Source organism: Apibacter muscae (assembly GCF_007845595.1).
GTDB lineage: Bacteria > Bacteroidota > Bacteroidia > Flavobacteriales > Weeksellaceae > Apibacter > Apibacter muscae.
This window is the reverse complement of the sequence record NZ_SELI01000014.1, coordinates 1-57,671: the sequence shown is the minus strand read 5'-3', so window position 1 is coordinate 57,671 and position 57,671 is coordinate 1. Positions and strand designations below refer to the sequence as shown.

The window sequence follows — 57,671 nt, the reverse complement described above, 5'->3', positions numbered from 1 at the left end:
TTCTCAAACTAAGTATAAATTCAGCATCACTAAAATCAACTAATTTTAAAGTTATTCCAAACTTTTTTATTTCCATTTAATAAATTCATTATAATTTCTAAAATAATCATTTTCATCATATAATTCTGATGCCAGACATAAAAGAACAGCATTATGGGAGAATTGTATATCCCTCCAAATCAATTTGGGTATATATAATCCCTTCTCCGGAGAATCCAAAATAAAGTTGTTTTTATTTCCTTTCAAATCTTCTGTGTTAAATCCAATAGTTCCTGAAACAGCAAAAATAACTTGTTGCAGTTCCTTATGAGCATGACCACCTCTTATTACATCTTGTGGGGTATAATAAGTCCAATAAACTCTTTTTATATCAAACGGTACATTTTTGTGTGCTTCTGCCACTGTAATAAAACCTAATTGAGATGCACCTATTTTATTAAATTCAAGTATATATGGTTTATTCATATTCTAATTTTAAGTAAATATTTTTAATTGCCTGAATATCTAAAATATAACCATCTTTGTCGTGCTCATTTGGGGAATATTTTGTACTGTAAAGTGAGTAAATTAAATTTACATCAAATAATTTTGCGATATTCGAAAAACAACAAAAGGTAGGAAAATTATCTTGCATGAAACAAATACCTTTCAACCCTGGTTTTGAAAAAATTAAATTAGCCCATGCAGCACCTGAAGCCCCGACTACATAATCTGCGTTATAAATGTGTTTAATTTGTTCTTCTAAACTTAAATCTTCAAATATAATTTCTTTAAATCCATTATTTTTTAAAAAATCAGTTAGCTGTTTCTGATTTTTAGCTATTCTATTTTTTTTACGTTTAATAAGTATTTTTTTTGGATAATCTAAGTCAATTAGATTACTAACCTTATCTAATAATTGTTTTCTTAATTTTATTAAAATATCTTTTCTCATGTAAACGTTTTCTATTCCAAATAAAATAGACGGTTTCATTAGGTTATATGGGACATAAGAAATATTATTGATATAATAAAGGTTTTTAACTTTATAATTATTTTCTGGATTTGAATAGATTATATTATAATTTTGATTAAGAAAATGTGATATCACTTTCTTCATACCTTCATATTTCAAAACAGAATCACTAACTAATATATTCTTGCAGGGAATTTTATTAATAAAAAGAAGCTTAGGTGCTATTTCAACTAAAAAATGATACCAATTCCAACATCCATTACCTCCTAAAAAAAATGCTTCTTCAACATCAATAGTGCTTTGCATTTTAACTAAAGCTCTTTTAAATCCATGGAAATTTATATAACCTTCATTATATCTTTCAAATTTAAAATTTCTCTCCACTACTAACTCTTCATTACTAATTATAGCAGATGAATTTATATTAACAAGTGTGTTTTTAAAATTATACAAAATCAATTCATTTATTTTAATTGATTTTGTTTCAGCACTTTTTTTTAATGTTTTAATACCTGTTGATTGGAACATTTCAGCGTTATTTAAAATTTCAACTCTCTTACCCAAGCATTCAGATAAATCTTTAATTTGAAATATTTTTAGATCCGTATAAAATAACTTTTTTCGAAGATAAAATATCAAGGAAAATATTGGATAATCTATGTATTTATTATCCAATAATATTTTTTTTATATATTTTTTTATTTTATAAATTAATAACATTTTATTATTTACAATCTCTATGACTTAAAGAAAAATTAAATTGAGGTCTAATTATTCCTGGAATTATATCTGTATTATTTCCTAAGCTCTCATTTAATATTTCAAACTGAATAATCTCGTCTTTTACATACAAAGCCTCTTTTTGATTTTTTCCAAAGATTAATCTAAAATTATATACCCCTGAATTTAATAAATGAGGGGGGATTTCACCCTTTATTTCATAATATCCAATTTTAGAGTCATTATTTTCTGATATAAGCATGCCCGCTTGAAATACAACAAGATCGTCTAAATTTCTTAATTCAAAAGTAGCATCTAAATTTATATCGGCAACATAGTTATAAATCTCTAAATCTAATTCTAGACCTGATGAAATAGTTATATGATTATTTTTTACAGGCTTAACATTAAATTTGAGTATTTTTATAAATTCATTTCCAAGAGCCGTCTCTACCCCCCCTTTATGTTCAAAATACGATACTATATTAGATGATTTTTGATAATAGTCTACTGATTCTAAAGCTCCTCCAGAGAATGTAACCATACCTTTTTCTAAAACTATTCCTTTGTTACATAATTGTTTAACAGCGGCCATATTATGACTTACAAATAATACAGTTCTTCCTTCCCCTTTGGAGACATCTCCCATCTTACCTAAGCATTTTTTCTGGAATTCTGAATCTCCTACTGCCAAAACCTCATCCACAATTAGTATTTCAGATTCTAAATGTGCGGCCACAGCAAAAGCTAATCGTACATACATTCCTGAACTATATCTTTTTACAGGTGTATCTATGTATCTCTCGCACCCTGAGAAATCAACTATTTCATCAAATTTACTTCTTATTTCGCTACGAGTCATACCTAAAATAGCGCCGTTTAAATATACGTTTTCTCTACCTGTCATTTCAGGATTAAATCCTGTTCCTACTTCTAACAATGAAGCTATTCTCCCATTAACTTTAAAACTCCCTGTTGTTGGTTGTGTAACCTTGCTTAATAACTTTAATAATGTTGATTTACCCGCTCCATTTCTACCAATAATACCTACAGCAGTACCTTGCTCAATTTCAAAGTTTACATCCTTTAATGACCATACATATTCTGAATTACCTTTTATAGATCGATCATTAGATTCTCCTATTTTCAAATAAGGGTCTTCTTTGCCTCTAATTTTTGCCCACCAACGGTTTAAATCGTGGGATATAGTCCCTGTACCTACCTGTCCTAAGCGGTATTGTTTGGATATATTTTCTGCTTTAATAGCTAAATTCATAAAATAATTAAATTATATTTTTTACTATATTAAATTACCAATAACACCCTCCTTCAACTTTTTTATAACCTTTAGGCTTTTCACTTTCTAATGGGAATACCCAAAACTCATTGGGCATATATTTATATCGTTCAAAATCCATCCATCTTTGCCCCTTAATTCCAAATAACCATTGTACCATACCTCCTAAATGAATAGCCTGTTTCCCTAATTTTTTAACATAGGATGCCAAAGGAAATCCATAAGCTCCACATCCTATAATAGCAACATCAAAATCTACTTTATCGATCTCTCTTTTCATAAACTCTAAGGCTTCAAACCAATTTTTATATTTATAGTCGTTGTTATCTGATATTGTTTGAACTGCTTTTATTGTTTTTAAATCAAATTCTGGTAATACCTTTTTATTTTCAAAAAGGTTTTCTCTTTTTTTATATTGTCTTTTAATACTATCTTCAAACGGATGAATAACTAATACTTTCTTTCCTTTTAATTGAAAAGTCCATGGTTCTTGGTAAAACCATGGTTCTAAAGCTCTCAATTGTACTAAATAAGTTTGCTCAGGTATTGTAAAAATTTGTTCCTCTAAACCTACCCAAACCCCTAATATATCGAGGTCTTTTGAGGCATCTATCATTAAATTAGTAAATGTATTTAACAATGAGATATCCCCATTAGGGAAAAAACCTGCATTTATACATAAAGCATTATATCGAATCTGATCTATATCCCAAAATTGAGACTTATTTCCTAGTAAAAAATTAAATGAATCCAGAATAATATTCCCACTATTTTTATAGGAAATCACATTAGCCATTACTTCTAATTCGATTGAGCCATATCTTGCAGCCATTAATGGAATATTTTGCTGTATACTATTAGCGATTAATACATTAACTTTTTCATCTAAAATAGGAACATGTGTATAGTATTTAGAAAACTTATTTAGAGGTTTTATTTTTTTTGAATGTTCAATTGTTCTCCGTGAAATTTTTGTTAATGCATTATAATAAATTTTCATTAATTTCTTCATAAGAATAGGTTTAAACAGTATCCATAAATGTTTTTTGTACTTTGTTGAAAATAATTATTCCTAAAAATAAAGTTATAGAGATAAATATGGTTGAATATATTAACATATTTAAAGAAAAATCTCCCACCCCTAAATATCCATACTTAAAGCATTCGAAGATTCCTGAAAGTGGATTTATATCTATAATCCATTTATATTTTTTTGGAAAAGAAGATATCGGAATAATTACAGGTGTTACGTACATTGAAAGAGAAATTCCAAAACCTAAGAGCATTGATAAATCTTTATATTTAGTCGTCATAGAAGAAAAAATCATTCCTACCCCCATGGAAAACATCGCCATTAACAAGAGTAAAATTGGAGTTGCTAAAATCCATAAATTAGGCTCAATCTCTCCTTTTAATAAATAATATATAATTACAATTATAAACAATAAATATTGCACTATAAACCTCATCAAGTTTGAAGCTATAATGGATAATGGCATAACTAAACGAGGAAAATAAACTTTGCCAAAAACTGAAGCATTTCCTACAAATACATTTGAAGTACTACTTAAAGAGGATGAAAAAAAATTCCATAGAGTAACTCCTGCTAAATAAAAAACTAGCATAGGAGCTCCATCTGTAGACAAACCTGCTACGTTTCCAAATATAACTATGTACATTAGAGTTGTTAATATTGGATTCACAAAAAACCATATAGGTCCTAAGATCGTTTGCTTAAAAGAGGTAATAAAATCCCTTTTTACCAACATGTAAACCAAGTCTCTATATTTCCAAACCTCTTTTAGATTTAAATCTAATAAGGAATGTTTGGAACTTATAACTTCCGTCCAAGTTTGTGGTGATGATTCATTCATCTTTATAATATATTTTTTAAATATTCTCCATACCCGCTTTTACCGTATTTATCTGCTATGGTAGAAAGTTTTTCTTGATTAATAAATCCTCTTTTATAAGCAGTTTCTTCTATACAGCCAATCTTTATTCCTTGCCTTTTTTCAATTACACGTATGTATTCTGAAGCATCGTGTAAGGATTCAAATGTGCCCGTATCTAACCAAGCGGTTCCTCTATCCATAACCCCTACTTCTAGTTTTTGTTCAAGTAAATAGGCTTGATTTATATCTGTAATTTCATATTCTCCTCTGGCAGAGGGTTGTAGATTTTTTGCAATATCAACCACTTTATTGTCATAAAAATATAAACCTGGTACTGCATAATTAGATTTAGGATTTAAGGGTTTTTCTTCAATGGATATCGCTCTCATATGCTCATCAAATTCAACCACTCCATATCTCTCGGGGTCATTTACGTGATAAGCAAAAACAATAGCTCCTTTGGGATTTGTTTTTTGCCTCAGCAAATCGCCCAATCCTGCTCCATAAAAAATATTATCTCCTAGAATTAATGCTATTGAATCGTCTCCGATGAATTTTTCTCCAATTACAAATGCTTGTGCTAATCCATTAGGCTCATGTTGAATTTCATACGTTAAATTACATCCAAAATCAGAACCGTCTCCTAATAATTTTTTAAAACAATTTTGATCATGTGGGGTAGTTATGATTAAAATATCATTAATATCTGCCTCCATTAAGACAGATAATGGATAATAGATCATTGGTTTATCATAAATAGGCATTAGCTGCTTACTTACGGCTATCGTTAATGGATACAACCGGGTTCCTGAACCTCCTGCAAGTATAATTCCTTTCATTTTAATATAATATCTAACTATTATTTATATTGAGCTTTGTAATATTTTTGATATTCTCCACTGGTAACATTATTTAACCATTCTTGATTCTCTAAGTACCAATCAATAGTCTTTTCTAATCCCTCTTCAAAAGTTACTGATGGTTTCCAACCTAATTCTCTATTTATTTTTGTAGCATCTATGGCATATCTTAAATCATGCCCTGGACGATCTTTTACAAACGTGATTAATTTAGCGCTTTCCCCTCTTTGCCTTTCTAGCTTTCTGTCCATTAAATCACATAATAGATTAACTAAATCAATATTTTTCCATTCGTTAAACCCACCTATGTTATAATTATCATTATTTTTTGCTTCATGAAAAACTAAATCAATGGCAATAGCATGATCAATGACATACAACCAATCTCTTGTGTAATTTCCATCTCCATATACTGGTAACGGTTTATTATTTATGATATTATGTATCATTAAAGGTATCAACTTTTCCGGGAAATGGTTAGGTCCATAGTTGTTGGAACAATTGGTTATGACTACTGGTAGACCATAAGTATCAGCATAAGCTCTTACAAAGTGATCAGAAGAAGCTTTGGAAGCTGAATAGGGAGAGTGTGGATCGTATTTGGTTTCTTCTTTAAAAAAACCTGTTTGACCTAATGCTCCAAAAACTTCATCTGTTGAAACATGGTGGAATCTTTTTCCTTCGTATGAGTCTTTCCAAATATTTTTAGAAGCATTTAATAAATTTACAGTTCCTATAACGTTCGTTTTAACAAACTCTAAAGGAGATGAAATAGATCTATCTACATGAGATTCTGCAGCTAAATGAATAACTCCATCTGGATGGATATCGTTAAAGATATTATTTATTTGCTCTTCATTAGTAATGTCTGCCTTTATGAATGAATAATTGGATTTAGATTCTATATCTTTTAAATTTTCTAAATTACCGGCATAGGTTAGTGCATCCAAATTTATAATTTGATACTTTAAATATTTATTTACAAACTGTCTAACTACATGAGATCCTATAAATCCTGCCCCTCCGGTGATTATAATTTTTTTCATTGTAATAAGTATATTGATTATCCTATGATTATTTTTCTTCCTATGCTTTTATAATAAAAGCCATGCGCTTCAAGGTCTTCTAAATTATATAAATTTCTTCCATCAAAAATAGCTTTATTTTTCATTCTTTTTTCTAGCCATTCGAAATGTGGATTTCTAAACTCTCCCCATTCAGTAGCTATGACTAGCGCATCAACATCTTCCACACATTCATACATATCTTTGGCATAGGAAATTCTGTCTCCTAATAATCGTTGAACATTTTCAATAGCAATAGGGTCATATGCTTTTATACTTGCACCTTTCTCTAATAATTTATTAATAATTTCTAGGGATGATGCTTCACGTATATCATCTGTATTTTCTTTGAAAGCTAATCCCCAAACGGCAATACACTTATTTTTTAAGGTTCCTAAATGTTTTTCAATATCTGGAACTAATATTGTTTTTTGCTTTTCGTTTATTTGCTCTACGGATTCTAGTATTTTAAAATCATAACCTATTTCGTTACCACTTTTAATAAGAGCTTTAACATCTTTGGGAAAACAACTTCCTCCATATCCTATTCCAGGAAATAAAAATCTATGACCAATTCTATCGTCAGCCCCCATCCCCATTCTTACTTTATCTACATCTGCTCCTACCTTTTCACAATAGTTAGCTATTTCATTCATAAATGTGATTTTAGTTGCTAAAAATGAATTCGCTGCATATTTGGTTAGTTCCGAAGATTTTTCATCCATCTTTATTAAGTTAACCCCTGCATTCGTTAATGGTAGATAGATTTTTTCCATAATTTCAAATGCTTTTTTAGAGCTTGCTCCTACAATCACCCTTTCAGGTCTCATAAAATCTTCAACGGCATAACCTTCTCTTAAAAATTCTGGATTGGATACTACATCAAAGGGCACTGAAGTTTTAAGCTTTATAAGCTCTCCAACCTTTTTTGCTGTTCCTACAGGTACTGTACTTTTATTGACTATAACTGTGTATTGTGTTATTAGTGATGCTATTTGGCCTGCTACCTCTAATACATAGGATAAATCTGCGGAACCATCTCCTCCTGGGGGAGTAGGTAAAGCTAAAAAAATAACATTTGATTTTTTTACTGCCTCTGCTAAATCTGTAGTAAAAAATAATCTATTCCCTTTTATATTACGTAAAAAAACCTCTTCTAGCTGTGGTTCATAAATGGGTACTTCTCCTTTTTTCATCATTTGTACCTTCTCTTCATTTATATCTACACAATGCACACTATGCCCCAAGTCCGCTAAACACGTCCCAGAAACCAATCCTACATATCCTGTACCAACAATTGTTATATTCATTTTTTATCTTTCTACTAATATCATTTGTTTATAAAGCTTAAAATATCCTGTAACTAATACCCCACAGGAAAGATATATTTACATCTCCTTTATTCTTTCCAAAACCTGGAATCACTAAATTATCAACATGGTCTTGTTTCTTGGAGTAAACTAAAAATTTAGGCTTTATTATAAAGTCTAAATATAAAGGACTTTCTCCCAATTGTACCTTTGAACCTAAAACAGCTTCCAACCATCCAGCGCTTACATTTGCTTTAGGCAAAGAAGAATTTCCTATCGTTTGAACTTGATTAGAGGTGTTCATTTCTTTAATTGGATAGTTAATGATCGTTTGTTCATACGGTGTAAAAGCAAGTCTACCTCCTATATAAAAACCTTGCCCTGTTTTTTCGTAATAATTGGTTAAAATATAATTTACTCCTGCCTCTAAATAGATTCCTTTAGCATCTACATTCCAATCGTTCTCCTTATAACCATTTTTTTCATAGCCTACTTCTGCAACAGCTATCCATCTATTCTTAAATTTATAGGAAACAAATCCATTATAATTTTTTTTACTGGAAAAAAAACTTGCAATAGGGTTTAATAAATCAACTCCTACAAAAAATTGTTTCTCATCTATTGACACTGAATCCTTTGAAGACTGTTGAGCCTGAACCAAAAACCCAAAACAATAACTAATAAGTAATATAAAGATCTTTAGATTCATTTTCTATTTTATTAGTAATTGGACTCAAATTTTTTATTTTATAGGTTTGTAAAAGTTGATATTTTACATCATTATAGGATACCTTAAACCCGCATGCTTTAGATACAAAAGATTGACTTGTATTATAAGTAACTGCTAAAATATCTTTTTGTAAACTATCAGCATTTTTATTTGTATAAAAATAAAATTTCGTCTCATTTGAAAAAGAATTTAAAGGCACTCTTATACTATCCACCTTAGAAAAAATACCCACCTGTAATAGCTTTCCATCTGAACTAAGTTTATCGACATATAAACTGTCTAATGTCAACGGCTTAGATATAGAATCTACAAATGCTATGGTAAGGTTTGGAGTCACTTGTTTGTCACAGACATCATCATCCACACATGCTTCAACAGCAAAAATAAATGAAATAAACAGAGACACTAGGAATATTTTTTTTAAAATCATAGGGCTTTAAGTTTTAACAAAGCTACACTTTCAACATGATGGGTTTGAGGAAACATATCCACAGCTTGAACTTTTACTACTTGATATTGATCTTTCATTAGTTCTAAATCTCTCGCTTGTGTTGCTGAATTGCAACTGACATAAACAATTTTTTCAGCTCGAATATTCAAAATGGTTTCCACTACTTTTTTATGCATTCCATCTCGGGGAGGATCAGCAATTATAACATCTGGATGTCCGTTCTCTGTTATGAATTCATCTGTGAAAATATCTTTCATATCTCCACAATAAAAAGTACAATTTTCTATTTGATTGTATTTAGCATTTTCTTTAGCAGCTTTAATAGCTTCTGGAACAGATTCTACCCCTATTACTTTTTTTGCTTTTTTAGATATAAATTGAGCAATTGTACCGGTACCGGTATACAAGTCATAAACAATTTCATCTCCTTTTAAATCGGCAAACTCCCTAGTAATCTCATACAATCGTACGGCTTGCTTATAATTCGTTTGAAAAAAAGATTTTGCTCCAATTTTAAATTTCAAACCTTCTATTTCTTCTTCTAAATAACCCTCGCCTGAGAAAGTTTCGACAGACAAATCATATATACTATCATTCCCTTTAGGATTTATAGCATACATGATAGTCTTTACTTCTGAAAATTTCTCTTGTATAGATGAAAGTAATATTTCTCTTTTTTCCTTATTTTCTTGGAAAAATTGCACGAAAACTAATAGTTCATTCTTAGAGTTTGAACGTATCATTAATGTTCTTAAAAAGCCCAACTGTTGTTTAAGATCATAAAACTCCATCTTATATTTTTGAACAAGTTCTTTTACAAAAAGTCTAATTTGATTGGAAGGTTCTTTTTGTAAATAACATTCTTTAATGTCCAACACTTTACTCCATTGTTTAGGTATATGGAAACCTAGAGCATTTCTATCTTCAATTTCTTCACCAGATTTGATTTCATTGAAAGTTAACCAACGAGAATTTGAAAAAGAAAATTCTAATTTGTTACGATAAAAATATTGTTCTTCGGAAGGTAGAATGTTTACTTTTTTAAACCCTTCAATCTTTCCAATTCTGGTAAGATTATTCATTACTTCTTCCTCTTTGAATTCTAGTTGTTTCTGATAAGAAAGATTTTGCCATTTACAACCACCACAAACTCCAAAATGTTGACATCTAGGTTCAACCCGATAGGGTGAATATTCTAAAAACTCAACAGCCTCTGCTTCTATATAATTCTTTTTAGATTTAATTACTTGAGCGTTCACAACATCGCCTGGCACAGCTCCAGATACAAAAACTGTTTTCCCTTCTACATTTTTGCCTACAGCGACTCCTTTAGCACCAGCTGTTTGAAGTTTCAAATTTGAAATTTGAATATTTTTCTTCTTTTTCAATTCATAAAATAATAAGTAAACAAAAGTACGTAATTTTATTTTTCATAAAAAACTTTTGACTTACTCACAATGAATAATTTGAATCTTTATAAACTATGCCGTATATATATTAAAAAAAGCTGTATTTTTGATAGTAAATAATACAACCAATTTAGTCAAAATGAATATATTATCTGAACGCATCAATCGGCTTAGCTATTCCCAAACCTTTGTTATGTCTAACAAAGCTAGAGAATTGAAAGCCCAGGGTATTAATGTAATTAGTTTAACTTTAGGTGAACCAGACTTTGAAATCCCTGAATTTGTTAGAGAATCTGCCATTAAAGCTATCAATAATGGGGTAAAATCTTACACTCCCGTTCCTGGATATCTTGAATTACGAAAAGCTATAGCCAATAAATTTAAGCGCGATAATAATCTAGACTATAAACCTGAACAAATTATTGTTTCTAATGGAGGAAAACAATCGATTATAAACGTTCTCCTATCTGTATTAAATGATGGAGACGAAGTTATTGTACCAGCTCCGTATTGGGTAAGTTATTTTGAGATGGTAAAATTAGCCGGTGGTAAAAATATTATTGTTGAAACAAATATAGATACTGACTTTAAAATAACTCCAGAACAGTTAGAAAATGCTATTACCTCTAAAACTAAAGCTTTTTTGTTCAGCTCCCCATGCAATCCTTCTGGAACTGTATATACTAAAGATGAACTTCAAAGTTTGGCTAAAGTACTTTCTAAACATCCTAATATCGTTATAATTTCTGATGAAATTTATGAATATATAAATTACGAATCTAAACATGAAAGTATCGCTCAATTCCCTGAAGTATTTGAACAAACCGTAACCATCAATGGGGTATCTAAGTCTTATGCTATGACTGGGTGGAGAATCGGATATTTAGGTGGGCCAAAATGGTTAACCGAAGCTTGTGATAAAATTCAAGGCCAGATGACCTCAGGCGCAAATTGTATAGCCCAAATGGCATCTATTACAGCTGTAGAAGCAGATCCATCAAATATAAATTACATGATTGAAGGCTTTAAAAGTAGAAGAGATCTTGTTTATAATCTTTTAAAAAATATTCCAGGCTTTAAAGTTAATAAACCTGCAGGTGCCTTTTACTTTTTCCCTGACATATCTTACTATTTTGGTAAAACCATACAAGGTACTGAAATTAAAAACTCTGATGATTTTGCATTAATGCTTCTTGAAAAAGCTCATGTAGCTACAGTTGGAGGAGTATCTTTTGGCGATAGCAATTGTATTCGATTATCCTACGCTGCCTCTGAACAAGAACTTATTGAAGCTATGAAAAGAATTAAAGAAATTTTATCATAAAAATAATAAAGAGTTCAAATAATAAATTTGAACTCTTTTTTTTAAGTAAACCTAAAAAAATAAGGTTTCAGCGACTCAATCGATTATTATTTTGATAAATCAACTGTTTCAGCTACAGCAGCTGTACTCATTACCGATTTAACTCCGTTTTTCACGTTGGTCTCATTCTCGAACATTTCACTTGTTCCTACCACTTGACCATTTCCTGCTTTCAAATTAAAAAACCATTTACTATTTGAACTTTGTTTAAGCTCAAAACGATCCTCATTTTTTGCATTTCTTTTTACAGAACTAACTCCTTTTTGGCAATTTGTTTTTTGTGTGTATCCTTCACTCGCAAGAATAACTTCTCCATTTTTCGCTTTTAGTCTAAAGCGAAAAGCTCCTGACTTGTCTTTAAAAATTTCAAACATAACTTGTACAATTTTAGTGTTTATTTATTAGTACTTATTCGAAAGGCTTAAAAATTTAAGCACTAAACCTTTCAAACATGGACGCAAAAGTAAAACTTTTTTATCACATAATACCAAAAAAATATGTTAAAATTATTCCTTTCCTATTTTTTATTTATCCCTCTTTGCCTTTGAACTTCATAACAGGAGATCGAAACTGCATTACTTATGTTTAAAGAATCTACTTTCCCCTGCATAGGTATAAGAATGTTTTCTGTAATCTTATCTTTCCAAAAATTTGATACTCCCGAGTGCTCTGTACCAAATATTATAGCCGTTGATTGGTCTAAAGAAATTTCTCGAATTTCTTTAAAATCCATATTCATAAAAGTCGCATAAGTATTTATCTTTCTATCTTTTAAAAATTCATGCAGCTCTTGATTGGCTACATGAATAATAGGAACATTAAAAACAGAACCTACCGATGATCTAATAACATTAGGATTGTAAATATCTACTTTTTCATCACAAACAAATAGATAATCCACCCCAAAGGCATCCACTGACCTACAAATAGCACCAAGGTTCCCTGGCTTTTCGATGGATTCTATAATAACTAAAAAAGGATCTTTTTTTAATTTTATATTTTTTAATTCTTCTTCTTTTTGTCTGTACACGCCCACAATACCTTCGGTAGACTGCCTATAGGCAATCTTTGAATACACTTGTTTAGATACTTCGTAAATTTGTATATTTTTTGGTATATTTATATTATTCTGAAAAATTGATGTTTGAATAAAAAACTCAATCGGATCATAATTATTTTGTAAAGCAAAAAAATTCTCTTGAACTCCTTCTACAATAATTTTATTTTGAATCTTTCTTTCTCTACTTTTTTCAATTAATTTTAATAGCTTTTTTATTTTTGGATTTTTATCACTTTCAATTGTCATTTTAATAAAACTTCTTTTAAAGATTTTATCAAAAATAAATAATCTAATTTATTTTTAGATATTTTTGCTAAAACGTTTTACTTTAAATTTATGAGTATAAAAAAGGGTTTTAAATTGCCCTATCTTTTATTATTGGTAGTTATAATTAGTATAGGCTTTGTTTTAAGCTATAATTCCTCTATAAAAAAATTAAATTACAATCAATTTAACGTTAAAGAACTTAGCGCAGAAAATGTTGTGATTCCTTATATAAAAAGTAAGCATAGGCTTCCAGACTATTACATTACTAAGAATAAAGCTAGAGAAATGGGTTGGAATGCCAATCAAGGAAATCTTTGCAGTAAAATTCCAGGAAAAATAATTGGGGGAGATCTATTTAAGAATAGAGAAAATTTACTTCCTAATAAAAAAGGAAGAGTATGGTTTGAAGCAGATTTAAATTATAATTGTGGATCTAGAGGAAAAGATCGTGTAATATTTTCTAATGATGGATTAATTTTTGTAACCTACAATCACTATAAAAGTTTTGAAAAAAGATGAAAACGGTAATTTTTGACTTTAATGATATTGAGAATTTATCTATTTTTTATAGGCGCTTTCAAAAAGAATTTAAATTAAATTCAACCATGGCTAATAATTTAGATAGTTTATGGGATGCCTTAACTGGTTATATTGAAATCCCAGTAAAAATTGAATTTATTAATTTAACCTTATTTAAATTGGATAAGTTTTCTAGATTAATAACTTTATTTGAAGAGGCTGAAGAAGAAACAGATCATAAAATTTCATTTACTTATTTTATTTCAAACTCAAACATTTAAGACTCATATTTACACATTACAAAAACTTTGGATCTGTGCAGGACAAAAAAATAGTTGTTATACCTACTTATAATGAAGCTGAAAATATTAAAGACCTCTTACTTTGCGTAATTCATTTAAAGCAAGACTTTGACATTCTGGTAGTGGATGATTCTTCTCCCGATGGCACTTCAAACATAGTTCAAGAAATGCAAAAAGAATATCCAAATCAAATTTTTCTTACTATACGGAAACAAAAGGAAGGATTGGGCAAAGCATATATTCATGGATTTCAATGGGCATTAAAATATAAATACGATTATATTTTTGAAATGGATGCTGACTTCTCGCATAATCCTAAAGATTTATCAAGACTTTATGGAGCTTGCAAAGCTGGCGCTGATTTAGCAGTAGGTTCTAGATATTCACAAGGTGTAAATGTTGTTAATTGGCCAATGAACCGTGTACTGCTATCTTTTTTCGCTTCTAAATATGTAAGGTTTATTACAGGACTTCCCATACATGATTCAACGGCTGGATTTGTTTGTTATTCTAAAAGAGTATTGGAAAATTTACCGCTTGATCAAATTAAACTTGTGGGTTATGGTTTTCAAATTGAAATGAAATTTAGAACCTATTGTAAAAAATTTAAAATTGTTGAAGTACCTATTATTTTTACAGATAGAACCAAAGGAGAATCTAAGATGAGTGGTGCTATTATAAATGAAGCAGTTTTTGGGGTTATAAAAATGAAATTAATGGCTTTATTGGGAAAATTATGAGAAGATTTTTTTTTCTAATACTATTTTGTTTGGTTATTCTTTCCTGCCAACAAACCGTAAAGAAACCTAAAAACTTACTTTCTAAGGAAGAAATGATTTCTATACTTACAGATATTTATCTTTATAAACAAAACATAAATAGTTCTGTACCATTAGATAAAGATAAAACTTTTGAAACCTATGTTTCCATCTTTAAAATTAATAATACTTCTAAAGAGCAATTTCAGGAAAGTTACCAATACTACTACGTTAATTCAACTACTTTACAAAACATTTACGAAGAAGTACTAAAGAATTTAAAAAATAAATTGGACAAAAACCAACAATCATTGTTAAAATATTAAATAAACTACTAGGTCTACTTTATTCAAATTATAATATTTTATTAACACAGTTGTTTGTTTTAATTTACTAACTTTAATCTATAAATTATTAAGAATATGGAATATAGAAAAATAGGAAATTCAGATCTTCAACTGTCTGTTATTACTTTTGGAGCTTGGGCAGCTGGCGGATGGATGTGGGGAGGCACTGAAAGAAAAGATGCTGTAAATGCAATTAAAGCCGGTTATGAGGTAGGAATAACCTCTATCGATACTGCTCCTATTTATGGGCAGGGTACAAGTGAAGAAATTGTAGGTGAAGCTATTAAAGATATACCTAGGGAAAAAATTCAGATTCTAACAAAATTTGGTATGCGTTGGGACCTTGCAAAAGGTGATTTTGCTATGCATAGCCAAGACAATTCCGGTAAAAATATTGATATTTATAAATACGCTGGAAAGGAGAGCATTATTTATGAATGCGAACAAAGCTTAAAACGATTGGGTACTGATTATATAGATTTATATCAAATCCACTGGCCAGAATCTTCTACACCTATTGAAGAAAGTTTTGAAGCGGTGGCTCGTTTGATTGAACAAGGAAAGGTGCGATACGCTGGTGTATGTAACTACACAGCCCAACAAATGGAAGAAGCCAATAAAGCATGCAAAATTATCTCTAACCAAGTACCTTACAGCATGCTAAATCGGAAAATTGAAGCCGAAGTTGTACCTTATTGCCTAAAAAATAATTTTGGAATATTAGCATACAGCCCTTTGGAAAGAGGCTTACTCACTGGAAAAATTCAACCCAAACATGTTTTTGCTAAAGGAGATGCCAGAAGCGAAATGAAAGTTTATCAACCCGAAAGCATCAAAAAAGTAAATGATTTTCTACTTAAGATAAAACCTATTGCTGATGATCTTGGTGCTACACTGGGGCAATTGGTTCTTAAATGGACACTTGAACAACCCGCTATAACCATAGCTCTTGCTGGAGCAAGGAATGCAGAACAAACTTTACAAAATGCTAAAGCTTCCAATCTTCAACTGTCTCAAGAACAAATACAGTTCATTAATTCAGAATTATCATCTATATAATTAAAATGGAAAAATTACAAGGGAAAAAGGCTTTAATAACAGGAGGAAGTCGTGGCTTAGGCAAAGCAGTTGCATTAGCCTTATCTAAGGAAGGGGTTCAAGTTGCTATTACAGGCAGAAATGAATCTTCATTACAAGAAGCGGTAAAAGAAATAGGCAATCATGCCACCTATTCGGTTTTTGATATTTCAAATCAACAAGATGTAAAAAATTCTTTAGAAAAACTGCAAGTTGATTTTGGTCCGATTGATATTTTAATCAACAATGCTGGAATATCTGCTTTTGGCGGGTTTTTAGAAATGACTGAAAAAGAATGGTTAGATATAATACATACCAATCTATTAGGAGTTTATTATGTATCTAAAGCTATACTACCATCTATGGTAGAAAGAAAATGCGGAGACATTATAAATGTCTCTTCAACCGCAGGATTAAAAGGAGGTGCTTCTACCTCTGCGTATAGCGTTTCTAAGGCTGGTTTAATTTCTCTTTCTGAATCTCTAATGTTTGAAATGAGAAAACACAATGTAAGAGTTACAACTCTTACACCTAGCACCATCGCTTCAGACATGTCAGTTAAAGATCTAAAAATTACAGATGGTAATCCAGAAAAGGTTTTACAACCGGAAGATTTTGCAGAATTAGTTCTTGATATTTTAAAATTAAACAAAAGAGCTCTACTTGCAAACGCTTCTCTTTGGTCTACAAATCCCTAAGAGAATAGTTTTATAAAACAATAAAACCACGAAGAAAAAATCCTCGTGGTTTTTTTAATTTTTTATACGTTCATTACTTTGCTTTAATATATGTAATTGTGTTTTCAGTAATAGTAGAAATGCCGTCTCTATCTATTCTTTCTTTCTTTAGGTACGTAGGAAACCCATCTTGGTAGTTATCCCAATTAAATTTAACCGTTTCATAAAGCTTAGAATTACTTTCCTCCATTGTAGATATTAGTTGGTTATACCTGCCTAAATTAGCATCGAGAAAATTTAGTAACCAATCTGGAGTGGAAACGTTTTTAAGGTAACTATGATGACTATAATCATATTGATAAATCATTTTACCAATTGTTAAACCTTTTACAATAAAAATATCAGAGATAGCATTAAAGAATTCATCGTACGCTATATCAGTAGTTAATGTTAGATTATTTTCTTCAATATCTTCTAACTTGACTACAAAACCATTGTTAAGCGTAAATCTATACTTTAACAATCCGGTTTCTCCGTCTATAGCATTTACTATATTTTTTCCCTCATAAGTAAAATTATGTGTTTCCCACAAGTATTCATTTTCTGGAGTTTCTAAATTCTCATAGGCAGTTATTAATTGTAAAGGATTTCCTTGTGCATCATAATTAATCTTTGCTATGTACAATTCTGTATAATCTTTATAATGTTCCTCTTGCCTTAATTCTGTTATTTGATTTTTGTCATTATAAGTATATAAAACTTTATCTCCGTTATCTCCTAAAATAGATACTGGTAATAATTTATCAGACGAAAGAATTTCCTCTTCGTTAAGATTATCATCACTGCTACACGAAGTAATACAAACGGCTAATAATAAGATTAGATTTAAAAGTAAAAAATGTTTTTTCATATTTAGTTAATTTTTTGCAAAGATATTATTATAGAGCTTTACTTGCAAACGTTTTTCTTTGGTATACATATCTACCTAAGAAATATAGTTTTATAAATCAAAAAAACCACGAAGAAAAAATCCTCGTGGTTTTTTTAATTTCTTATAAGCTTATTACTTAGCTTTAGTATATGTGATTGTGCTATTGGAAACAAATGGATTACCATTAATTTTCCTTTCCGTTTTTACATAGGTTGGAAAACTATCTATATATGAATCCCAAGTATATGTATCCATTTGTACATAATTTGGAGATTGTGTGGTTGAAGTCTCAAAATAATCTTCTTCTAATGTCGAAATTAATTGATTATTTTTTGCAAAATTTTCATTAACAAATGATAGTAGCCATTCAGGGGTAGATACATTTCTTAAAATACTACGCTGATTATAATCATACTGAAAATCGTATCTAGATGAAATTTTCCCTGCAAAACTTGTAACTTCCGAAATTATATTAAAATTTTGATCGTATTTAAATTCTGTTGTTCTATTTATCTTCCCATTTGATATCTCATCTTCTTTTACTAATAAATTATTATTTATTGTATACTTGTATCTTAAGATATTCGTATCAGCATCAATAATATTAACAATGCTATCACCTTCATAAGTAAAATTATACTTATACCATATATAATCAACTAAAGGTGTATCAGGTTCTTCTTCAGCTATTTTCACTTGTATAGGCTTTCCTTGTTCATCATAGGTAATCATTCTAAGATGAAGCCATATATAGTCCTTGTGCTGTTCTTCTTGCCTTATTTCTGTAATTTGATTTTTATCATTGTATGTATATAAAATTTTATCTCCATTATCTCCTAAAATAGATACCGGCAATAATTTATCGGATGAAATAGTATTTTCTTCATTAAAATTATCATCACTGCTACAAGAAGTAATACAAATGGCTAAAAAAAAGAATAGATTTAAAAGTAAAAAATGTTTTTTCATATTTAGTTAATTTTTTGCAAAAAAAAAAATTAATTACATTAATTAGTTGCAATAATTAAGAAATAAAAATTCTGTACTTTTGAAATGACCTAATTCATTTAAATGTCATTTATATGAAAAAAGTATTTATTTCAGGAATAATCCCTAGGGTTGGTATTGATATGTTAAATGAGGAAGGATATACTGTAGAAGAGTGGTCCAATTCTAAACCCATAACTGAAAAAGAATTAATTAGCAAGTGCCAAAAAGCTGAGGCGTATCTTTGTATTATGTCTCAAGTTTCAGAAAATTTTCTGAAACAATGTAGCCATTTAAAAGTGATTGCAACCTACTCCGTCGGCTTTAATCATATAGATATAGATACAGCCACCCGACTGGGAATCCCAGTAGGAAATACCCCTGATGTACTTAGTAATGCTACTGCAGATTTAGCGTTCCTTTTAATGCTAAATGTTTCCCGAAAAGCATTCTTTAATTATCGAAGGATTCTTGAAGGTAAATGGGAATCTTCTTTTAGTGCTACAAGATATTTGGGTCAAGAATTGGAAGGTAAAACTTTAGGAATCTTTGGAATGGGTAGAATAGGTTTAAAAATGGCTAAAAAATGCAGAAACGCCTATGGAATGAAAATTCTATACCATAATAGAAATAAAATTATTAATGATGAAAAGGAACTTAATGCTAGCTATGTTTCTTTTGAAGAATTATTATTGCAATCTGACGTTCTTAGTATACACGCACCTTTAAACTCTGAAAATACTGGCATTTTTGATAAAAGTGCTTTTAATAAAATGAAACCTTCGGCCATTCTTATAAATACTGCCAGAGGTTCAATCGTAAATGAAATAGATTTAATTACTGCCTTAGAAAACAAGCAAATATGGGGCGCTGGTTTAGATGTTACTGACCCTGAGCCTATTCAATTGGATAATCCTTTGTTGCAAATGGAGAATGTTGCTATAACACCACATATAGGATCTGCAACTGCTGAAACGAGAAATGCTATGGCTGTGATTTGTGCGAAAAATATTATTGCGGGTTTAAAAGGAGAAAAATTGCCTGGGATTGTAAATCCTGATGTTTATAAATAAACTAATACAATAGTTATTATAATTTATTTTATTGAAAAAAAAATATTCCACATACCAATTTGAAGCTGCACTTGATGAAGTGGGTAGGGGTTGCTTAGCTGGCCCTGTCGTTGCAGCAGCAGTAATTTTACCCGCTGATTTTTATCACAAAGATATTAATGATTCTAAAAAGTTGTCTCCTAAAAAAAGAAAAGAACTGGGAGCAATCATTAAAGATAATTGTTTAAGCTATTCAATTGCAGAAGTTCCATCAAAAAAAATTGATGAAATTAATATTTTAAATGCAAGTTTTTTAGCAATGCATATTGCCATTGAAAAACTCTCCATAGTACCCGAATTTTTACTTGTTGACGGCAACCGATTTAACCCCTACAAGAATATCCCTCATTTTTGTGCTATAAAAGGGGATGCTAATTTTTTAAATATTGCCTCTGCTTCTATTCTTGCTAAAAATTACAGAGATTCGTTAATGGAGAAACTGCATGAAAAATTTCCTAATTATTACTGGAATAAAAACATGGGATATCCTACTATTCAACATAGAAAGGCAATTCAAGAGTTTGGGATTACTAATTTTCATAGAAAAAGTTTTAACCTGTTTCCTATACAACTATCTCTAGAATTATAATTATTTTATATATATTTGCTAACTAAAACTATAAAATTCAATAAATTGTGAATTTTTTAAAATTAATTAGAATTCATCAATGGGTTAAAAATATTTTTGTTTTTCTCCCTATTTTTTTTGCAGGAAAACTATTAGATTTAAATCTTGTAATAAATTCATTTTTTGGCTTTTTGGCTTTTTCTTTTATTGCGAGTTCCATATATATTATTAATGATTATGTTGACATTGAAAGTGATAAAAAGCATCCTGAAAAAAAGAATCGTCCTTTAGCTAGCGGAAAAATTAAGAAATCTGAAGCGATTATAATTCTTTTATTTTTACTCTTATTTTCCTTTAGTATCTGTTTATACTTGAAATCTTGGACATTATCACTTTTTATTATTGCCTATTTTCTTATGAATCTTGCCTATAGTTTTAGGTTAAAACATGTTGCAATAATAGACGTAATTATTATTGCTCTGGGTTTTCTTTTTAGAGTTTTTGTGGGTGGTGCTGCAACTGGATTGCCTATCTCTATATGGGCCATACTTTTAACTTTTTTTCTAGCTCTAGTAATGGGAATTGGTAAAAGAAGAGGGGAATTAATTAATGCAAATCTTACGGGTAAAACAAGGAAAGCTTTGGATGGCTATAATTTACAGTTTACTGATACTGCAATGACTGTAATTTCTACTTGCGCAATTTTATGTTACATTATGTATACGTTAGACCCTACTGTTATGCATAACATCCATAAAGATATTGTGTATACCTCTTTGTTTGTAGTAATTGGAATTTTAAGATATTTACAATTAACTTTTGTATTTAATAAAACTGAATCTCCTACGAAAGTTGTTTACAAGGATTTATTCCTTCAAGTAGATTTAATATTATGGATAATTTCAATTTTTATTCTAAAATATTCTATTTAAATTTACTAAATTATGCAAAAAAAAAGCAAGCCTGACACTATTGAAATTACCAATTGGGGGAAATACCCTTTGGTTAAAACAAATTTCCATCAAACATCAAATATATCAGAAATTCAAAGAATTATAAAGGAAAGTCATTCAATTATACCTAGAGGCAATGGCAGATCTTATGGGGATAATTCTTTAAATAAGGATAATATTCTATCAACTTTAAGACTAAATAAATTTCTCTCTTTTGATAGAGAGAATGGTATTTTTGAGTGTGAATCTGGTGTTATCTTATCAGATATTCTAGATACGATTGTACCAGAAGGTTTTTTCCTACCAGTAACTCCCGGGACCAAACTAATTAGTATTGGTGGAGCTATTGGTTCAGATGTTCATGGAAAGAATAATCATTCGGAAGGCTGTTTTGGTGACTATGTTTTAGATTTTAAAATTATAACTGAAGACGGCGAAATAAAAAAATGTTCTCCTACAGAAAACTCAGAATTATTTTGGAATACCATTGGAGGAATGGGGCTTACAGGTATAATTATTTCTGCACGATTTTCATTAAAAAGAATAGAAACAGCTTATATTAAACAAAAGATATTAAAAGCAGATAATCTTGAAGAAATATTTAAATATTTTGATGAATCAGAAAACTGGACATACAGCGTAGCATGGATTGATTGTTTACAAAAAGGTAAACAAATGGGAAAATCTATTCTTATGATTGGAGAACATGCTAAATTAGATGAATTGCCTTCCAAATGGAAAAACAAACCGTTGCATGTTGAAAAGAAGCCTTTATTAAATGTTCCGATAGATTTCCCATCATTTGTACTTAATACATTAACAGTTAAGGCTTTTAATTTTTTATATTACTTTAAACAAAGAAAAAAAATTGTAAATAACTTTGTTGACTATAACACCTTTTTTTATCCATTAGATGCGATCAATAATTGGAATAGAATTTATGGGAAAAATGGATTTATACAATATCAGTTTATTATTCCACGTGAGTCAGGAAAAAAAGGCATGACTGAAATCTTACAAACTATTGCTAAAAGTGGACAAGGATCTTTTCTAGCAGTTTTAAAATTATATAAAGAAAGTAACCCAAAGGCTCATAATTCTTTTCCTATAGATGGTTATAGTCTAGCTCTTGACTTTAAAATTAATTCTAAATTACCTTTGTTAGTAAAAGAGTTAGATGAAATTGTAGAGCATTATGGAGGCAGAATTTACTTGGCTAAAGATGCTATGTCTAAAAAGGAATTAACAGACTATGTCAAAGTTCCTGAAACGAATAAATTTAATTCTGTTCAACACTCCCGAATTGAAAATGGAATATAAAACTTTTTTTTATTTAAATATACGTTAAATTTATGATCATACTAGGAACTACCTCCGATATATCTCAAGCTTTTATAGATAAAAGTTTATCTGAAAATAGCGATAAATACAAAAAAATCTATTTAGTAACCTCAAATGAAGAGGAGACTAAGCGTTTTGCTCAACATATCTTAGTTAAATTTAAACAAGAATCTGAAATTATCTCTTTTGATTTAATGAAAGATCATGACTATTCTGTGTTTGATCATATTGATTCTGATTTACTTTTTTGTGCTTCTGGATACCTTGGAAAGAATACGGAAGATGGACTTTATAATCTTTCTAATACAGAACACATTATCAATATAAACTATGCTAAATTAGTTCCACTCATCAATTATTTTGCTCAAAAATTTGAACAAAATAAAAATGGTACAATTATAGGACTTTCATCAGTGGCTGGATTAAGGGGAAGACAAAGCAACTTTATATATGGAAGCGCTAAAGCTGGATTTTTAACTTATCTTGACGGCCTGCGAAACTATTTATTTTCTAAGAATGTACATGTTATGTCCGTAATTCCCGGATTTATGGATACTAAAATGACTGCTGGAATGCCTCTACCCAAACCATTAACAGCTACATCCTCTAAAGCTGCATCTATCATTTATAAAGCTTATAAAAAGAAAAAAAATAAGATTTATGTGACTTCTATTTGGTGGGCTATAATGACAATTATTAAGAATATACCTGAGTTTATTTTTAAAAAGTTAAAAATGTAATTTTATTTACTAATTATTAAAATAATGAATAATCGATTATATCTCTTTGATTTTGATGGTACACTAACCAATAAGGATACACTTTTTGATTTTCTCCAAATTTCATTTCCTCATATATATAAATCTAGATTTATTAAATTTATTCCATTATTTTTACTATCAAAATTTAAGTTAGTAAATACTGAATTTGTAAAACAAACATTTATTTCATCTTTTTTAAAAGGAAAATCTAAAGAAGAAATAAATATTTTATCTCAAAATTATTTTAATAAAAGAATAAACAGTTTAATACATCCAAAAGCTCTACAATATCTAAAGAATATAGAAAATACTAATGATAAATACATTGTCACTGCCTCGTTGGATATATGGGTTGAACCATTTGCAAATTTTTTTGGATTTCGTTTAATTAGTACAAAAGCAGAATTTAAAAATCAAATTTTTACTGGAAAATTTGCAACTCCTAATTGCAATGGCAAGGAAAAGGTTAAAAGAATTGTATGCGAAATACAGTTATCTCAATTTAAAGAAATTTATGCCTTTGGGGATACTAAAGGTGATAAGTACATGCTTGAGCTATCAACTAATCCTCATTATAAATACTTTAACAGTTAAATACAACATAAAAAAAAGGAGAGCTAAATTTAAAATTTAGCTCTCCTTTTTTATTGATTATTATAAATTTATACTTACTCCTAAAGAACCATAGCTACCTAACTCAGCATATGCTCCAATTTTATCTGTGAAGAAGTAACGATATCCTAAACCAGCACCTATTCCAAAGCCATCATTTCTACCTCCTACTCTTACCGTAGGATATAAATCCATATTATAGGGTAGATCTAAAACATCATTTAAATGAAAATTCACTCTTCCAAATATAAAAAAGTTATCATTATCGTTACTCCAATAAAAATTACCTCCAGCACCTACGGATAACCAATCCAATACTCCATAATCATACGAACCTGTAATACCAGTTCCATAACCAAAAGCATTTATACCGATTTGTACTTTCTGATCACCCTGACCATTATAAGCTTGTGCATTCGTAAAAGAGACAAAGCCTATAAATAGAACTAATAATATTATTTTTTTTACCATATTTTATTCAACTATTTCTAATTTATCTTGGGTAAAGGAACATGAAATTTTAAATTTTAAGGGCTCTTTATTACCCGTAAGGAAATCTTCACAATATCCTATCCAAATCAATTTTAAATTACCATTTTCGTCCTTACCAAATTTAAGTTCATTATCTCCCGTATCCAGATACTCTTCATCATTAATATTCAAGTTCGTATAATAAACTTCTTCAATTTCTCCAGAATCTGTTTCGATTTCCTCAAAACTAGGAACTTGAAATGACTTTCCGAGCAATTGCTGAACTGTATTCACTGGAATTTCGAAGTCTTCTAAAGAAAATGAAACTTGTGGATATTCATTTTGATAAGAATCCTCTTCAACATGATCTAAATCATCATCAGATTCAACTTCTACAACTAAGGTATTCTTCTTATTCAGAAAAACAACTTTACAAAAACATTTCCTGATGTGATATTCTAAGGTTTCATCAGGATGATAAAACTTAATAAGCCCTTTCATTTATTTTTTATATGAGTTTTGCAAATATATTTAATTTGTATTATGGAAAAAATAAATTTCTGCAATTTTATTAAACTCCTTTTAATATAAAATATGATTTTTTACCTCTTTGAAGTAATATATATTTTCCTTGTATTAAATCGCCTTCGCCAATTTTATATTCTTCATTGATTTTTTGCTGATTCACAGATATAGAATTTTCTTTTAATGCTCTCCTTGCTTCTCCTTTGGAAGCTAAGAAACCACTAAAATCTGATAGGGCTTCTAAAATCAATACTCCATTTTTTAAATCTGTTAGAGATACTTCTTTTTGTGGAACCCCTTCAAACAAAGAGAGAAAAGTACTTTCGTCCAATGCTAAAAAATCTTCTTTGGTAGATTTCCCAAATAATATTGAAGATGCTTGGATTACCTTATTTGTTTCTTCTTTTCCATGAACCCAAGAAGTAATTTCTTCCGCTAATTTTTTTTGTAATATTCTTTTGGAAGGATCCTCTTTGTGTTGAATTATTAATTCATCTATTTCTTGTTTTGACAAGAAAGTATATATTTTTATATATTTTTCAGAATCTTCATCTGCTACATTTAACCAAAATTGATAGAATTTGAATACTGATGTTCTGTTTACATCTAACCAAATATTCTCACCCCCTTCACTTTTCCCAAACTTAGTCCCATCAGCTTTTGTTATTAATGGGCAAGTTAAAGCAAAGGCTTCCTGACCTATTTTTTTTCGAATTAGTTCTGTACCAGTGGTTAAATTTCCCCATTGATCAGAGCCTCCCATCTGTAGTTTTACACCTTCTTTGGAAAAAAGATGATAAAAGTCAAATCCTTGTAATAGTTGATAGGTAAATTCTGTAAATGACATTCCTTCTTGAAACTCACCGTTCAATCTTTTTTTAACAGAATCTTTTGCCATCATATAGTTTACAGTGATAAACTTACCTATATCTCTAGCAAATTCTAAAAATGAAATGTTTTTCATCCAATCGTAATTATTTACTAAGACCGCTGAATTAGGAGAATTACTTTCAAAATCTAAAAATCTTTCCAACTGTGATTTTATTCCAGCTAAATGTTTTTGTAGAGTTTCATCGTCTTGTAAATTTCTTTCCGAGCTTTTACCAGAAGGATCCCCGATCATTCCTGTAGATCCACCAATTAATGCTATTGGCTTATGTCCATGTCTTTGAAAGTGAACCAATAACAATATAGGGACTAAACTTCCCACATGTAATGAATCAGCGGTTGGATCAAATCCAATATAACCCAAAGTCATTTCTTTATCCAGTTGCTCTTCTGTACCTGGGATCATATTATGAATTAATCCCCTCCAAGTTAATTCCTCAATAAAAGAATTCATATACTATATTTTTACTAAACAAATTTATAATTTTTCAGATGATTTTCATGGATTAAAAGTAATAGGTTTTATAAGTTATCAATAATTATCTATTAAAATAATCCCAGACAAAAAACTATAACTTTCTGCATAACGTTTCCAACAACTAGTAAATAATTATTATTCAATAGATCATAAATTAGTTTTTTGTCTATATTTGCATAATAAATCGATATCATAAAATTAATTAGACTAAAATAATCATTTTTATTCTCATATTGATATTTTTTTAGTTCCGATATCACTAACTAAATTTAATACATGGATGCCTCAAAATTTTTAACTATTGTTGTTTTTATATTTTTAATAATAACTTTAATTTTATTTATGCCCGTAATAGGTTCCTTTTTTTAATATTGGTTATATAAAATATTTGATATTAATTTATTTAACTATTTCTTCTTAATTTATTAAATTCTTTAACTACCCGATGATGAGAAACTATTTGGTCCTTAAAAAGATTAGATAAGAGTTCTTTTTCTGAATTTGTTGCCCCCAACTGGTTTAATATATTTAAAAGATGCATTTTCATATGCCCCTTTTGTATTCCTGTGGTAATTAATGATCTTATTGCTGCAAAATTTTGCGCTAATCCTGATACTGCTACTATTTTCATCAATTTTTCTGAAGTGGGGTTTTTTAATATCTCTAAAGACGCTCGTACTAATGGATGTAATTTAGTCAAACCTCCTACTACACCTAGAGCCAATGGAATTTCTAACCAAAATCTAAAAATATTATCTTCTATACTACAATTAGTAAGTCCTCTATATTGTCCGCTTCGCGAAGCATAAGCATGTGCACATGCTTCAACCGCTCTAAAATCATTCCCTGTTGCAATTACTACAGCATCTATACCGTTCATAATCCCCTTATTATGCGTAGTTGCTCGGAAAGTTTCAACAGTAGCTATATCTATGGCTTGTTTAAATTTTATAGCAAACTCATACGGAGACATAACTTTAACATCCAATTCATCAACTTCACAACAAACCTCTGCCCTAACTCTACAATCAGGAACATAATTAGACAATATAGACATTGTTACTTGTAATGATTCCTTCTCGTTGGACTGAAAACTTTCTGATTGATTCATCTCTTCTTTCAAAATTTTAGCCATTTCTTCCAAACATGAATTTATAAAATTGGCCCCCATACTATCTCTAGTATCAAAAGAAACTTCAATAAAATAATACCCTTCAAGTTTAGCTGTATTGTCCTGAAGAATTATAGAAGTAATTCCTCCTCCTCGGCTACGCATATTTTGGGTAATCTCTGCGGTAGCATCTTCTAATTTTATCTTTAAAAAATTTTGAAACCAATTCGTAAATTTTTCTTTATTTCCTTTATAAAAGAAATGAATGTGTCCTAATTTTGTAGTTCCTAAAACTTGTGTAGAAAATCCTCCTTTGTTTAACCAGAATTTTGCAGCATTAGCAGAAGCAGCCACTACTGAACTTTCTTCTGTTACCATAGGCAAAGCATACATTTCTCCATCAATTAAAAAGTTAGGAGCTATCCCCCAAGGAAGGAAAAAATTTGAAATTGTATTTTCAGAAAACTCATCATGTAATTTTTGTAACTCCTTATTATCTAACCAATATTGAGACAATATCTCTTTTGTTTTAAGGGAATTATTGGTAAAATTTTTAACCAACCAATTGATTCTATCTTCTTTACTTAATCTTGAAAAACCATTAACAATCAATCCTTCCATTATTTCTATAATTTATATTTAAAAGTATTTAAACAATTAATAGATTAAAGATAAAAATTCATCTAAAGAAATAGCTCCAAAATAATGTTCCAAATCAACATCTTTCAAAGCAATTTCAACTTGTTGTCGTGAATATTTAATTCCAACTAGTTTACTTTCTATTTCACTAATTTCACCGATACCAAAAAAATCTCCGTAAATTTTAATCGCTTTTATTACACCTTCTTCTACATCTAATTTAAGATCAATTGAACCTATTGGAAATCTTTGGGTTCTTTCCATAAGAAATTTGGGTGATTTTCCATAATTCCAATCCCAATTGGCATATTTTTCTTTCGAAATTTGATTAATCTTTTCCCAATCAAACTTAGTTAATGTATATGAATTGATTTTAGATATACTATCTACCTTAAAAATTGATAAAAGAATTTTTTCTTTGAACTCTACAATTGACATAGGAAAGCTTAAATAATCTGAAATATTGCCTACTCTACTTCTAATTGATTTTATTCCTTTAGATTCTATTTTATCTTTTCTAACCTTTAAAGAATTTACAACCTCATTGATATTACTATCAAATAAAAGTGTTCCATGTGTTAACATTTTGCCTTTTGTTGCAAATTGTGCATTGCCATTAATTTTTTTTCCATTTACTACGACATCATTTCTTCCTCTTAGTTCAGCCATAATTTCCATATCATTTAATGCCTTTATAACTGGGTTTAAAAATTTTTGATAATTTGAGAAACTACTCCCATCGTCTTTTGTAATAAAACTAAAATTTAAATTTCCTCTATCGTGATAAACGGCTCCCCCTCCAGATAATCTTCTTACCACTTTTATATTATTCTTTTCTACATATTCCGTATTTATTTCCTCTATTGTATTTTGATTCTTTCCTACAATTATAGAAGGATTATTTATGTAAAAAAGTAGATAAGAATCATTCTCTAGAGACAAATTTTTAAGAATATATTCCTCAATTGCAAGATTAATTTGTGGATTATATATTTGAAGATTATCAATAAAAATCATTCGCTTTTTCCTTCAAAAATACAATAATTTACTTAGAGCTCTTAATAAAAAACTATAGCACTAAAGCCATCTTATAAATTAGATATGGACTGATTTTTGGGGGATTTAACCTTATAACTTATTCTTATCTTTCTTATTTCGTTTGCTGCTAATACTAAATCCCAAGTCAACTTCCCTAAATCAGCATCAACCTTAGCTCCTCCTTTATCCATTAACTCTATCTTTATATTTTCATCTGTACTTAATGGATATTGATCTTCTATGGTTAGATTAATTCTATTCTTTTTATTATTTTTTATTACAATATCATAAGTGAATGTTTGCTCCTTAGAGGATGAAAGAAATCTAGTTCCAGATTTATCAGCTATTTTTTCTCTGGTTATAGTTACTCTTTTATCCCTTCCCATTCCTAAACTTAAGGTGTCTTGCGTTTGATTAGGATCAATAACCGTTTTACCTACATACAAACCTTCAAAAATTATATTTGCTTCTCCCTTCAACAAGTTATACTGAGAATAATTACTGATTTGTGCTAACAAATAAGCATCTTTGTCTAATTTAGGGACTGCGAAATATTTGTAGCTTGCCGGTATTTCAATTTCATTCAATACAACACTGTACTGCTTTCCATTGGATAATATATTGTAAAGTACAGGTATATCAAAAGAAGTATTCAATTGATTTTCATTAATAGTAGATGATACTGTTGAAACTTCGTAAGCCTGTTTTTGTCTATTTTCCAAAGCCATACCCTTTTTATTAAAAACCTGTTCTTCATTTGCATACTCAGGCATAGATATGGGAAGTGCATTACTCCTATAGAGCTTTGCTACCGGTTGGAAATAAAGAAACCAAGGGTTTAATTCTGGAACCCTATTGTTTTGGCTAGGCATACCACTGGAAAGAGTTAATTTAACATTTTTCCAATCAACTCCAGTTTGTTGTACTACCTGTGCTTTATATAAAAACTGAATTGGCTGAGATATACTTTCTGCCCTCAAATCATAAAAAGGTTGCCAAGAGGCACCTCCACTTATATATGAAATTTGTAAAGGAATATTCTGAAGATTCCCTGAATTCATCAATTGTAGAACTAACTTCCCTTGGGATATATTTTCTTCATTTGCTTGACTATAACTAAGCTTAGTTTTCAAATTTGTAAGTTTTTCAGACAATTCCTTTTCTTTTCGCTCCAACACAAATAATGAATTGCTAAGTTCTGTTCTTTTTGTTTGGTAATATTCAACCACCTTTATTAAATCGCCGGAATTAATACCGTTTGAACCTACAATTTTTTGATTCGCGTCTAACAATTCAATCGTTTTTTGGGTAGATTCTTTTTCATTTTTTATTTGGCTGTATTTATTTGTAACCCACAAAATACTATCCTTCACCTCTTTTAACTGAGAGGAATTTTCATTCTTATCGTATTCGGAAATATAGTTGGTTGTATATTGCACAGATAGTACCGTTACCTGTTTCGGTACTCCTACAAGAACGGTTTCTTCATTTACATAATCAGAAACATTTTTTACGATAATTTCTGAAGTTCCATTAGGCAAATTTATGTTTACGGATTGTGAAATTTCAACAGAATTGAAATATACGGTAGCTGCCTCTACCTTTGCAGTTGCAACTATGGGCTTTTGTGCTCCTAGGGTTAGACCTAGTAAAACAATAAATAAAAAACAAATTTTCATACTTTTACCATTATTATTGATTAATAACATATATAGATTATATACTTTATAAATAATATTTTTATTTCTAATTCATACAATTATGAAGCAATCTAGACATTATAAACGAATATTATAATGTATTTAATATTTTTTGGTATTTATTTTGCGTCTTCATGTACCATTATCATACAACAATTGATATTTATTAAATTAAAAAGAGTTCCTTTAAATGAATTTATATTTTTTTTATTCTTACATGTCTTATTCAAGGTAACTGTGACATAAAACAATGGTTATTAATATTAAAAACTAATATGTTTATACAATTTTTATTTATTTTTTTGGGAGGCGGATTGGGAAGTATTTCTAGGTATGCCGTTTCCTATATTACTCCAAATTATTATAAAGGCAATTTCCCTTTAGGTACATTCCTCGTAAATATTATTGGATGTTTCTTAATCGGACTGTTCTCCATAGTCTTACATAAAAACCTTACTCTCAATGAATTTTTAATTACTGGTTTTTGCGGTGGTTTTACCACCTTTTCCAGCTTTTCTAAAGAAGCATTTCTCTTATTTAATAAAGCAAAAATAAAATTGGCTTTTATCTATGTTTTTTCTAGTTGTGTTGTAGGACTTTTAAGCTTATTTTTAGGTTATATAACAGGCGGAGGAAACTGCTAACAAGACGAAAATTTAAAATTAAAATTTAATGAAAAAAATTCTATTGGTTTTTATAGGTGGTGGATTCGGAAGCCTATGCAGGCATTCAATCTCTTTATTATCAGCAACTTCAAACCCGCCTTTATTCCCTTTCGCTACTTTTGTAGTCAATCTTTTAGGTTGTTTTATAATTGGACTATTAGCTGGAAAGGTAAATCTTAAAAACAATCTTAATCTACTATTAGTTACAGGTTTTTGCGGTGGCTTTACTACCTTCTCTACCTTCTCTAAAGAAACTTTCTTTTTAATTAAAGAAGGCTACATTTCAATTGCTTTCCTCTATCTTACTATAAGTTTTTTAGCAGGTATCACGCTTGTATGGTTAGGTTTTCTAATATCCAGAAAAACAAGTAAGGATTAATTTATAAAAATGCTGTATCCTTCATTTTAAAGCTTTTACTCATCATTCTTTGACGTTTAATATAGATATTCCCTAAGTTTATTTATCCATCCGTTGAATTTTTCAAACATTTCAATTCATACTAACTTCCTCATAATCATCTATATTTATAAATTTCTCTCTTATCTGTTGTTTCTATACCTTAGAATGTTTACATTGTCCATAGCTTTTTATGACTAAAAAAAGACTAAAACCTAATTATAAATTTTATGAAACAAGATTTAAATGAGTTTATGAAGGTGGTTGAAATGAAAAACCCTCATGAACCTGAATTTTTACAAGCGGTTAAAGAATTTGCGGAAACAATTATTCCTTTTATTTCTGAACAACCCAGATATAATAACAAAAATATTCTGATGAGAATGACTGAGCCTGAACGGTCAATTATATTCCGTGTCCCTTGGGTAGATGATCGTGGACATATACAAGTGAATCGAGGATTCAGAGTTCAAATGAATTCAGCCATCGGTCCTTACAAAGGTGGACTCCGTTTTCATCCTTCTGTAAATTTAAGTACCATGAAATTTTTAGCCTTTGAACAAGTTTTTAAAAATTCTTTAACCACATTACCAATGGGTGGAGGAAAAGGAGGGGCTGACTTTGATCCTAAAGGAAAATCTGAAAATGAAATAATGAGATTTTGTCAATCTTTTATGACTGAGCTGAGCAAGCATATCGGAGCTGAAACTGATGTGCCTGCCGGAGATATTGGTGTAGGAGCTCGTGAAATTGGCTTTTTATTCGGACAATACAAACGTTTGCAAAATGAGTTTACTGGGGTATTGACAGGAAAAGGTCTTTCTTACGGAGGTTCATTAATTCGTCCAGAAGCAACGGGATATGGTGTTGTGTATTTCTGTGAAAAAATGCTGGAAACCATTGATGAAAAAATTGCGGGTAAAACCGTATTGGTCTCAGGCTTTGGAAATGTCGCTTGGGGAGTTATAAAAAAAGTAAATCAATTGGGTGGAAAAGTCGTTACAATTTCCGGTCCTGATGGTTATATTTATGATCAAGATGGAATTACGGAAGAAAAGGCTGAATATTTATTAGAAATGAGAATGAGTGGAAACGATGAAGTTAAAGATTACTTACATAAGTATCCTTCTGCTGCCTTTTATGCAGGCAAACGACCTTGGGAGCAAAAAGGTGATATTGCTATACCGGCAGCTACCCAAAACGAATTAAATTTAGAAGATGCAAAACTGTTAATTGCTAATGGAGTTATCTGTATAACAGAAGCCGCCAATATGCCTTGTACTTTAGAGGCTGTGCATGAATTCATTTCAAATAAAATTCTGTATTCTCCAGGAAAAGCTTCTAATGCCGGAGGAGTGGCTACTTCTGGATTAGAAATGAGCCAAAATGCGATGCGTATGCATTGGAGCAGCGAAGAGGTAGATAAAAAATTAAAAGAAATTATGACTGGAATCCATGACAATTGTAGAAAATACGGATTAGAAGAAGATGGTTCTGTTAATTACGTAAAAGGAGCAAACATTGCTGGATTTATAAAAGTTGCTGATGCAATGATCGCTCAGGGAGTAATATAAATTTAAAAATTTTTAAACTAAAAAAAGGAATTTAAAAGTTCCTTTTTTTAGTTATTCATATTCCATTACTACTTAATTCTTTTTATCAAATTCATGAAACGGTTTTTAGAAAACTTTTAATAAAATAGTAATGGCTATTTTATTAAATTTAGCGCTAAATTTAATGGGTTAAATTGAAAGCTTATCTTTTAAGTATTTGCCGGTATAGGATTTTTTACATTTTATTATTTCTTCCGGGGTTCCAGTAAAAACAACTTCACCTCCATGGACTCCTGCTTCCGGACCTATATCTACCAAATAATCCGCGCATTTAATAATATCCGGATGATGTTCAATTACCATTACGCTATGCCCTTTTTCTATAAGTGCATAAAACGATTTTAAAAGTTTATTAATATCATCAAAATGAAGACCCGTACTTGGTTCATCAAATATAAACAATGTTTTATTGGTAGTATTTCCTTTAATAAGGAAAGAAGCTAATTTTATTCGTTGTGCCTCTCCACCCGATAAGGTTCCTGAAGATTGCCCCAGTTGTAGATATCCTAAGCCAACCTCTTCCAGAGGTTGTAACTTATTTACAATTTTGGCTTGTTTATGAGTATTAAAAAATTGGATGCTCTCTTCTACTGTCATTTCTAAAATATCAGCAATATTTTTACCCTCAAAGGTTACTTCCAATATTTCCTGTTTAAACCTTTTCCCGTGGCAACTTTCACATTCCAACTCTATATCTGCCATAAACTGCATTTCAACTTTTATCCTTCCTTCCCCTTGGCAGGTTTCACACCTCCCGCCTTCTACATTAAATGAAAAATGTTTCGGCTTATAGTCATTTAGTTTACTTAGCTTTTGTTTGGCGAATAAATCACGAATATCATCAAAAGCTTTTACATATGTGGCTGGATTGGAACGAGAGGATTTGCCGATCGGGTTTTGATCGACCAATTCTAAATGTTCAATCTCTTTCCAATTTCCTTTCAATTCTGAAAAAGCCCCCGGTCTATCTCCACTAATTCCTAACTTACGCTGGAGCGCTGGAGCTACAATGCCCTTCATCAAAGTACTTTTACCGGAACCACTAACTCCTGTAACTACCGTTAAACAATACATGGGAAGCTTAACATCTATTCCCTTTAAATTGTTTTGCCTTGCTCCCGTAATTTCAATATATTCTTTGGTTTTTCTTCGAGTTTTAGGAACTTCAATTTTCTTTGCTCCGTTTAAATAGTCCGAAGTTAGCGTTTGCTTCTTCATCATTTGTTTATACGTTCCCGCAAAAACGACTTCCCCGCCTAATGTACCAGCATTAGGACCAATATCTACCAAATAGTCCGCCGTTTTCATAATATCTTCGTCATGTTCCACAACTACCACGGTATTTCCTAAATCCCGTAGTTTTTTTAAGACCAATATTAAACGATCGGTATCTCTCCCATGCAAACCTATACTGGGTTCATCTAAAATATAGATAGAACCTACCAAGCTACTTCCTAAGGACGTTGCTAAATTGATTCTTTGAGATTCTCCTCCGGACAAGGTATTGGAAGCTCTATTTAAAGTAAGATATCCTAAACCTACATCTAAAAGAAATGATATACGGCTATTAATTTCAAATAAGAGACGCTTGGCTATTTGTTTTTGATAATCACTTAGCTTTAGCTGTTTGATTATTTCAGAGAGTTGATCCAGCGGTAGGTCTATCCAGTCATTGATCGAGGATTCATCTATTTTTACAAAATAGGTTTCGGGTCTTAACCTCTTGCCGTTACAATCCGGGCAAGTGGTTTTCCCTCTATAGCGAGATAGCATGACCCGGTACTGTATTTTGTACGTATTTTCTTCCAACATTTTAAAAAAATTGTCCAAACAAGGAAATTTTTTAGAGCCGTTTCCTCTCCATAACAATTTTTTCTGTTCAGAAGTCAGTTCAAAATATGGCTTATGAATTGGAAATTTTGCTTGTGCTGTCTCTTTAATGAAATATTCTTTCCATTCACTCATCTTTTCTCCCTTCCAGGCAAATACAGCATCTTCGTAAATGGATAAATTTTTATTGGGAATTACTAATTCTTCGTCTATTCCTAAAACTCTACCATAGCCCTCGCAGGTAGGGCAAGCTCCGTAGGGATTATTGAAACTAAAAAAATGGATGGTGGGCTCTAAAAATTGCATCCCGTCTAGCTCAAAAGCATTTGAAAATTTTTGTGTAAACCCTGTTTCCGTATTTTTTATATAGCAATCTCCTTTGCCTTCGTAAAAAGCTATCTGCACGCTGTCTGCAAATCGTTGAAGTGCTTCTTCGTTATGTTCTACAGAAAATCTTTCAACCACTAAAAGAATATCCACTTCCGGCTCCGGCGTAAACCCAAAACTTTCCAGATCTTCCATAGTTACAACCTTTCCGCCAATTTCTAATCGTACATAGCCTTGCCCTTTTAATAATTTTAATAGCTCGGAAAAATCTTTTCCTTGTACCTCCAGAGGAGAAAGCAAAAGATATTTCCCCCCTTCGGGCAAACTTTCTACATAACGAACCACATCGCTTACTTCATCTTTTTTTACTTCCTTGCCGGAGATGGGTGAATAGGTTTTACCTACTCGGGAGAAAAGTAAGCGCAGATAATCGTAAATTTCTGTAGTTGTTCCTACGGTAGAGCGAGGGTTGTCTGAAATTACTTTTTGCTGAATGGCTATAGCGGGTGCAAGCCCTACGATATCATCTACCTGAGGTTTTTCTAATTTCCCTAAGAATTGCCGTGCGTAAGAACTTAAACTTTCCACATACCGCCTTTGCCCCTCGGCATACAGAGTATCAAAGGCCAATGTAGATTTTCCACTTCCGGATACGCCGGTTATTACTGTTAGCTTATTTTTAGGTATGGATACATTTATATTTTTAAGATTGTGAAGATGTGCATTTTTTATTAAAATGTCTTCTGAATCTTGATTGGCTTTTAGAGAAGAAGTCTGGGTATTCAAATCTGTATGAATTAATTAACAAAAATTTTTTACCTGCTTACCAGAAGTAGGATAAGTACAAAAATAAATAATTTAGCGTATACATTCCTTAGATCATTAGGAATAAAACTAAAATATAAGTCCTCCCCATATATGGAAAGGACTTATCAGTTTCTATAACAAACAGGTTTTTAATTTCCCTTGCTTATTAAAAGGTGGTTTTTAAAAAAAAATTTATACTTGCTACAAATATATTATAAAAAACTGTGCCAACATTACTACAAACTATATAAAAAAATATTTTTTTAATCTTTCATTCGTCGACTTGCTTAATTTCCGTTCATGTCATACGAATAAAATAAAACAAATGTTTATTTAGATACATTGGCATATAATTCATAAATGTTTTATACATTTGCGTTTGTTGATTTTGTTTTTATGTCTAATTATAAATATAAAGTTCAAAAAGGGGACACTTTACATAAGGTGGCTTTAAAATTCGGAATTTCTTGTGACGAACTTCGGCAATACCATAACCAATATTGTCCTTTGGAGGATTTACTGCCGGGTACCGACAAATTGCCTCGTCATTTAAAAGAAATACTTCTACCAGAAGGACAACTGACCTATCAAGAAAAGTTAGAAAAAAGTTTAAACACTAATTTTTCTTTGGGAAAAAACAATTCTTATAAAATTGAAATTGAGAATTCTTTTTTTCTTAAAAATGAGTTGATGTCTGAGAATCAAACCGTGAATCTCTGGAAAATTTCTGAAGATTTACATGCCCAAAGGGCAGAAATTCTTGTGCAGGAGGTTCAAGTAATAAAATGTAGCAGCCCTTTAAAAGCTTTAATAGACTTGGTACAGCAAATCAATAAATCTTCGGATCATTTGATGGTTTCTCTTCTAACAGACGGTACACTGGGAGAAGTATTAAACAAAAAAGAAATTTTTGAGAAATGGGAGGCTATTAAATTTGAAGAATTAAAGTCGGCAGAATTGCAAGACGATTTTGCTAAGGTTTTAATTGAAGAATACAACCGAGCCTTTGAACGTATAACCCCTTATATAAAGCAAAATATGCTTTATCAAGTTTTGTTTTGCCCTAAAAAACCTTTGGTTTTTCCGGTCAATAGCCCCCGTGTTATAAACAAAGAATTTCTGGTGAATTCTTTAATTTTCCCGGAGCTTTTAATTCCCTACACACTTAGCTACACCAGCAAGGAGCAAGCGGAAGAGATTGAAATTTTACTAACTTCCAAAAGTCCTAGCTCCCACTGGGAACTTTTTAAGGAAAGATACGAAAAGGCTTATTCCTTAATGCTGGAAGATCCTTTTCTTCCTCATTTCTCGTTGGAAGGAAAGTATTTTTACAATAAAGACAGTGGAACTTTAAACCGTGCCGTAGTTTATGCTAAGGAGCAGATGAGTAAACAGCTGTTTTATACTTTGCAATACAAAATTAACCGTATAGATCAAGAAGAGGGTGAAACTCCCAACGATGCATTTGAACCTCAAGAAGAAATAGTACTTCATGAAAAGAAAAAATTACCTCCTAGCCCTTTTTTGTTTGATGAGTAGTTTATTTCTGCTCTCTTGTTTAGACCCGATTAAAAGTAAAAACCGTAAGAAATACACGCCGGAATTTTGTTTTGAAGAACCTTTACTGCCTTTGGCGGAAGCGATTTACCAAGGAAATGCACATGAGATTGAAAAACTAGTTCATGATAACCAGATAAACCTGAACACTTGGAGCTCTAAAAGTGGTTTTACCCCTTTGTACTATGCCTGTTTACTAGAAGACGTTTCCGTAGTAAAAAAACTTTTGGAATTGGAGGCGGATCCTAATCTAGTTACTTTAGATGTTAGTGATGGCTCCAAATATCCGAGAAAAGTTACTAATATTTCCTTTGTAGTTTCTCGTGGAAATATGTCTTTAACCCGATTATTGCTGGAAAAAGGAGCCAACCCCAATACCCCTGTGGGAGCATTGCCTCTAAATGATGCCTTAGCACAACGTAGTAGTCAAGAGTATATTGACTTGCTTATGAAATACGGGGCCGATGCTAATTTTTTGGAGTATGGAAGCATTGATAACGCTGCCCAAATTGCCTTTACTGGTAGACATTTTGAACTAATTAATTATTTTTTAGACCAGGGGGCAGATCCTCGCTCGGTGAATCGGTCAGGTTTTAGTTTGGCTTATTATATTCAAGAAGAATTAAAAGAATCTGGAAGAACAAAGCAAGCCAGAGAAACTTTAGAAAACATTAAAAAACGCTTGGAAAAAGAATACGGCATTCGCTTTCCCGTACAATTACAAAGAAGACAAGGAATGATCAATGAAATTCAAAGATACGAAGAAGTACCTGAAAGTATACGTAATTTGCCTCTTATGGAAGAAAGTAAAATATATTTTCAAGAGCTGAAAGATTCCTTAAAAGCAGGCAAGACCATTTCCGGAAAACCCTTGGAAAGTTAAAATAAATTCCCTTAATAATAAGATAAAATTTTAATTTTGAGTTCTTGGTTTAGAGAATTTTAGACTTTTAAAAGATGAAAAGAATAAAAATAATTTTAGTACTACTGATATCTATGGCTTTTTTAACTTCTTGTTTAGACCCGATTAAAAGTAAAAACCGTAAGAAATACACGCCGGAATTTTGTTTTGAAGAACCTTTACTGCCTTTGGCAGAAGCGATTTACCAGGGGAATGCCCGTGAGATTGAAAAACTGGTTCATGATAACCAGATAGACCTAAACACTTGGAGTTCTAAAAGTGGTTTTACCCCTTTGTTCTACGCTTGTTTAATGGAAGACGTTTCTGTGGTAAAAAAACTTTTGGATTTAGGGGCAGATCCTAATTTAGTTACTTTAGATGTTAGTGATGGGTCTAAATATCCGAGAAAAATTACTAATATTTCCTTTGTAGTTTCTCGTGGAAATATGTCTTTAACCCGGGTATTGCTGGAAAAAGGAGCTAGCCCCAATACCCCTGTGGGAGCATTGCCTCTTAACTATGCTATGGCTCATAAAAATAGCCAAGAATATATTGACTTGCTTATGAAATACGGGGCCGATGCTAATTTTTTGGAGTATGGAAGCATTGATAACGCTGCCCAAATCGCTATGAGTGGGATGCATTTTGCATTGGTCAATTATTTTCTAGACCAGGGGGCAGATCCTCGATCTGTCAATCGGTTAGGTTATAGTTTGGCTTTATTGGTACAGGAAGAGTTAGAAGAACCCGGAAGAACAAAGCAAGCCAAAGAAACTTTAGAAAACATTAAAAAACGTTTGGAAAAAGAATACGGCATTCGCTTTCCCGTACAGTTGCAAAGAAGGCAAGGAATGATCAATGAAATTCAAAGATACGAAGAAGTACCTGAAAGTATACGTAATTTGCCTCTTATGGAAGAAAGTAAAATATATTTTCAAGAGCTGAAAGATTCCTTAAAAGCAGGCAAGACAATTTCCGGAAAACCCTTAAACGACTAAGCAATGAGCCAACTGTATGTCCCCCACGGAGCTATAACCACTTGTTTGGAAGGGAAAAAAAATTCCCAAATAAAGGTAAGTTCCCAAAAAACGGTTTTTATGAACCAAAAGCTAAAAGCTACCGAAGACGATCGGTTTCAGGATAATTTTTACTGCCAAAAAATGGTGGGAGGCACTTCTTCCTTAGTGGGCTGGATAAGCGGAGCCATGGGAGCATTGGGCGGTCCGTTGGGGGCTTTTGTGGGTTATTATGCCGGTAGGTTTGTGGGCGGTTTTTTGGGAAACCAATTGTCTTCCCAACTTCTCCCCAGCTTGTGTTCCACCCTTTGCCAATCGTCTCAGTGGTCTTCGGTGCATCCCAAGGTAAAAATTTCCGGTAAACGAGCTTTGTTGGAGAAAGCCACCCTGCAATGCATAATGGGCGGGGTAGTGCATATTGTTTTACCCCAAATGCATAAGGCATTGACCCATGCCCGCATGGCTGCCGCTTCCTATGAAGATGTAGACTTTCAAAATCCCGAAAATAATAAGGTTATCAATGGATTTACACCCGTAAACGAAGATCGTGCAATAAAAATTCTTGGAGATCGCTGGAAAGAATTATTAAACCAAGATCTCAACAATGGTTTTTATGCTGCTTTATATGAAGACAGGGAGGGCAATGTGGTCATTGCATACCGAGGCACGGAACCTTCCAAAACTGCAGATTTAAAAGAAGATTATTTGCAGGCAATGGGTATCCGTTCCGATCAATACGACGCTGCTGTAAAACTAGCAAAAAAGGTAAAACAAGCTAAAAATTCAGGAGATATTCTCGGGCAGGTCAGCATTACGGGGCATTCTTTAGGGGGTGGGCTTGCCACCATAGCCGGAGCAGCTACCGGCTACGAAACCTATACTTACAATGCGGCGGCCGTGCATAATTCTAGCTACCAAAGAAATGGTGTGGAGAAAAATACGGAACATATACAGGCTTATATAGGTACTCGGGATATTTTAAACACCTTGCAGGACCAAAGGGAAATGGTGCTTTCGGGGGCGGTATTGGGTGCACCAGCGGTTATGCCTGTCTTGGGCGGTGTAGCGGGCGGGGCTACCGGTACCGTGGTTGGGGGTTCTTTGGGTGCGGTATCTACACTGCCTAGCTTAAATCCTTCGATCATAGGGAGTGGTACCTTGGTAGGGGCAAATGTGGGGGGAACGACTGGAACGGTTGCCGGCCTCCTTGGAGGGGGATTGCTGGGAACTCTTTTGTCTGCTTCTGGAATATGGGGGCTGGCTACGGGAGGAATGCCTCGCCAAGAAGGTGTTCAACGCATTGTAGTTCCCCAAAGCGATAGCGATGCTATGCACGCCATGGAACCTTTAATTGTCGCTATGGAAAAAATGTTTGCTAAAATGGGGGGTGGCAAACCGGTGAAAGCTCTTCTTAAAAATTAAGCCCTTGGGATTCCCCCAAGGGTAAAATATATAAATACTTACATAAATTCACTAATTGTAATGCCCTTTGTTGATAAAGCTTCTCTTTCTTTACTCTAGCCTATAAAGCATAAAACGATCTTTTTTCTCTTGTATCCATTTATTATTCCTATAAGAATAAGGAAATTTAAAAAATTAATTTTATTTAATTTTTTTACCTCATCTAAACTACAATCAGTTTCTACATAATTTGCATGCATGTTTAATAACCAATTATAAATTTATTTGTATCCTTTTACTATTCGAGCTATTTTATTTAAATAATTAAATAAAATTCAATTTTTTTAAATATAAGAAAATAAATAATATGAATAATTATACTATAAATATAAAATAACAACTATTAATCAATATTTGTCGATTTCATTAAAAATTTATTATTATTAATTTCATTAATTTCGCGTTCATTATTCTCTAAACAGAGATTCTGTTTAGAGAATAATATTCTCAATTAGAACCTATATTTATTTTTTATAATTTACTTGATCTAATCATGATTGAAATAATAATTTTTTTACTTCCTGCTATTTTTGCTACAAGTATATTTGATTTTTTCACTAAACAAAAAAGTTCTCCTTTCACATTTCTTAAAAAGAGTTTACTATTTATGCTTGCCATCAATCTATTCGTATGGTTATCTATGATCATAGTTTTCGATAGCGACATATTGCAAGTACAGCTAGATAACTACCATAGTATGTTTTTTAGTTTATCTTATTTAGTCACTGCCTTGGTATACGCATTTATTTTATCCTTTTTGTCCTTTATATTTAAAAAATATGTTAAAACCTTTTTAGTGTATAAAAAGAATAAAAAATGAAATTTCCCAAAAAAATAATATTATTTTTCTTAATATTTTTATCCATTACAATCTTCTTTATCCTACTATGGCTTAACAGTAATTTTGCCCATGCTACTTTTGAGCAAATTTTATTTCATATTAATATACCGGATAACAACCCAACGTTTGATTATAAAACGAATTTAATTCTTTTAACCTTACTACCTGCCTCATTAATAACTTTATGTTTCATAGTATTATCTATGGATTTTTCTAAAAATGAAAGTTTATTCTTGTATATTAAACTTTTTACTAAAATTAAGTTTAGAATTCAAATATATCCAATTCAACTTTTTAGGAAACACTTATTTATATTTACCATCTTCTTAATTTTACTATCTTCTTATTTGGTCTACAAAAAATTTAAATCTTACAATGTGTATGGTTATTTTTTTGAAAAAACAGCCTTGTACGATCAAGAATATATTAATCCCAAAAAAATTAAAATTACTTTCCCTGAAAAACCTAACAACCTTATAGTTATTTACTTAGAATCCATGGAGACCACCATGCAATCTAAAGAAGAAGGAGGTTTGTTTAATCAAAATATAATTCCAGAACTTACAAAATTGGCTAAGGATAATATTAATTTCAGCCAGTCCGATCATGTAGGTGGAAGTGTTCAGGTTTCATTTACGGGTTGGACTATGGCGGCTGTAGTAGCCTCTACAAGTGGTATTCCTTTAAAGCTTTCCAATAAAAAAGAAAATGACATGGAAAGGTATAAAGTTTTTTTGCCTAATGCCTTAACTTTAGGGGATATTCTTGAAAAAGAGGGATACAATAATATACTGATGGAGGGTTCGGATTCCAAGTTTTCAGGTTTAAAAACTTTTTTCCAAAGCCATGGAAAATTTCAAATTAAAGATTATAATTACTTTAAGGAAAATGGGCTAATTCCTAAAGATTACTTGGTCTGGTGGGGAATAGAGGATGCTAAATTATTCAATTTTGCTAAACAGGAATTAACCGATTTATCTAAAGACCAAAGACCTTTTGCTTTTGTTATGAATACTATGGACACTCATTTCCCTAATGGTTATTTAGATCCTAATGCAGATATTAAATTTGACAACCAATATGCAAATGTTAATGCAAATTCAAGCAAACAACTGTATGAATTTATTGAATGGTTGAAATCCCAATCTTTTTTTAAAAATACGACTATTATCATCTTGGGAGATCATCTTTCTATGGATAATTTTTATAAAAGTTATGATGTAAATCAGCGCTTTCCCTATAATTGTGTCATTAATTCCGTAGTTCAACCTAAACATATGAAAAATAGAAATTTTACTACTTTTGATTGGTTTCCTACGATTATTGAAAGTATTGGCGGTAAAATTGATGCCCCAGGCTTAGGATTAGGACGTTCACTCTTTGGTAATGATCAAACTTTATTAGAAAAAATGGGTAAAGACAGTTTGAACAATGAACTAAGCAAAAATTCAGATACTTTTAATCATTTTTGGAATAATTAATTTTATGAACAAAAATTATCCGAACTTAATTATATGAATCATTATAGATTTATGAACTTTATTTTGATTATTTATTATAATCTCTAGCTCCAAATAATTTTGTTCCAATTCTTACCATGTTACTCCCGCATTGTATAGCTATGGGGTAATCATTAGACATTCCCATAGATAATGTTTGTAACTCAAATTCTTTTTGATGTTTTATAAAAAAACTATTTAATGAAAGGAATTCCTCATTAATCTGCTGGATATTATCTGTAAAAGAAGCCATTCCCATAAGCCCTATAATATTTACATGAGGAAAAGCTCCAAGTTTTTTTTGAGTTAAAATTTGCAAGGCTTCATTAAAAGTAAGTCCATATTTTGTTTCCTCTTGAGCTATTTTAACTTGCAAAAGTATAGAAAGTATTCGGTCATTTTTAATAGCTTCTTTTTCAACAATATGTAGTAGTTCTTCGCTATCCACCGAATGAATTAAATGTACAAATGGTGCTATATATTTAACCTTATTTTTTTGTAAATGTCCGATCTGATGCCAACGAATATCTTTGGGTAAAGCCTCTTCTTTTTGCATCATTTCTTGAACTTTATTTTCTCCAAAATCTTTCTGTCCAGCCTTATACATACCTGCAATTTCTTCAATCGATCTAGTTTTTGAAACTGCTACTAAGCTTACATTTTCAGGAAGTGTATTTAACGTATCTGTTAATCTTATTGATTCATTCATTCCTTTTTCCCATAATCTAAAGACAAAAATAACTAAAAAGTTAAAAAGATCATTTGTTTTTCATTTAAAAGCCAATACATTACTAATACTTATTTAGTACATAAAATCATTATAACTATATCATAACAATTTCTCCATGAAAATACCTAACAATCTCCGATTACGAGTTCTACTGTTATATTTAATCTTTTAAAGATTTTAATTGTTCTTTCATTTAAGTTATCTAAATTTAGAAAGCTAAGCTAGGATTTCACTTAGTTAGTAGGAGAAAACAAATCACTCGTTGAAAGTTCTACCACATTTCCAAATTTTTTAATTTCCTTCCAATCTATGATATCACTATTGCCCATTAAAGCAACATTATACTTTTTATTCTTTATATTTTTATTAAAGAAATTTTTTAAATCATTTAAAGCTATGGTTTGAACTTCACTATAAACTTTTTTTCTTATATCATCATCCAACCCTTTCTTTTTTGCTGAAAGGTAAGACCAAAAAAGATTCGTTTTGGTAATCCTTTGAGAGGCTATTTGTTTTAAAGCACTTTTTTTTGCATTTTCAAATTGTTCCTCTATTTCTGGCATATCATTCATCAACTTATACATGGTTTCCATTGCTAAAGGTAATTTTTCAGCTTGGGTACCTAGATAAAGAGAAACTGCATCATGTTTATGCTGATCAGCGGCTATAGAATAGAAAGCATATGCTGAATAGGCTAACGACTTACTTTCTCTAATTTCTTGAAAAACAATTGAGGATAAGCCACTTCCAAAGTATTCGCTAAATATATAGGCAAAAGAAATTTTAGATACATCAAATATTTCTCCTTTAGATTGTGCTAAAACTTCCGTTTGTACCATATCGTACGGGGTAAAATAAATGGTTCCATCTGACACTAGTTCCTCATAGTTTAATGATTGGGTGTATATGTTCTTCCCTAAGGTATTGTGATTTTCAATTATTGCTTTTTTTATTAGCTCTTCGTTAGGTCCAAAATGAAAAATTTCATGTTTATATGAAGTTAACCCTTTTATAATTTGAATTAAGTCTTCTGGATTTTTATTAAAAAGTTCTTCTTCTTTAATTATATTTTTAATTCGATTGTTTTGCCCGTACTTCGCGTATTGCATTAAAGCATTAAAAATATATTGTTTATTCCTTTGTGCATCTTTTCTAGCTTTTAAAATTGTTTGTACATAATCATGATAGGCTTTATCATCTACTTTAGGATCTTTTAATAGATGTTCTACTAACCGTATCCCTTGGGGCAAGTTTTCTTCTAACCCATGAAGAGATAAAACAATTTTTTCATTTTGAACCTGAAGCGAGTATTTAACTCCCATCTTATAAAATTCTTGTTCAAGTTCCGATTTTTTGTATTGGTTGGTACCAATAACATTTAAGTACCCTAAAGCTAATCCTAACTCTTGATTATGATCTAAACCAAAATCAAAAATATAATAAAGTCTCCCTAAGGCATTATTCTTATTTTTAATAAAAGAGAATGGCGTGGCATTTATCTTATCAAAATGAATGCTATCTTTATAATCTACAAATTGAGGTTCAATTTCTTTCTCTGGAATTTGTATAAATTCTTTATAGAAAATAGAATGAGCTTTACGATTAATGGTTATAGGTGTAATTCTAGGACTTTCAACACGTATTAAATGATCATTCGTTCCTGTTTCTTTATAAACAACTACATAATTGTCTTTATAGAATTTATTGGCAAACTCAACAATAGATGGTTTAGTAATTTTATCCAGTTCATCAAATTCTTTAAGAATGGATTCCCAAGACTTTTTTTGTATAAAAGAAGTATACATTTGTGTTGCTAGCCCACTTGCTGTATCCCAGTTTTGAATTCTTTGTGTTTTAAAATTGCTTACAATAGCAGGAATTAACCAATCGGGAAAATTTCCTTTTTTTACTTCTTCTATTTGATCTAAAAGAAGTTTTTCAATTTGTTTTAAATCTTGTCCTTCTCTGGGTGCCCCGAATAAGATATGCATTCCATAATCATTAAAAAAAGAAGTATATGAACCTGCTCCTTGTGCTTTTTGTTTTTGATTAATGTTAATATCAATTAACCCTGCTCCTGAGTTGTTTAATATCATATCAACCATTTTTACTTTCAAAAGATCTTCACTATTAGCTCCTTGCGTTCTAAAAGCTAGTTGTAGCTTTTCGGAGGAGGGGCTTTTTACAGTTCTTTTAACTACAGATGTAAGTGGTTTCTCAATAATTTTATTAAAAACCGGTAACTCTCTATATTTAAAATTTCCAAAATTTTGATCTATCCATTGAATGGCATTTTCAAAATCTAAATCCCCAACCAATACCATTGCCATATTATTGGGAACATAATAATTTTCAAAATAACTATGTATTGCCTTCATAGAAGGATTTTTTAAATGTTCTGATGTGCCCAAGGTCGTTTGTTGTCCATAAGGATGATTTGGAAACAAGGCATCCATCAACTGATAATTTACTAAGCGCGCATCGTTATCCTGAGCTCGATTAAATTCTTCATACACCGTTTCTAATTCTGTGTGAAATAACCGTAAAACTAAAGTAGAAAAGCGTTCTTTTTCCACAAGTAGCCATCGTTCCAATTCATTGGATGGAATCACGTTTTTATAAATGGTTTCATCTAACCAAGTATGAGCATTTGTTCCCGAAGCACCAATCTGAGACAAAAGTTGGTCGTATTCATTAGCGACAGCATATTGAGAAGCCTCTTGAGATAAGGCATCAATTTTGGAATAAATTTGAATTTTCTTATCTGGGTCTGATTCAACTTTATGAGCTTCATAAAGATCTGAAATTTGTGATAATAATTTAGATTCTTCTTCCCAATTTAAAGTTCCGATTTTAGAAGTTCCTTTAAACATCATATGCTCTAGATAGTGAGCTAGTCCGGTCTGGTCGGAAGGATCATTTGCAGATCCTGTACGTACAGCTATAAAAGTTTGTATTTTGGGTTCATCAATATTTTGAGCCAAATACACTTTCAACCCATTTTTTAATGTATAAATCCTTGTTTGTGATGGATCTTGAATTACCGTTTCATATTTGTATCCATTTATATCCGTCTTAATTTCAGTATTATAAGGTTGAGCATCAGTCATCGTAAAAAGGTTTAAAATAATTGGTAAGAAAAATTTTCTCATTAAATTTTTGAAAAATTTATTCAAATATTCTTTTTCCTATATATAAAGTTTAAATAAGTAAATCCTAAAATCGCCGCACAAAGAGAACTTATTAATATCATAAATTTGGCATTGTTTATATAATCGTAATGCATTACAGGATCAAACGCTAGCAATGTTATGAATATAGACATGGTAAAGCCAATACCGCCTAGGAAGCTTATCCCCATTAATTGCTTCCAACCTATTTGTGAAGGTAAGACGCACAGTTTAGACTTGCAGGCTATAAAAGTAAATAAAAATATACCTAAAGGTTTACCCAACACTAAACCCAGAAAAATACCTAAAGTATAGGGTTGAGAAAATAGTTCTGGAAAACCTGAATCTATAACTATTGCAGTATTGGCTAAGGCAAATACTGGTAATATTAAGAAGCTAACAGGATGATGCAACGCCGAAAGTAATTGATAGGACTTTGTGTTTTTACCTCCGTCTCCAAAGGGAATAACAAAAGCTAGTAAAACTCCGGTAATTGTTGCATGAACTCCGGAATTTAACATAAAATACCACATGATTATTCCTCCTATTATGTAGGGTATTAATGACTTTACTTTTAATAAATTTAAAATTAATAAAATTGCCCAAATCCCCAAGGCGGTTCCTAAGGAAAACATAGATAGATCTTGAGTATAGAAAAGAGCAATAACTATAATGGCTCCTAAATCGTCAATGACTGCCAATGCAGTTAAAAACACGCGTAAGGCAAGTGGAATTCTTTTTCCTAAAAGGGATAATACTCCTAATGCAAATGCTATATCCGTAGCCATAGGAATACCAGTACCTGAGGCTGTTTCTGTATTATAATTAAAGTAAGCATAAATTCCTGCAGGTATTAAAATTCCGCCTAAAGCAGCCATAATTGGCAAAAGTGCTTGCTTAACATTTGATAATTCGCCAATATAAATTTCTCGAGCTAGCTCTAATCCTACCATAAGAAAAAATACCGTCATTAAAGCATCGTTAATAAAAGTATCTAAACTTAAAGGCTCTCCATGATGATTAAAAAAATTAAAATCTCCGAATTGCAGTCGAATTGGCGTTTTCCAAAATTCTAAATAGCTATTTTGAAAAATAGAATTGGCTATAATTAAAGATATTATAGTGCATATAATCAAAATGATTCCAGCCGTTTTTTCATCTTCTAAAAAATCATTAAATAACTTATTAATCCTCTTCATGTTTTTTATGGGTTTATTTCAACAAAATTACGATTTAAAAAACTTATGAATTAACTATAGCTATTGATTATTCATGAAAAATGACTTTGCTAGATGTATAACAAAGTCATTTATTTATTTCACTTTCTAAAAACTTAGAAAAATTCAATGATTTTTTTAAAAAAGTAAAATATTAATTTCTCATTTTTTGGTTTATGTTTGAAGTCTTAGTTTCTTCTTTGGACAATATAAATAAAAATCGTTTATTTAAAAAAAAATTCTATAATTGTAAAAATGTTTTTAAACTTAATATAACTTAAATGCTTTTAAATTACTGATGCAAAGAATATTACAAAATACGTTTATAATAAATATTTCCTTATATATAGATAAATATTTATTATTTTAACACAAAATCTAGCTTTTTTAATAAATTAAAAACCTTCAATATTTAGTCCCTAAATTCGAAAATGAAAGAATTTTACGAAAAAGTTTATAAAATAGTTTCAAAAATTCCTTACGGAAAAGTTACTACTTATGGGCTAATTGGTGAATACATCGGAGTTAAAAGTTCCGCTCGAATGGTAGGATATGCTATGAATCATTCTCATCAATTAAATATACCTGCTCATCGAGTAGTAAATCGAAAAGGCTTACTTACAGGGAAACACCATTTTGCAACTCCATCTTTAATGAAGGAACTTCTTGAAAACGAGGGATTGGAAGTAGAAAACGATCAAATTGTTAATTTTAAAAATCATTTATGGGACCCAAAATCACTAGATAATAAAAATTTATCATCAATTTAATATTTATAACTTAATTTACCTAATTTAGCAGTTAGAAAGACCTAACAATTGAACAAAAAATCTTTACAAGAAGTACATGAATCTATTAATACGGATAGCCCTAAAAGGTGGAGACGTATTTTTGCATTTTTTGGCCCGGCTTATTTAGTTGCTGTAGGATATTTAGATCCTGGTAACTGGGCTACGGATATTGCAGGAGGTAGTAAATTTGGATATGCCTTGATATGGGTATTATTAATGAGCAACTTAATGGCTTTACTTCTACAGTCTTTAAGTGCTCGTTTAGGAATTGTTCGTGGATTAGATTTAGCGCAAACCAATCGAGAATATTATCCTAAGTGGATGAATTATATCCTATATGCTTTTGCTGAAATTGCTATAGCTGCCACTGACTTGGCTGAGGTGTTAGGAATGGCAATAGGACTACAACTTTTATTTGGCTTAGATCTAATTTGGGGTGTATGGATAGCCGCCTTAGACACATTTTTACTTCTTGTTTTACAAAGGTTTGGTATGCGTAAAATGGAAGCTTTTATTATAGCTTTAGTAAGTATTATTGGCGGATGTTTTTTGGTTGAAATGTTTTTAGCAAAACCAGAACTGGAAAAAGTTGTACAAGGATTTAAACCCTCTTTACCTAATAACGAAGCTCTTTATATAGCTATAGGAATTATAGGTGCAACTGTAATGCCTCATAATTTATATTTACATTCAGCACTTGTTCAAACAAGAAAAATAAAAAGAGATTTTCAATCTATAAAAAGAGCCATCAAATATAATTTTTTTGATAGCCTTATTGCTTTAAATTTAGCTTTTTTTGTTAATGCTTCAATTTTAATATTAGCAGCTGCTACCTTTTACAAGGCGGGATTACATGATATTGCTGGTTTACATGATGCTTATAGAATGCTTTCTAATATCTTAGGTCCAATGGCTCCATTTTTATTTGCTATAGCTTTAATCGCAGCCGGACAAAGCTCTACAGTTACAGGTACCTTGGCTGGGCAGATTGTAATGGAAGGATATTTACATTTCCGTATGAATCCAGCACTTCGAAGATTATTGACCCGTATGCTTGCTATAATTCCAGCAGTTATTGTGATTAGCATTTTAGGAGACAATTCTGTTGATGAAATGCTTATTTTTAGTCAGGTTTTGCTTAGCATGCAATTAGGGTTTGCCGTTATTCCTTTAATACATTTTGTAAGTGATAAAGAAAAAATGGGAAAATTTGCCATTAAACTTCCTATAAAAATTCTTTCATGGCTGGTATGTATTATTATTGTAATTCTGAATATTAAACTGGTCTATGACGAGGAAATCTTGATATTTAAAAATCCTGAAATTTCCTTAGGAGTTAAAATAGTTTTAGGTTGTATTTCTTTTTCTTTACTATTTTTTTTATTCAATATAATTATTTATCCTTGGTTAGTAAGAGCAAAAAAATTGAAGTTTAATATTCACGATAATTTAGTAAAAAATAAACTTTCACAAATTAAAAATTTTAATACTATTGGGATTGCTTTAAATTTCTCAAAGAATGATGCTAAAGTGCTCAATTATCTTTCATTGGTCGCAGATAAAACTACTCGTATTATTCTAATACATATTACTGAAAGTGCTTCGGCTAACTACTACGGAAAAATTGCAGATGATCTTGAAACAAAATTTGATACAAAAAAACTTGATTCCTATAGGGATTTTTTAGAGAAAGAAGGATACGAAAATATTGAAACAAAATTAGGATATGGACTGCCTGCAATTAATCTTAGAAACTTAACTGAAGAAAATCAAATTGAAATTTTATTAATTGCTAAACATGGACACAAGGGTTTAGTAAACCTTATATTTGGAACAACTTCTACTAAAATACATTCTAAGATTGATATACCTATTTTAATAGTATAATGAAATAATTTTATTAAAAAAGGGATTAAATATTTAATCCCTTTTTTAAATTTCTTTATCTTTAAAAGAACATACTCAATTATAGAAACCTTCTTTTTATAAGAAGGTAAATAACTTATCTTCTGGCAATCTAGATTTAGGTAGAGAAGCGTTATAATCATTTTCATCATGATATCCTAAACTTGCAATTACTACACTTGTTAAACCTTTTTCCTTTAAATTAAGTATTTCATCTAATTTTTCAGGTATGAAGCCTTCAATGGGAGTAGAATCAATTTTTAAACTAGCGGCGGCTAAAAGTAATTGACCTAATGCAATGTAAATTTGCTTACTTTCCCAATTAACTAATTTTTCTTCAGAACTATTATTTAAACCAACAAAATATCTCCTTCCCTCATCGTTCTGTTTTTTTAGTTCTTCATTTGAAAATCTATGATCATTATCTTCTTGCTCAATTAATTCTTGGAATCGTTCTTCCGTAAACCTTAATTTAGCACAAAAAATAACTACTTGTGAAGCTCCTTCTATCCTTGCATGATTGAATTCTAAAATGGCTGGTAATATTCTTTTCTTCGCATCATCAGACTCAACTATTATAAAATGCCAAGGTTGAGAATTAACAGAAGATGGTGCATTTTTTAATACTTCATAAAGTTTTTGAATGTCTTGTGTAGAAATTTTCTTTTCCTTATTATAATGTTTGGTGGTAAACCTTTTTTTTGATATTTCTGCTATATCCATTTTAATTAAGTTTTATATTAATAATTAAGGAAACTTAGGGAATTTTTTGAAATCTGGCTTACGCTTTTCCAGAAAAGCATTTTTCCCTTCTTGAGCTTCATCCATTAAATAATACATTAAAGTAGCATCTCCTGCCAACTGCATTAGACCATGTTGACCGTCTAATTCAGCATTTAAGCACCGCTTAATCATCCGCAAAGCCAATGGGCTTCTCTCTTGCATTATTTGGCACCATTCAATAGTAGCATCTTCCAATTCAGAAAAAGGAACCACTTTATTTACCAAGCCCATTTCCATTGCTTCATGGGCGGTATATTGTTGACACAAAAACCATATTTCTCTTGCTTTTTTTTGCCCCACACTTCTAGCTAAATAAGAAGACCCGAATCCACCATCAAAACTTCCAACTTTTGGTCCAGTTTGTCCAAACTTTGCATTTTCTGAAGCTATCGTTAGATCGCATACTACATGAAGCACATGTCCTCCTCCAATTGCATAGCCGTTAACCATTGCGATGACTGGCTTTGGTATTTCTCTAATTTTTTTATGTAAGTCCAACACATTTAATCTGGGAATGCCATCCTCTCCCATATATCCTCCCACACCTTTTACGTTCTGGTCTCCTCCACTACAAAACGCTTTGTCTCCTGCACCCGTTAAAATAATAACATCAATTTCTGAATGTTCACGGCAATAGTCCATGGCTTCTAACATTTGAAAATTGGTTTCCGGTCTAAATGCGTTGTATACTTGAGGTCTATTGATTGTAATTTTTGCAATCCCTTCCCAATATTGAAACAATATATCTGAATATTCTTTTATAGTTTTCCAATTCTTAGCCATATTATTTTTTTGTTTTTAAACATCCAAAGTTAAAAATTTTTAAGAGTTATGCTTACTAAAGTGTTCCTTTAAAGCGCTATTTAAAATTTCGTTAAAAATTTATTCCGATGTTTATTTTTTTTATTTTTATAATAAAAAAAATGAACTATATAAATAATTTCTTTAATAAAATACCAGATTGGCTTTCTAGTAGACTTTCTATTTTTATTTATTTATTCTTACTTTTTTACCTAGTAATCTTCGCTCTCCTATGCATTATAATACCGTCTTGGAAAGATTTTATGCCCTCCGACAATGCTCAATTAATTTTTGGAAATTATACCAATGTTATTAGTGCATTGGGTGCTTCCATTGCTGCGGGTAGTGGAGTAAGTGTTCATAAAAGTTCTCAAATTTCTAGAAGAAATCATAGAGAATTATTAGACACTATCAAAAAATTGAATAATCGACTGGATGAATTAAATAAATCTATTTCCGATAATAAAAAAATTTAAATCTATTTAACTATTTATATAATCAATCTTTTACTGCTTGTAATTACTTAAATGAATCATTCTCATTTAAATCAAACCCGTCATTTAACCACTGCTTTCTAACTTTGCTAGGGATTAGAAAATGCCCAACAGCGAGAATAATAAACCATACGGGTGTAAAGATTAATGCTTGCCTAGTATCATCTTTAAACCAAAGAGCTATAATAAGAAGAACAAAGAACGTTAAAGCTCCGTAAACAGAAAATAATCCACCTGGGACTTTGAATTTAGATTTTTTGTGTAATTCTTTCCTTTTCGATCTATATACTATATAGGAGATCAAAATCATTGACCATACAAAAACAAACAAAATTGTTGAAGCTGTACTTACTAAAGTAAATGCAAGCATGATATTTTCATTCCCAAAGTATAATAAAATAACTGCCGGTAGTAAACAAAGGCATGAAAATAAAAGACCATATGCGGGTACTGAAACTTTAGAGAGTTTTTTAAAAATTGTAGGAGCCTTTTGACTTAGAGCTAAACCGTAAAGCATTCTACTTGTTGAAAAAATACCACTATTTGCTGAAGATGCTGCGGAGGTCAAAACCACAAAATACGTAATACTAAAAGCAGCAGCAATTCCTGCGAAATTAAATAATACTATAAATGGACTAGCATTAGGATTTATCATTCTCCATGGCATTACAGACATTATAACAGCCAAAGCCAATACATAAAAAAATATTACACGTACAGGTATTGCATTGATCGCCTTAGGAAGAGTTTTTTCAGGATCTTTAGTTTCAGCAGCAGTAGTACCTACCAATTCAACACCTACAAAAGCAAAAACCGCAATCTGAAATCCAGCTACAAAACCCGCGAATCCAGTAGGAAAGAATCCTCCATCGCTCCATATATTACTTAAAGATGCAACAATACCTACGGGTGTCTTAAATTTATAGATGATGAAAACAGCCCCAATAATAACTAGAGCTACGATTGCTAAAATTTTTATAATTGAAAACCAGAATTCTGCTTCACCAAAAAGTTTTACAGTTAATAAATTTAGACATAGAAAAATAAATATACAAATGAATGCGGGTACCCATGGATCAACAGCTCCAGGAAATAAATATTCAATATATCCTGAAATAGCAATTAAATCTGCACTCCCAGTAACTATCCAACAGAACCAATAAGTCCAACCCATAAAGAATCCAGCAGTAGGACCTAACAAATCTGTTACAAAATCTACAAATGATTTGTATTGAAGATTCGATAATAATAATTCCCCCATTGCGCGCATAACGAAAAATAATACAAACCCTATGATTGCATAAACCAATAATATTGAGGGTCCTGCTAAACTAATCGTTTTACCTGAGCCCATGAATAATCCTGTCCCTATAGCTCCACCAATAGCTATTAATTGTATATGTCTATTTGTTAGGTTTCTCTGTAACTTTTTGCCTGGTTGATTCATTTTATAATTTAATTCACTTTTTAATGAGATTAGCATGTAAAAGTATGATAAAATTAATTTTTCTAGAAAAAAATAATTATAAAATATTTATTAATTCGCATATACCTCTCTAAGCTGAATTAATAATTATTTACTTTTGTATAAAAGCATTAAAAATGAATAAACAAATCTTACATTCTAAAATATACGAAAACAAAAACAAACCATCCCTTTTAATATTCCATGGTTTGTTTGGTTTACTTGATAATTGGGGAAGTTTAGGAAAAAAATTTGGAGAAAATTATGATACTCATCTAATTGATTTAAGAAATCATGGAAAAAGTTTTCATTCTGATGAAATGAGTTATGAATCTATGGTTGAAGATATTGCAGATTATATAGATTTTTATAACTTAAATAAACCTATTCTTCTAGGTCATTCTTTAGGAGGAAGAGCTGTCATGTCTTTTTCAATAGAGAAACCTGATTTAGTTCATAAACTAATTGTTGTAGATATGGCTCCCAAAGCCTATAAGCCACATCATGTCAAAATTTTTGAAGCATTAAATACTATAGATTTTTCTAATGTAAGAGATCGAAAAGATGTTGAAAATATGCTTTCTAAAGAAATTGATAATAAGGCCATTGTTCAGTTCTTAGTAAAAAATGTTTATAGAAAGGATGATAATTCATTTGATTTTCGATTTAACTTGAAAGGTTTAGAGAAAAATTATATTCACATAATTTCAAAAGCCATTGAAACTGGTATATTTCTCGGGTCAAGTTTATTTATTTCAGGAGAAAAATCCAATTATATACTTGAGGATGACAAAATTGAAATTATTAAACAATTCCCTAATTCTGAATTTATTTCAATATCTAATGCGGGACATTGGGTGCAAGCAGAAAATCCAACTGATTTTTATAATTCTGTTGTTTCATTTATTGAATCCTAAAGTTATTAACAATAATACTTATTAAATAATAATTTGAAAATTATTTAATGAGCAAGTAAATAAACTTTTTTAATTAGAATAAGCAAAGATTTAGAATAATAGATTAGATATTATATTTAAATATTTAGCAAATTCCCATATAACTTATCAAATAACAGCCATGAAATACTATTTAATTGCAGGAGAAGCTTCAGGTGATTTGCATGCTTCAAACTTAATGAAAGAAATTAAAAAATTAGACTTTGAAGCAAAATTTAGATTCTGGGGAGGAGATTTGATGCAGGCTCAAGGAGGTCAATTGGTAAAACATTACAAACAACTTGCATTTATGGGATTTGTGGAAGTTGTACAAAATATTGGAACTATTCTAGGTAATATCAAATTTTGTAAAGGGGATATCTCCAACTTTCATCCAGATTGCGTTATTTTTATTGATTATCCAGGGTTTAATCTACGATTATGTAAATTTGTTAAAAATCTAGGAATTAAGACATATTACTATATTTCACCCCAACTTTGGGCTTGGAAATCTGGACGGGTTAAGTTAATAAAAAAGTATGTGGATCATATGTATGTAATTCTACCATTTGAAAAAGATTTTTATGCAAAGTACAATTATAAAGTTAATTTTGTAGGTCATCCACTGTTAGATGCTCTAAAACATATACCTAAAATCAATGATCAACAATTTAGATCAGAAAATAGATTATCTAATAAACCAATTATAGCTCTATTACCTGGAAGCAGAAAGCAAGAAATAAAAAAAATTTTACCTTTAATGCTTAGCATTAAAAAAGAATTTCCAGACTATGAATTTGTCATCGCAGGAGCACCCTCATTTAATTTGAATTTTTATAACCATTTAATAAATAGTAATATAAAAATCATAACGAATCAAACCTATCAATTACTACAACTATCAGAAGGCGCATTAGTAACCTCAGGGACAGCGACACTAGAGACAGCATTATTAAAAGTTCCACAGGTAGTATGTTATAAAGGAAGTAAAATATCCTATTTCATAGCCAAACGCTTAATTAAGCATATAAAATACATTTCCTTAGTAAATTTAATCATGGATAAAGAAATCGTAAAAGAATTAATTCAAAACGAGCTTACTCCTTTTAATTTAAAAAAAGAATTATCTAAGATCTTAGAGGCTAAGCATAGATCCAATCTAATTTTACAATATGATCAACTACAAAATAAATTAGGAGAATCCGGGGCTTCCAAACGAACTGCCTATTTGATTTATGAGACGTTAATGAATAATAAATAACGAAAATAAGAGTTAATTATTATATATAA

The 57,671-nt window shown here is 30.7% G+C and carries 56 protein-coding genes (1 of these 56 running past the window's edge); 26 read left to right on the top strand and 30 right to left on the bottom strand.

Going from position 1 to position 57,671, the window contains the following annotated elements; genetic code table 11:
* The 12 genes in view from ETU10_RS00440 to rlmD are tightly spaced (at most 49 nt apart) and all read right to left on the bottom strand, a layout consistent with a single transcriptional unit that may run on beyond the window.
* A protein-coding gene (locus ETU10_RS00440; RefSeq protein ID WP_146309297.1) for a GNAT family N-acetyltransferase crosses the window boundary here: on the bottom strand, positions 1 to 76 show its start. The gene continues 449 nt to the left of window position 1, outside the view; 76 of the gene's 525 nt are visible here — the first part of the coding sequence; it begins with the start codon at positions 74 to 76; its stop codon lies beyond the left edge, outside the window.
* Positions 67 to 465: a sugar 3,4-ketoisomerase gene (locus ETU10_RS00435; protein ID WP_146309296.1), complete on the bottom strand. Its 399-nt coding sequence runs from the start codon at positions 463 to 465 to the stop codon at positions 67 to 69. Before ETU10_RS00435 ends, ETU10_RS00440 begins: the two co-directional genes overlap by 10 nt.
* The gene (locus tag ETU10_RS00430; protein WP_185145024.1) at positions 458 to 1,630 is read right to left on the bottom strand and encodes a glycosyltransferase family 61 protein; all 1,173 of its coding nucleotides are present in this window, start codon (positions 1,628 to 1,630) and stop codon (positions 458 to 460) included. The genes ETU10_RS00435 and ETU10_RS00430 overlap by 8 nt, the downstream gene beginning before the upstream one ends.
* 49 nt (positions 1,631 to 1,679) lie before the next feature.
* Complete coding sequence (locus ETU10_RS00425) at positions 1,680 to 2,951, bottom strand: ABC transporter ATP-binding protein (protein ID WP_146309294.1); 1,272 nt, start codon at positions 2,949 to 2,951, stop codon at positions 1,680 to 1,682.
* Between the two features lie 34 nt (positions 2,952 to 2,985).
* A complete protein-coding gene (locus tag ETU10_RS00420) occupies positions 2,986 to 3,984 on the bottom strand; it encodes a hypothetical protein (RefSeq protein ID WP_146309293.1) in 999 nt (332 codons plus the stop codon).
* A 10-nt stretch (positions 3,985 to 3,994) separates the two neighbouring features.
* Entirely contained in the window at positions 3,995 to 4,846 is an 852-nt protein-coding gene (locus ETU10_RS00415) for an ABC transporter permease (protein ID WP_146309292.1), read from the bottom strand.
* A 2-nt stretch (positions 4,847 to 4,848) separates the two neighbouring features.
* Positions 4,849 to 5,706: a glucose-1-phosphate thymidylyltransferase RfbA gene (gene rfbA, locus ETU10_RS00410; protein WP_146309291.1), complete on the bottom strand. Its 858-nt coding sequence runs from the start codon at positions 5,704 to 5,706 to the stop codon at positions 4,849 to 4,851.
* 20 nt (positions 5,707 to 5,726) lie between these two features.
* Positions 5,727 to 6,773 carry a dTDP-glucose 4,6-dehydratase gene (rfbB, locus tag ETU10_RS00405; RefSeq protein WP_146309290.1) on the bottom strand — a complete coding sequence of 349 codons (1,047 nt, stop codon included), beginning with the start codon at positions 6,771 to 6,773 and terminating at the stop codon, positions 5,727 to 5,729.
* Positions 6,774 to 6,790: 17 nt separating this feature from the next.
* On the bottom strand, positions 6,791 to 8,101 hold the full coding sequence (locus ETU10_RS00400; protein WP_146309289.1) for a UDP-glucose dehydrogenase family protein: 1,311 nt from the start codon (positions 8,099 to 8,101) through the stop codon (positions 6,791 to 6,793).
* 37 nt (positions 8,102 to 8,138) lie between these two features.
* Entirely contained in the window at positions 8,139 to 8,810 is a 672-nt protein-coding gene (locus ETU10_RS00395) for a DUF6048 family protein (RefSeq protein ID WP_146309288.1), read from the bottom strand.
* Positions 8,779 to 9,237, bottom strand: coding sequence for a DUF6452 family protein (locus tag ETU10_RS00390; protein WP_146309287.1), 459 nt, complete (start codon positions 9,235 to 9,237; stop codon positions 8,779 to 8,781). The genes ETU10_RS00395 and ETU10_RS00390 overlap by 32 nt, the downstream gene beginning before the upstream one ends.
* Before the next feature lie 20 nt (positions 9,238 to 9,257).
* Positions 9,258 to 10,637, bottom strand: coding sequence for a 23S rRNA (uracil(1939)-C(5))-methyltransferase RlmD (gene rlmD, locus ETU10_RS00385; RefSeq protein ID WP_394344698.1), 1,380 nt, complete (start codon positions 10,635 to 10,637; stop codon positions 9,258 to 9,260).
* Positions 10,638 to 10,830: 193 nt separating this feature from the next.
* Here rlmD and ETU10_RS00380 point away from each other — a divergent pair, with 193 nt between their 5' ends.
* Complete coding sequence (locus ETU10_RS00380) at positions 10,831 to 12,015, top strand: pyridoxal phosphate-dependent aminotransferase (RefSeq protein ID WP_146309285.1); 1,185 nt, start codon at positions 10,831 to 10,833, stop codon at positions 12,013 to 12,015.
* An 86-nt stretch (positions 12,016 to 12,101) separates the two neighbouring features.
* On the opposite strand, the gene ETU10_RS00375 is transcribed toward ETU10_RS00380, so the two are convergent.
* Together ETU10_RS00375 and ETU10_RS00370 are read right to left on the bottom strand one after the other, a co-directional pair.
* Positions 12,102 to 12,428, bottom strand: a complete 327-nt coding sequence (locus tag ETU10_RS00375) for a YegP family protein (RefSeq protein ID WP_146261273.1) — start codon at positions 12,426 to 12,428, stop codon at positions 12,102 to 12,104.
* 143 nt (positions 12,429 to 12,571) lie between these two features.
* Positions 12,572 to 13,360 carry a TrmH family RNA methyltransferase gene (locus ETU10_RS00370; RefSeq protein ID WP_246118398.1) on the bottom strand — a complete coding sequence of 263 codons (789 nt, stop codon included), beginning with the start codon at positions 13,358 to 13,360 and terminating at the stop codon, positions 12,572 to 12,574.
* A gap of 90 nt (positions 13,361 to 13,450) precedes the next feature.
* On the opposite strand from ETU10_RS00370, the gene ETU10_RS00365 reads away from it, so the two are divergent.
* The 6 genes from ETU10_RS00365 (at position 13,451) to ETU10_RS00340 (ending at position 17,082) form a co-directional block, all read left to right on the top strand.
* The gene (locus ETU10_RS00365; protein ID WP_146261275.1) at positions 13,451 to 13,900 is read left to right on the top strand and encodes a ribonuclease domain-containing protein; all 450 of its coding nucleotides are present in this window, start codon (positions 13,451 to 13,453) and stop codon (positions 13,898 to 13,900) included.
* Complete coding sequence (locus ETU10_RS00360) at positions 13,897 to 14,181, top strand: barstar family protein (protein WP_146261276.1); 285 nt, start codon at positions 13,897 to 13,899, stop codon at positions 14,179 to 14,181. The genes ETU10_RS00365 and ETU10_RS00360 overlap by 4 nt, the downstream gene beginning before the upstream one ends.
* 35 nt (positions 14,182 to 14,216) lie before the next feature.
* On the top strand, positions 14,217 to 14,942 hold the full coding sequence (locus tag ETU10_RS00355) for a polyprenol monophosphomannose synthase (protein ID WP_146309283.1): 726 nt from the start codon (positions 14,217 to 14,219) through the stop codon (positions 14,940 to 14,942).
* On the top strand, positions 14,939 to 15,286 hold the full coding sequence (locus ETU10_RS00350) for a DUF4296 domain-containing protein (protein WP_146261278.1): 348 nt from the start codon (positions 14,939 to 14,941) through the stop codon (positions 15,284 to 15,286). The genes ETU10_RS00355 and ETU10_RS00350 overlap by 4 nt, the downstream gene beginning before the upstream one ends.
* Positions 15,287 to 15,382: 96 nt before the next feature.
* Positions 15,383 to 16,366 carry an aldo/keto reductase gene (locus ETU10_RS00345; protein ID WP_146309282.1) on the top strand — a complete coding sequence of 328 codons (984 nt, stop codon included), beginning with the start codon at positions 15,383 to 15,385 and terminating at the stop codon, positions 16,364 to 16,366.
* Between the two features lie 5 nt (positions 16,367 to 16,371).
* A complete protein-coding gene (locus ETU10_RS00340) occupies positions 16,372 to 17,082 on the top strand; it encodes a 3-ketoacyl-ACP reductase (protein WP_146309281.1) in 711 nt (236 codons plus the stop codon).
* A 73-nt stretch (positions 17,083 to 17,155) separates the two neighbouring features.
* Here the strand turns inward: ETU10_RS00340 and ETU10_RS00335 are convergent, their stop codons facing one another.
* Positions 17,156 to 17,971, bottom strand: coding sequence for a hypothetical protein (locus tag ETU10_RS00335; RefSeq protein ID WP_146309280.1), 816 nt, complete (start codon positions 17,969 to 17,971; stop codon positions 17,156 to 17,158).
* 153 nt (positions 17,972 to 18,124) lie between these two features.
* Positions 18,125 to 18,961, bottom strand: a complete 837-nt coding sequence (locus ETU10_RS00330) for a hypothetical protein (protein ID WP_146309279.1) — start codon at positions 18,959 to 18,961, stop codon at positions 18,125 to 18,127.
* A 113-nt stretch (positions 18,962 to 19,074) separates the two neighbouring features.
* On the opposite strand from ETU10_RS00330, the gene ETU10_RS00325 reads away from it, so the two are divergent.
* The 6 genes from ETU10_RS00325 to ETU10_RS00300 are packed head-to-tail and all read left to right on the top strand — an operon-like array spanning position 19,075 to position 24,308.
* Complete coding sequence (locus ETU10_RS00325; RefSeq protein ID WP_146309278.1) at positions 19,075 to 20,052, top strand: 2-hydroxyacid dehydrogenase; 978 nt, start codon at positions 19,075 to 19,077, stop codon at positions 20,050 to 20,052.
* Positions 20,053 to 20,083: 31 nt separating this feature from the next.
* Entirely contained in the window at positions 20,084 to 20,680 is a 597-nt protein-coding gene (locus ETU10_RS00320; protein ID WP_146261332.1) for a ribonuclease HII, read from the top strand.
* Positions 20,681 to 20,724: 44 nt separating this feature from the next.
* On the top strand, positions 20,725 to 21,591 hold the full coding sequence (locus tag ETU10_RS00315; RefSeq protein WP_146309277.1) for a decaprenyl-phosphate phosphoribosyltransferase: 867 nt from the start codon (positions 20,725 to 20,727) through the stop codon (positions 21,589 to 21,591).
* A 12-nt stretch (positions 21,592 to 21,603) separates the two neighbouring features.
* Positions 21,604 to 22,932 (top strand): FAD-binding oxidoreductase, encoded by a 1,329-nt coding sequence (locus tag ETU10_RS00310; RefSeq protein ID WP_146309276.1) that lies wholly within the window; start codon positions 21,604 to 21,606, stop codon positions 22,930 to 22,932.
* A 32-nt stretch (positions 22,933 to 22,964) separates the two neighbouring features.
* Complete coding sequence (locus tag ETU10_RS00305) at positions 22,965 to 23,693, top strand: SDR family NAD(P)-dependent oxidoreductase (RefSeq protein WP_146309275.1); 729 nt, start codon at positions 22,965 to 22,967, stop codon at positions 23,691 to 23,693.
* A 24-nt stretch (positions 23,694 to 23,717) separates the two neighbouring features.
* On the top strand, positions 23,718 to 24,308 hold the full coding sequence (locus ETU10_RS00300) for an HAD-IB family hydrolase (RefSeq protein ID WP_146309274.1): 591 nt from the start codon (positions 23,718 to 23,720) through the stop codon (positions 24,306 to 24,308).
* 60 nt (positions 24,309 to 24,368) lie between these two features.
* On the opposite strand, the gene ETU10_RS00295 is transcribed toward ETU10_RS00300, so the two are convergent.
* From ETU10_RS00295 to ETU10_RS00270, 6 genes are all read right to left on the bottom strand, one after another.
* Positions 24,369 to 24,797 (bottom strand): DUF6646 family protein, encoded by a 429-nt coding sequence (locus tag ETU10_RS00295; RefSeq protein ID WP_146261338.1) that lies wholly within the window; start codon positions 24,795 to 24,797, stop codon positions 24,369 to 24,371.
* A gap of 3 nt (positions 24,798 to 24,800) precedes the next feature.
* Positions 24,801 to 25,298, bottom strand: a complete 498-nt coding sequence (locus tag ETU10_RS00290; RefSeq protein WP_146261339.1) for a hypothetical protein — start codon at positions 25,296 to 25,298, stop codon at positions 24,801 to 24,803.
* 70 nt (positions 25,299 to 25,368) lie between these two features.
* Complete coding sequence (tyrS, locus tag ETU10_RS00285) at positions 25,369 to 26,664, bottom strand: tyrosine--tRNA ligase (protein WP_146291373.1); 1,296 nt, start codon at positions 26,662 to 26,664, stop codon at positions 25,369 to 25,371.
* Between the two features lie 427 nt (positions 26,665 to 27,091).
* Positions 27,092 to 28,420 carry a hydroxymethylglutaryl-CoA reductase, degradative gene (locus tag ETU10_RS00280; RefSeq protein WP_146309273.1) on the bottom strand — a complete coding sequence of 443 codons (1,329 nt, stop codon included), beginning with the start codon at positions 28,418 to 28,420 and terminating at the stop codon, positions 27,092 to 27,094.
* A gap of 36 nt (positions 28,421 to 28,456) precedes the next feature.
* Positions 28,457 to 29,455 (bottom strand): lipoate--protein ligase, encoded by a 999-nt coding sequence (locus ETU10_RS00275; RefSeq protein ID WP_146309272.1) that lies wholly within the window; start codon positions 29,453 to 29,455, stop codon positions 28,457 to 28,459.
* A 71-nt stretch (positions 29,456 to 29,526) separates the two neighbouring features.
* Positions 29,527 to 31,155 (bottom strand): DUF4139 domain-containing protein, encoded by a 1,629-nt coding sequence (locus ETU10_RS00270; RefSeq protein WP_146309271.1) that lies wholly within the window; start codon positions 31,153 to 31,155, stop codon positions 29,527 to 29,529.
* Positions 31,156 to 31,451: 296 nt separating this feature from the next.
* Here ETU10_RS00270 and crcB (ETU10_RS00265) point away from each other — a divergent pair, with 296 nt between their 5' ends.
* The 3 genes from crcB (ETU10_RS00265) to gdhA all read left to right on the top strand — a co-directional run bounded on the left by crcB (ETU10_RS00265) (position 31,452) and on the right by gdhA (position 33,812).
* A complete protein-coding gene (gene crcB / locus ETU10_RS00265) occupies positions 31,452 to 31,820 on the top strand; it encodes a fluoride efflux transporter CrcB (RefSeq protein WP_146309270.1) in 369 nt (122 codons plus the stop codon).
* A gap of 28 nt (positions 31,821 to 31,848) precedes the next feature.
* Entirely contained in the window at positions 31,849 to 32,220 is a 372-nt protein-coding gene (crcB, locus tag ETU10_RS00260) for a fluoride efflux transporter CrcB (protein ID WP_146309269.1), read from the top strand.
* A gap of 248 nt (positions 32,221 to 32,468) precedes the next feature.
* Positions 32,469 to 33,812 (top strand): NADP-specific glutamate dehydrogenase, encoded by a 1,344-nt coding sequence (gdhA, locus tag ETU10_RS00255; RefSeq protein ID WP_146309268.1) that lies wholly within the window; start codon positions 32,469 to 32,471, stop codon positions 33,810 to 33,812.
* 168 nt (positions 33,813 to 33,980) lie between these two features.
* On the opposite strand, the gene uvrA is transcribed toward gdhA, so the two are convergent.
* Positions 33,981 to 36,794 carry an excinuclease ABC subunit UvrA gene (gene uvrA / locus ETU10_RS00250; protein WP_146309267.1) on the bottom strand — a complete coding sequence of 938 codons (2,814 nt, stop codon included), beginning with the start codon at positions 36,792 to 36,794 and terminating at the stop codon, positions 33,981 to 33,983.
* A gap of 417 nt (positions 36,795 to 37,211) precedes the next feature.
* Between uvrA and ETU10_RS00245 the strand changes: the two genes are divergently transcribed.
* From ETU10_RS00245 to ETU10_RS00230, 4 genes are all read left to right on the top strand, one after another.
* A complete protein-coding gene (locus tag ETU10_RS00245; RefSeq protein WP_146309266.1) occupies positions 37,212 to 38,354 on the top strand; it encodes a LysM peptidoglycan-binding domain-containing protein in 1,143 nt (380 codons plus the stop codon).
* Positions 38,308 to 39,255: an ankyrin repeat domain-containing protein gene (locus ETU10_RS00240; protein WP_146309265.1), complete on the top strand. Its 948-nt coding sequence runs from the start codon at positions 38,308 to 38,310 to the stop codon at positions 39,253 to 39,255. The genes ETU10_RS00245 and ETU10_RS00240 overlap by 47 nt, the downstream gene beginning before the upstream one ends.
* Before the next feature lie 74 nt (positions 39,256 to 39,329).
* The gene (locus ETU10_RS00235) at positions 39,330 to 40,271 is read left to right on the top strand and encodes an ankyrin repeat domain-containing protein (RefSeq protein ID WP_146309264.1); all 942 of its coding nucleotides are present in this window, start codon (positions 39,330 to 39,332) and stop codon (positions 40,269 to 40,271) included.
* A 3-nt stretch (positions 40,272 to 40,274) separates the two neighbouring features.
* On the top strand, positions 40,275 to 41,711 hold the full coding sequence (locus tag ETU10_RS00230; protein ID WP_146309263.1) for a PAAR-like protein: 1,437 nt from the start codon (positions 40,275 to 40,277) through the stop codon (positions 41,709 to 41,711).
* Positions 41,712 to 42,221: 510 nt separating this feature from the next.
* Here the strand turns inward: ETU10_RS00230 and ETU10_RS00225 are convergent.
* Positions 42,222 to 42,398, bottom strand: coding sequence for a hypothetical protein (locus ETU10_RS00225; RefSeq protein WP_185145022.1), 177 nt, complete (start codon positions 42,396 to 42,398; stop codon positions 42,222 to 42,224).
* A gap of 168 nt (positions 42,399 to 42,566) precedes the next feature.
* Here ETU10_RS00225 and ETU10_RS00220 point away from each other — a divergent pair, with 168 nt between their 5' ends.
* The gene (locus ETU10_RS00220; protein WP_146309262.1) at positions 42,567 to 44,072 is read left to right on the top strand and encodes a sulfatase-like hydrolase/transferase; all 1,506 of its coding nucleotides are present in this window, start codon (positions 42,567 to 42,569) and stop codon (positions 44,070 to 44,072) included.
* A gap of 67 nt (positions 44,073 to 44,139) precedes the next feature.
* Here the strand turns inward: ETU10_RS00220 and ETU10_RS00215 are convergent, their stop codons facing one another.
* From ETU10_RS00215 to nhaA, 3 genes are all read right to left on the bottom strand, one after another.
* Complete coding sequence (locus ETU10_RS00215; RefSeq protein WP_146309261.1) at positions 44,140 to 44,799, bottom strand: YggS family pyridoxal phosphate-dependent enzyme; 660 nt, start codon at positions 44,797 to 44,799, stop codon at positions 44,140 to 44,142.
* 254 nt (positions 44,800 to 45,053) lie between these two features.
* Positions 45,054 to 47,930, bottom strand: a complete 2,877-nt coding sequence (locus ETU10_RS00210; protein ID WP_246118397.1) for an insulinase family protein — start codon at positions 47,928 to 47,930, stop codon at positions 45,054 to 45,056.
* A 62-nt stretch (positions 47,931 to 47,992) separates the two neighbouring features.
* On the bottom strand, positions 47,993 to 49,189 hold the full coding sequence (gene nhaA, locus ETU10_RS00205; protein WP_146309259.1) for a Na+/H+ antiporter NhaA: 1,197 nt from the start codon (positions 49,187 to 49,189) through the stop codon (positions 47,993 to 47,995).
* A gap of 449 nt (positions 49,190 to 49,638) precedes the next feature.
* On the opposite strand from nhaA, the gene ETU10_RS00200 reads away from it, so the two are divergent.
* Complete coding sequence (locus ETU10_RS00200; RefSeq protein ID WP_146291403.1) at positions 49,639 to 49,977, top strand: MGMT family protein; 339 nt, start codon at positions 49,639 to 49,641, stop codon at positions 49,975 to 49,977.
* A gap of 48 nt (positions 49,978 to 50,025) precedes the next feature.
* Positions 50,026 to 51,885, top strand: coding sequence for an Nramp family divalent metal transporter (locus ETU10_RS00195; RefSeq protein ID WP_146309258.1), 1,860 nt, complete (start codon positions 50,026 to 50,028; stop codon positions 51,883 to 51,885).
* Between the two features lie 96 nt (positions 51,886 to 51,981).
* Here the strand turns inward: ETU10_RS00195 and nfsB are convergent, their stop codons facing one another.
* Together nfsB and menB are read right to left on the bottom strand one after the other, a co-directional pair.
* The gene (nfsB, locus tag ETU10_RS00190) at positions 51,982 to 52,626 is read right to left on the bottom strand and encodes an oxygen-insensitive NAD(P)H nitroreductase (RefSeq protein WP_146309257.1); all 645 of its coding nucleotides are present in this window, start codon (positions 52,624 to 52,626) and stop codon (positions 51,982 to 51,984) included.
* Positions 52,627 to 52,650: 24 nt separating this feature from the next.
* Complete coding sequence (gene menB / locus ETU10_RS00185; protein WP_146291411.1) at positions 52,651 to 53,469, bottom strand: 1,4-dihydroxy-2-naphthoyl-CoA synthase; 819 nt, start codon at positions 53,467 to 53,469, stop codon at positions 52,651 to 52,653.
* A 281-nt stretch (positions 53,470 to 53,750) separates the two neighbouring features.
* On the opposite strand from menB, the gene ETU10_RS11215 reads away from it, so the two are divergent.
* On the top strand, positions 53,751 to 53,963 hold the full coding sequence (locus ETU10_RS11215) for a hypothetical protein (protein ID WP_221410352.1): 213 nt from the start codon (positions 53,751 to 53,753) through the stop codon (positions 53,961 to 53,963).
* A gap of 43 nt (positions 53,964 to 54,006) precedes the next feature.
* Here the strand turns inward: ETU10_RS11215 and ETU10_RS00175 are convergent, their stop codons facing one another.
* On the bottom strand, positions 54,007 to 55,428 hold the full coding sequence (locus tag ETU10_RS00175) for an amino acid permease (protein WP_146309256.1): 1,422 nt from the start codon (positions 55,426 to 55,428) through the stop codon (positions 54,007 to 54,009).
* Positions 55,429 to 55,583: 155 nt separating this feature from the next.
* On the opposite strand from ETU10_RS00175, the gene ETU10_RS00170 reads away from it, so the two are divergent.
* Positions 55,584 to 56,363, top strand: a complete 780-nt coding sequence (locus ETU10_RS00170) for an alpha/beta fold hydrolase (protein WP_146309255.1) — start codon at positions 55,584 to 55,586, stop codon at positions 56,361 to 56,363.
* Between the two features lie 160 nt (positions 56,364 to 56,523).
* The gene (lpxB, locus tag ETU10_RS00165; protein ID WP_146309254.1) at positions 56,524 to 57,642 is read left to right on the top strand and encodes a lipid-A-disaccharide synthase; all 1,119 of its coding nucleotides are present in this window, start codon (positions 56,524 to 56,526) and stop codon (positions 57,640 to 57,642) included.
* The last annotated feature ends 29 nt before the right edge of the window (positions 57,643 to 57,671 follow it).

Coding starts and splice junctions, on each gene's coding strand:
- ETU10_RS00350 (WP_146261278.1), top strand. CDS start 14,939: ATGAGAAGATTTTTTTTTCTAATACTATTTTGTTTGGTTATTCTTTCC.
- ETU10_RS00375 (WP_146261273.1), bottom strand. CDS start 12,428: ATGTTTGAAATTTTTAAAGACAAGTCAGGAGCTTTTCGCTTTAGACTA.
- ETU10_RS00420 (WP_146309293.1), bottom strand. CDS start 3,984: ATGAAGAAATTAATGAAAATTTATTATAATGCATTAACAAAAATTTCA.
- ETU10_RS00365 (WP_146261275.1), top strand. CDS start 13,451: ATGAGTATAAAAAAGGGTTTTAAATTGCCCTATCTTTTATTATTGGTA.
- rfbB (WP_146309290.1), bottom strand. CDS start 6,773: ATGAAAAAAATTATAATCACCGGAGGGGCAGGATTTATAGGATCTCAT.
- ETU10_RS00300 (WP_146309274.1), top strand. CDS start 23,718: ATGAATAATCGATTATATCTCTTTGATTTTGATGGTACACTAACCAAT.
- lpxB (WP_146309254.1), top strand. CDS start 56,524: ATGAAATACTATTTAATTGCAGGAGAAGCTTCAGGTGATTTGCATGCT.
- ETU10_RS00305 (WP_146309275.1), top strand. CDS start 22,965: ATGATCATACTAGGAACTACCTCCGATATATCTCAAGCTTTTATAGAT.
- ETU10_RS00280 (WP_146309273.1), bottom strand. CDS start 28,420: ATGGAAGGATTGATTGTTAATGGTTTTTCAAGATTAAGTAAAGAAGAT.
- ETU10_RS00370 (WP_246118398.1), bottom strand. CDS start 13,360: ATGACAATTGAAAGTGATAAAAATCCAAAAATAAAAAAGCTATTAAAA.
- ETU10_RS00325 (WP_146309278.1), top strand. CDS start 19,075: ATGAAAAAAGTATTTATTTCAGGAATAATCCCTAGGGTTGGTATTGAT.
- ETU10_RS00200 (WP_146291403.1), top strand. CDS start 49,639: ATGAAAGAATTTTACGAAAAAGTTTATAAAATAGTTTCAAAAATTCCT.
- ETU10_RS00400 (WP_146309289.1), bottom strand. CDS start 8,101: ATGAATATAACAATTGTTGGTACAGGATATGTAGGATTGGTTTCTGGG.
- ETU10_RS00335 (WP_146309280.1), bottom strand. CDS start 17,971: ATGAAAAAACATTTTTTACTTTTAAATCTAATCTTATTATTAGCCGTT.
- ETU10_RS00380 (WP_146309285.1), top strand. CDS start 10,831: ATGAATATATTATCTGAACGCATCAATCGGCTTAGCTATTCCCAAACC.
- ETU10_RS00295 (WP_146261338.1), bottom strand. CDS start 24,797: ATGGTAAAAAAAATAATATTATTAGTTCTATTTATAGGCTTTGTCTCT.
- ETU10_RS00290 (WP_146261339.1), bottom strand. CDS start 25,298: ATGAAAGGGCTTATTAAGTTTTATCATCCTGATGAAACCTTAGAATAT.
- ETU10_RS00215 (WP_146309261.1), bottom strand. CDS start 44,799: ATGAATGAATCAATAAGATTAACAGATACGTTAAATACACTTCCTGAA.
- ETU10_RS00425 (WP_146309294.1), bottom strand. CDS start 2,951: ATGAATTTAGCTATTAAAGCAGAAAATATATCCAAACAATACCGCTTA.
- ETU10_RS00330 (WP_146309279.1), bottom strand. CDS start 18,961: ATGAAAAAACATTTTTTACTTTTAAATCTATTCTTTTTTTTAGCCATT.
- ETU10_RS00175 (WP_146309256.1), bottom strand. CDS start 55,428: ATGAATCAACCAGGCAAAAAGTTACAGAGAAACCTAACAAATAGACAT.
- nhaA (WP_146309259.1), bottom strand. CDS start 49,189: ATGAAGAGGATTAATAAGTTATTTAATGATTTTTTAGAAGATGAAAAA.
- gdhA (WP_146309268.1), top strand. CDS start 32,469: ATGAAACAAGATTTAAATGAGTTTATGAAGGTGGTTGAAATGAAAAAC.
- ETU10_RS00245 (WP_146309266.1), top strand. CDS start 37,212: ATGTCTAATTATAAATATAAAGTTCAAAAAGGGGACACTTTACATAAG.
- ETU10_RS00360 (WP_146261276.1), top strand. CDS start 13,897: ATGAAAACGGTAATTTTTGACTTTAATGATATTGAGAATTTATCTATT.
- ETU10_RS00235 (WP_146309264.1), top strand. CDS start 39,330: ATGAAAAGAATAAAAATAATTTTAGTACTACTGATATCTATGGCTTTT.
- ETU10_RS00240 (WP_146309265.1), top strand. CDS start 38,308: ATGAAAAGAAAAAATTACCTCCTAGCCCTTTTTTGTTTGATGAGTAGT.
- crcB (WP_146309270.1), top strand. CDS start 31,452: ATGTTTATACAATTTTTATTTATTTTTTTGGGAGGCGGATTGGGAAGT.
- ETU10_RS00210 (WP_246118397.1), bottom strand. CDS start 47,930: ATGACTGATGCTCAACCTTATAATACTGAAATTAAGACGGATATAAAT.
- ETU10_RS00220 (WP_146309262.1), top strand. CDS start 42,567: ATGAAATTTCCCAAAAAAATAATATTATTTTTCTTAATATTTTTATCC.
- ETU10_RS00275 (WP_146309272.1), bottom strand. CDS start 29,455: ATGATTTTTATTGATAATCTTCAAATATATAATCCACAAATTAATCTT.
- ETU10_RS00230 (WP_146309263.1), top strand. CDS start 40,275: ATGAGCCAACTGTATGTCCCCCACGGAGCTATAACCACTTGTTTGGAA.
- ETU10_RS00170 (WP_146309255.1), top strand. CDS start 55,584: ATGAATAAACAAATCTTACATTCTAAAATATACGAAAACAAAAACAAA.
- ETU10_RS00270 (WP_146309271.1), bottom strand. CDS start 31,155: ATGAAAATTTGTTTTTTATTTATTGTTTTACTAGGTCTAACCCTAGGA.
- ETU10_RS00310 (WP_146309276.1), top strand. CDS start 21,604: ATGCAAAAAAAAAGCAAGCCTGACACTATTGAAATTACCAATTGGGGG.
- crcB (WP_146309269.1), top strand. CDS start 31,849: ATGAAAAAAATTCTATTGGTTTTTATAGGTGGTGGATTCGGAAGCCTA.
- ETU10_RS00415 (WP_146309292.1), bottom strand. CDS start 4,846: ATGAATGAATCATCACCACAAACTTGGACGGAAGTTATAAGTTCCAAA.
- ETU10_RS00225 (WP_185145022.1), bottom strand. CDS start 42,398: ATGATCATAGATAACCATACGAATAGATTGATGGCAAGCATAAATAGT.
- ETU10_RS00395 (WP_146309288.1), bottom strand. CDS start 8,810: ATGAATCTAAAGATCTTTATATTACTTATTAGTTATTGTTTTGGGTTT.
- nfsB (WP_146309257.1), bottom strand. CDS start 52,626: ATGGATATAGCAGAAATATCAAAAAAAAGGTTTACCACCAAACATTAT.
- menB (WP_146291411.1), bottom strand. CDS start 53,469: ATGGCTAAGAATTGGAAAACTATAAAAGAATATTCAGATATATTGTTT.
- ETU10_RS00340 (WP_146309281.1), top strand. CDS start 16,372: ATGGAAAAATTACAAGGGAAAAAGGCTTTAATAACAGGAGGAAGTCGT.
- ETU10_RS00435 (WP_146309296.1), bottom strand. CDS start 465: ATGAATAAACCATATATACTTGAATTTAATAAAATAGGTGCATCTCAA.
- ETU10_RS11215 (WP_221410352.1), top strand. CDS start 53,751: ATGCCCTCCGACAATGCTCAATTAATTTTTGGAAATTATACCAATGTT.
- tyrS (WP_146291373.1), bottom strand. CDS start 26,664: ATGAATTCTTTTATTGAGGAATTAACTTGGAGGGGATTAATTCATAAT.
- ETU10_RS00345 (WP_146309282.1), top strand. CDS start 15,383: ATGGAATATAGAAAAATAGGAAATTCAGATCTTCAACTGTCTGTTATT.
- rfbA (WP_146309291.1), bottom strand. CDS start 5,706: ATGAAAGGAATTATACTTGCAGGAGGTTCAGGAACCCGGTTGTATCCA.